Origin of the sequence: Limnobaculum parvum (assembly GCF_003096015.2) — a bacterium.
Classification (GTDB): Bacteria; Pseudomonadota; Gammaproteobacteria; order Enterobacterales; family Enterobacteriaceae; genus Limnobaculum; species Limnobaculum parvum.
In genome coordinates, this window is record NZ_CP029185.2 from 3,483,502 (window position 1) to 3,541,172 (window position 57,671).

Consider the following 57,671-nt stretch of genomic DNA (forward strand, 5'->3'; position numbering starts at 1 on the left):
GGAAGCGGCCCCAGCTTGGTGAAGGCATTACTGCTACCTGCTTTTTCACTTCTGCTAGGGTTTCCATAATTTGTGCTCCCTTCTGCGGTAGATACTGATAGTGCAGGCGGAAATCAAACAGACCAAACTCCAGTTGACGCAAAATGAACAGCGCCGCCTGATAGTTTTTAGCTGCCAGCATCTTATCCAGCATTTCCTGCGGCAGAGGCTCACCGGTTTGATAGTGACCGGAGATAAAGGCTAATGCTTCAGGCTGCCAGCACCAGTTTTCCATAAACTGACTTGGTAACTCGACCGCATCCCATGGAACGCCGTTAATACCGGAAACGCCCGCGGTATCAATTTTAGTCAGCATATGGTGAATGCCGTGGCCAAACTCATGGAATAGTGTGGTCACTTCATCATGAGTGAACAGCGCAGGCTTATCACCCACCGGACGATTAAAGTTACAGGTCAGATAGGCCACTGGCTTTTGCAGATGACCATCGGCATAGCGCAGGCTGGTAACGCAGTCATCCATCCAGGCTCCACCGCGTTTATGTTCGCGGGCATAAAGATCCAGATAGAAGCTACCGCGCAGTTCACCGTTGGTATCAAACAGGTCAAAGAAACGAACTTCAGAGTTCCAGAAATCAACGTCTTTGCGCTCTTTCGCCGTCATACCAAATACGCGCTTCAATACTTCAAACAGCCCTTGCATCACCCGCGCTTCTGGGAAGTAAGGTCGCAGTTGTTCATCGCTGATGGCGTAAAGGTGTTGCTTCTGTTTTTCGCTGTAATAGCTGATGTCCCAAGGCTCAAGCTCGGTTTTACCAAAATGTTCTTTGGCAAACGCTCGCAGGTCCGCCAGCTCTTTTTCACCCTGCGGGCGCGCTCGTTTAGCTAAATCATTCAGGAAATCTAGTACCTGCTGTGGGTTCTCGGCCATTTTGGTTGCCAGAGACTTATCCGCATAGCTGTTAAAGCCCAGCAGTTGTGCCAGTTCATAACGCAATGCCAGCAGCTCTTCAATTATTTGGGTGTTATCCCACTTACCCGCGTTAGGGCCCTGATCCGATGCCCGCGTACTGAACGCCTGATACATTTCATGGCGTAATTCGCGGTTATCACCGTAAGTCATGACCGGTAGATAGCTTGGAATATCTAATGTCAACAACCAGCCATCCTGATCTTTGGCTTTCGCCATTTCACGGGCGGCATCCATTGCGCTTTCCGGTAAACCTGCCAGCTCAGCCGGCTCGGTAATCAGTTTGGTCCAGCCCATGGTGGCATCCAGCACGTTATTGCTGTAGGTGGAGCCCAGCTCAGAAAGACGGGAAACGATTTCTCCGTAGCGCTTTTGCTTCTCTGCATCCAGACCAATACCGGATAACTCGAAATCACGCAGGGCATTATCCACCGCTTTCTTCTGCGCTTTGCTCAGGCTATTAAACGCCTCACCCTGCTTCAGGTTGCGATATGCCTGATACAAACCTTCGTGTTGACCAACCCAAGTGCCGTACTCAGAAAGCAGCGGTAAACATTGCTCATAGACTTGGCGTAGTTCTGGGCTATTTTTGACTGAATTTAAATGACTCACTGGCGACCAGATTTGCCCTAACCGATCGTCAACTTCCGCCAATGGCTGGCACAAATTATCCCAAGTAAATGGGCCCGGTTGCGCAACCACTTTTTCCACAGCAGCACGGCAGTCATCAAGGGCTGCTTTAATCGCAGGAACAACGTCATCAGGTGTGATAGCAGAAAATGGGGGAAGCCCCTGGAAGGTCAACAATGGGTTAGTCATAAAACAGTCCTTAAATTTGGCGATAGCACTAACATGTGGACTATTATGGTCGAATTCAATGGCTGGGGATACTAATCCTAATAATAGATATTCCCTTCTATTCGACTAATAGCATAAGAAACGCGGAGATCCACGGGGAGCGGCAATAGCCAACAATGATTTTCACTTTTTATCGGTCAGACAGTTTATACTGGTCACCATAACGCAGCATATCCCCCATATCAGGCCAGAATTTTAGCCAGTATGCTTTGCAGACGATAAATACCTTGTTTGTCATCACCACGGGTGGGGCAACAGGTCAATCACAGGAATGTATAAAACACCATGTTAAGCTATCGCCACAGTTTCCATGCCGGTAACCATGCCGACGTTGTGAAGCACACCGTTCAAAGCCTAATTATTGAAGCGTTCAAAGAGAAAGAGAAACCTTTTCTGTATCTTGATACCCATGCTGGTGCCGGGCGCTATTTTTTAGGTAGTGAGCATGCGGAAAAGACCGGTGAATATCTGGAAGGCATTGCCCGAATCTGGCAACGAGATGATATGCCCGCCGAGCTTGAAGCTTACATGTCTGCGGTTAACGCCTATAACAAAGGCGGTTATCTGAAATATTATCCTGGTTCGCCGCTGATTGCCCGTCACCTGCTCCGAGAGCAAGACCAACTGCATATGACTGAGTTGCACCCGACAGATTACCCCCTGTTGCGCCACGAGTTTCTAAAGGACGATCGCAGCAAAGTTTTACGTGCTGATGGTTATCAGCAACTAAAGTCTCAGCTTCCTCCTCAATCTCGCCGTGGATTTATTCTGATCGACCCGCCTTATGAGATCAAAACTGACTATCAGGCAGTGGTTCAGGGTATTCAGGAGGGTTATAAACGCTTTGCTACCGGTGTATACGCGTTGTGGTATCCGGTCGTGCTGCGCCAACAAATCAAACGTATGGTAAAAGAGCTGGAAGAGACGGGCATTCGACGTATCTTACAAATCGAGCTGGCGGTTCAGCCGGATAGCGATCGTCGTGGTATGTCCGCATCGGGTATGATTGTCATCAATCCCCCTTGGAAGCTGGAACAGCAAATGAATACCGTTTTGCCATGGCTGCATCGCGTACTGGTACCGGAAGGTATTGGTCACACTAAAGTTAGCTGGATTACACCGGAGTAAACACTCATTGAGCGGTTGTGGTACGAGTTGAGAATGGTTATGAAGAGAAATAAGTTAGTCGGTATCAGCCTTTCGGTGATCGCTACCGTGATTTTAGCCGGGTGGCTGGTTTGGCAATTTTTGTTTCCTGCACCTGTGGCTAAATGGGTATTTTATGGTGAAAAACCCTCAGAACTCCGCGGTTACACCTTTCCACCAGCCAAAAGCAGTCGCAATGGTAAACTTGAATCCAAACCTGAAATTCCTGATGGCGATGGCGCACTTCTGACCCTGTGGCCAGATATTAAACGCTGCACCTTAACGGTAAAATCGGGTCAGGAAAACATCAGTGTGACACGTTTTCAGGAGAGCACTCCGGAAGTGGTGCAGGTAGAATATATTGATGAAAACGGTATGCCATCCACGTTGCATGTTCAACTCGGCTATGGCGTCAATTTCTGGACCTACCCTGACCCGGATGCCAATAATGACTTCATTGGTTGGAAGTTTGATAATCTGGCGGGTAAAGCACTTCCCGTTCGTTTTCGCGGTGGAGCCATGATGAAAAAAGTTATCGATGGTACCCAATACAAACGCCAAACTAACGGGCATTGGCTATATGAAAAATATCAGCATGGGAGGGTGTTGGAGTCTAAAGAGTTCAGCACATTACCAGTGGCAAATTCAGAACAGAACCGCCAAGCCGAACTGGCGTTAATTGATAACGCGAACCAGTGGCTAAGCGAAACGTTACAAGATTTATCCGATACCTTGTCGGTTCCTATTCCCGATCAATGGTTAAGCACCAATAGTGACCCCTGTCAGTCAGTGAATACGGATATGTAGCAGTAGATCAGACACTCGGGGCTTTTATTCTCCAACGGGTTGTGAGAACCTTTCTCAATCCCCTCTTAGCTATAGAGAGAAGTAAACAATATCATGACTAAACATTACGACTATCTTGCTATCGGCGGTGGTAGCGGCGGTATCGCCTCTATTAACCGTGCAGCCTCTTACGGAAAGAAATGTGCCATTGTTGAAGCTAAATACCTCGGCGGTACCTGCGTAAACGTAGGTTGCGTACCGAAAAAGGTAATGTGGCATGCAGCACAAATCGCCGAAGCCATCCATCTTTATGGGCCAGACTATGGCTTTGATACCACCGTAAACCGTTTCGATTGGAAAAAATTGATCGAAAGCCGTACTGCTTATATTGACCGTATCCACCAATCCTACGATCGCGTATTGGGTAACAATAAGGTTGATGTAATTCATGGCTTTGCTCGCTTTGTTGATGCCCATACGGTTGAAGTCAACGGTGAAAAAATTACCGCAGACCATATTCTGATTGCGACCGGCGGTCGCCCTTCCGTGCCGTCTATTCCGGGTGCAGAGTACGGTATTAACTCTGACGGTTTCTTTGCTCTGGATGAAATGCCAAAACGCGTAGCGGTTATTGGTGCGGGTTATATTGCGGTGGAAATCGCCGGAGTACTGAATGGTTTAGGGGTTGATACCCATTTGTTCGTGCGCCAACATGCACCTCTGCGTACTTTCGATCCGATGATTGTAGAAACGCTGCTTGAAGTTATGGCGGCTGAAGGCCCTTCTCTGCACACTCAAGCTATCCCTAAAACGATCGTTAAAAATGCCGATGACACCTTAACCCTGCATTTGGAAGATGGTACAGAGCACGTAACAGACTGCCTGATTTGGGCCATTGGCCGTGAACCTGCAACGGATAACATTAATCTGACAGCGGCAGGTATTAAGACCAATGAAAAAGGTTATATCCCGGTTGATAAATTCCAGAATACCAACGTGGCGGGTATCTATGCCGTTGGTGACAACACGGGTGCCGTTGAGCTGACGCCGGTTGCCGTTGCCGCAGGCCGTCGTTTATCTGAGCGCCTGTTTAACAACAAACCGGATGAGCATCTGGATTACACCAATATTCCTACCGTGGTATTCAGCCACCCCCCTATCGGCACCATTGGTCTGACTGAAGGTCAGGCGCGCGAACAGTACGGTGACGAGCAGGTAAAAGTGTACAAATCATCCTTTACCGCAATGTATACCGCGGTGACTTCTCACCGCCAGCCATGCCGAATGAAACTGGTATGTGCCGGTAAAGAAGAGAAGATTGTTGGTATTCACGGTATCGGCTTCGGGATGGATGAGATCCTTCAGGGCTTTGCGGTTGCTGTTAAAATGGGCGCAACCAAAAAAGACTTTGATAACACCGTTGCGATTCATCCGACGGCGGCAGAAGAGTTTGTTACCATGCGCTAATCGCGCTGCGATAAATCAATCGAAACCCGAATATTCCTGCAATATTCGGGTTTTTTATTGCATTATCGGCGAAAGAAGTCCATTACCCCGCCTTTTTATTGCAGCACCATTACCCTGCTGTTTTATCCCGATTTTTGTCGATATAAATAAACTTTGCTATTATCAATCAGATAACAGTAAATGCGGCGATTTCCTCAGCCACCCGAACGAATAGAAAGAACTTCCTAATGAATCGCACGATAAAAACAGCCACTCGGATAATAGACAGAATCAAAGCCATCCCCAGCATTGCACACTTGCTGCGCGCTACCGAACGCTTTAACGATCGTCTGGGAAGCCAGTTTGGTGCCGCAATTACTTATTTCTCTTTTCTATCGCTGATCCCTATTTTGATGGTCTCTTTTGCCGCCGCCGGTTTTGTGTTGGCTTCCAACCCTGAGCTATTGGCTGAGCTTATCAATAAAATTGTCACCAGCGTTTCTGACCCTAATCTGGCAACCACGCTGGAAAATACGGTCAATACCGCCATCCGCCAACGTACTACTGTTGGTTTAACCGGTCTGCTAGTGGCGCTCTACTCGGGCATCAGTTGGATGGGTAATTTACGCGAAGCCATTCGCGCACAAAGTCGGGATGTCTGGGAGCGTAATCCGGCGGAGGAAGACAAATTCTACTTTCGCTATATTAAAGATTTTATCTCCCTAACCGGGTTAGTGGTTGCGTTAATTGTGACTATTTCCCTCACCTCTGTTGCCGGTTCAGCCCAGCAGGTCATTGTTAATGCCTTAGGGCTAGGGGGCATCGTCTGGCTCAGACCGGCTTTAACACTCATCGCCCTGACGGTTTCCATTACCGCTAACTACTTTATGTTCCTGTGGATATTTTGGATGTTGCCGAAACAGCGCCCCAACCTTAAAGCATTATTAAAAGGCAGCCTGCTGGCGGCAATCGGTTTTGAAGCGATCAAATTCATCATGACCATTACGTTACCACAGTTGGCTCAATCTCCTTCTGGTGCTGCTTTTGGGTCAATTATTGGCTTACTGGCATTTTTCTACTTCTTCGCTCGTTTAACCTTATTCTGCGCCGCCTGGATTGCCACCGCGCAGGAAAATCAAAAAATAACTGATGCCAATAGCGGTCAAACACCACCAGAGTCGATCTAGCAGATAACTGACTCGCTTTATGCGATATTACCAAGACAAACGCACCCGCTTTTTTCTAAAAAAGCGTCATCCCACAATTATTGAAACAATGTTTTATTTTTTCTTGACTATCCCCTGCTAAGTTATAAAACTAATCCCAATGACCAATAAAATTAAGACTGGGATGCCACACAATGACCACCAAAAGAATTGCCGTTATTGGCGAATGCATGATTGAACTCTCTGAAAAAGAAAATAATGTCAGCCGTGGATTTGGCGGAGATACCCTGAATACCTCTGTATATATTGCTCGCCAAGTGCCGGACGATAAGTTGGCGGTACATTATGTTACTGCTCTGGGAACTGACGTTTTCAGCGATCAAATGCTGACCACTTGGCAAAAAGAAAAGGTTAAAACCGACTTAATTCAGCAGTTGGATGACAAAATGCCGGGCCTCTATTATATCGAGACCGATGACACTGGCGAACGTAAATTCTATTACTGGCGTAACGATGCCGCAGCGCGTTATTGGCTGACTCGCGATAAGTCCGATGAAATTTGCCAAAAGCTGGCGCATTTTGATTATATCTATCTGAGTGGAATCAGTGTCGCAATCCTCAATCAGGAAAGTCGCCAGAAACTCATTGGTCTACTGAAAGCCTGTCGGAGTCATGGTGGCAAAGTTATTTTTGATAACAACTACCGCCCGCGTCTGTGGCAAAGCCGTGAAGAAACACAGCAGGTTTACCATGATGTACTTTGCTGCACCGATATTGCCTTCCTGACTTTAGATGATGAAGATGCTCTGTGGGGCGAAGAACCGTACGAAAATGTCATTACCCGTACTCAGGCACTCGGGGTGAGCGAAATCATCATTAAGCGCGGCGCAGACTCCTGTATCGCCGCTACCGGTAGCGATCGGGAAGACGTTCCTGCGATTAAACTGGCTAAAGAGAAGGTGGTTGATACCACTGCTGCCGGTGACTCTTTCAGCGCAGGCTACCTCGCCGTTCGTTTACAGGGTGGAAAGGTCGTTGACGCGATTAAACGCGGCCACCTAACCGCCAGTACAGTTATTCAGTATCGCGGGGCAATTATTCCGCTGGATGCAATGCCCGCGCTCTGAGAAAAGATCAAATAAAAAAGCCCCGATGCTGAATTTTTCAGTCCGGGGCTTTTCTTTTACTTATTACTCAAATCACTTAGCTTCTTCCGCCTTTGGCGTCATGATTGAATCGAGTAAATCCGCTAATACTTTAACATTCTCTTCAGGCTCACCGGCAGGCTGAGTCAGCACCATTGTTGGCTTGAGACTCAGTATTTGATGAATGCGAGAATTAACATCCGTTATCGTCAGCGCACTAAGAAACTTCTGATTCAACTGCTGATAGGATTCTGGATCGACAGCGATAGAGCCGCTTTTATGGATCAGCAGACGCTGATTCATAATCTCAGTGGTATCGGTTTTGGCGTAAGTGGCAATCGTCTTATTCAACTGCTCTTTTTGCGCTGCGACTAAAGTTTTCAGTTCAGCTTCGGTGATGCCTTCTTTATCCAGCTTCACCAGCTCAGCACCCAGCTGTTTCATACTGCTTTTCAGCGCAGGCAGTTGCACATCCAGCGTCATATTGCATTTATAACGTTGAAACTGTACCTGACACTCAATATCCAGTGGTTCACCCTTCAACACGGTACGCCCAAGCTTCTGGTTCAGACGATTTTTAATCATGTCATTGGCAATCATACTCAACCACTGGCGCTCTAACGAAGTGGTCGTCACGACCGGATGCCATGGATCATCCCATAACAGCCTAATGCGATCTTTTGTCACGCCCTGAGATGAAAAGCTAACGGGTGTTGGCGGTAATGCGCTGAGTACCGCAATGGTCGCCGGGGTCTCTCGCTTACCGCTTAAGCCACCAAAAGCCTTATTAATCTGATCGTTCAACACCCGGCGGTCAACATTGCCCACCACATACAGCGTCATGGCATCCGGGGTATACCATTTGCTGTAGAACTCACTCAACTGTTCTGCTGTCGCGTCTGCAACAATGGCTTGCCCTGGCTCATGGCCTATTAAAGGTGAGTTTTTAATGCGATAACGCCACCAAGCATCGTTCAGCCCAGATGGCAGCATAACCAATGGTGAAGCAAACTCACTCCGGATGGCCTGAATTTGCTCGTTTGTCACGGTAGGCCGGTTCACTGCATCCGATAACCAACTGAATGCCTCTTTCAATATTTCTGGCCGGTTATTTGGCAGACTCAAATTATAGCGAGTGTAATCGTAGGAGACTTCGACCAGTGACTTTGGCCCCACATCAGGAATAATTTGGGAAAACAGCGTTTGCATTCCCGCACCGCTAAAATGCTCGGTACGAGACGTTGCCAGACGCGGTAACAAATAGGAGAAACCCACTTGCGGAATACTCTCCTGTAGAGAGCCGGCATTGATTTCTAATCGAATTTCAATCTTATCACTTGGCCGATGTGGGGTAGCAAGTACTTGCCATCTAAATCCATTTTCCAATTTTCCTTCTTGCCATGCTGGATCGGTTTTTAATGGCTCTGCCTGAGCAGCTCCCGCCATTATCAACACGCATCCACCTAAAGCGGACCATAAAAACTTACTATGCATACTGAAACCTCATTTACTGCTTATATCAACCCGACAACATCAATGTGATTGTCTGACAGCTAATATTTGCATCCTTGTCGTTTTTGTTATTGAAAGAAGCAGGCTGTCGAGATGTCACTTAATGCTACTATCATTTAAATAAGAAAACTGATGGCTAACTTGCAAACAGAGACATTATGCAGAGAATACCGCCAGCAGCAAGCCGTCGGAAGGAAATGAAGCAACGCTTGATTATAAAATAAACAGTTTTATTGCATATGAAATTATATCTGAGAAATGATTTATTTCCACATAAGCTAAGTCCAATTATAGCTAATCCTATTCCATATCAATTTTAGTGGTAAAAAACGGTTCACTGTCCCCACTTATCTCTCATACCGATAAAAAACACCCCAAAGTTGATGTCCAACTTTTGGGGTGCAGTTCGCAAGGTGAGGATCTTTCATTTAAACGAGGTGACTAATTAGGCAATTTTAGTCTCTTTGAAACCCTGATTGTCTAACTCATCATGCAGTTTCTTTTCGTCTAACTGACCGCACCATTTAGCAACAACAACCGTTGCTACGCCATTACCAATCAGGTTAGTTAACGCACGGGCTTCTGACATGAAGCGATCGATACCCAGAATTAACGCTAACCCAGCCAGTGGTAGGTGACCCACCGCAGAGATGGTTGCAGCCAATACAATAAAGCCACTGCCTGTTACCCCAGCGGCACCTTTGGATGACAGGAGTAACACCACCAACAACGTGATCTGGTTAAACACGCTCATCTCGGTATTCGTTGCTTGAGCGATAAAAACCGCCGCCATAGTCAGATAGATGGACGTTCCATCGAGGTTAAACGAGTACCCCGTAGGGATAACCAGTCCTACAACCGATTTCTGACAGCCTAAACGTTCCATCTTATCCAGCATTCTTGGTAATACAGACTCAGAAGAAGAAGTACCCAGAACGATCAGGAGTTCTTCTTTGATATAGCGGATAAATTTGAAGATATTGAATCCAAAACCCTTGGCAATTGCACCAACCACAAACACGATGAACAGCACACAGGTGATATAGAAGCACAGAATTAACTGTCCTAATTGCACCAGAGAACCTACACCATATTTACCGATAGTAAAGGCCATTGCACCAAATGCACCAATAGGTGCTAGGCGCATGATCATATTGATAATGCCAAAAATCACGCGGGAGAAGCTGTCGATAACGTTAAAGACTAACTGACCCTTTTCACCCAGACGATGCAGGGCAAAACCAAACAGCACGGCAAACAGTAGAACCTGAAGAATGTTACCGCTTGCAAACGCACCGACTACGCTACCCGGAATAACATCCAGTAAGAATGAAACGATACCTTGTGATTTCGCTGCATCTGCGTAAGCAGCAACAGCGCTGGCATCCAATTGTGATACATCAATGTTCATACCTGCGCCGGGTTTGAGCACGTTTACTACGATCAGACCAATCAACAGGGCCAATGTACTCACGATTTCAAAATAGAGTAACGCGATGCCGCCCGTACGGCCTACAGCCTTCATGTTCTCCATTCCGGCAATACCGGTAACAACAGTACAGAAGATAATCGGTGCGATAATCATTTTAATCAGTTTGATAAAGCCATCACCTAACGGCTTCATTGATGCACCAATCTCAGGACAAAAATGCCCCAACAGTACCCCAGCCGTTATTGCAATTAACACCTGAATATAAAGTGATTTGAAAATATTTAATTTCATGATGCTTTCCTTATTTTTATTAGCAACACGGTGTAGAGCGCTGGAAAATAACATCCAATTAACACAATGGATATTAATTTATTGATTAACCAATGGGGAAAAATCAGAAATATGAACTGGATCGCATCACAACTGCTGGTTTTACGTACTTTATGGTCAAAAATTGGTTAATGGGTATTTTTCAATCTCTGTTGATCGGTGACCGTGTATTTATTAACAATATTAACAATTTCGTCAACGTCATACCTTCACGGCAATATCGATTTTCTTAATAATAGGAAGACAGGTACTTTTCCTTAAACATTTCATAGGGAAGCGCTCGGGAAAAAAGATAGCCCTGAGCAAAATGCATACCGTGCGACAGTAGCCAATCAGCCTGCTGTTGAGTTTCCACTCCTTCGATCACCACCTTCAGGGAAAGAATTTGGGCAATAGAATTCACAATTTGTACCAGTTCGTCATCGTCTGGTAATCCATCCACAAAGCTCTTATCAATTTTCAGTTCATCCACCGGTAAGTGACTAAGATAATTAAGATTACAGTAGCCTGTACCAAAATCATCTAATGCAATAGAAATGCCTAGTTCGCGCATTTTTATTAATGTTGGCAGTACAGCCTTTAAATCATAAATATTGGCTGTTTCTGTCAGTTCCAGAATGAGCTTGTTTGGGCAGAAATCGTAGCGTTGACACAACCTACTCAACTGTTCAATTAAATCAGGCTGCTGCAACTGCAATACCGATAGGTTAACGGATAGCGTCAACGGAATAGCCTGTTGTTTCCAGTGGGCGAGTGTCGTACAAGCCTCTTCCAACACCCATAACCCTAACTCAAGAATTAATCCGGTCTCTTCTGCCAATGGAATAAAATCCCCCGGATAGCGGATATCATCTTCAGCATAATGCCAACGGATCAATGCTTCTGCCCCATAAGGCTGGCCGGTAGCCATATTGACCTGAGGTTGAAGATAAAGGCGGAACTGATTCTCTTTCATTCCGCGAACGACTTCATTCTCCATGATCAACCGTTGCTGAATATCATTGGTCATATCCGGTTCGAAAAACAGAACCTGATTTTTCCCCCGCCGTTGAGCTAATAGCATCGCTGCCTGAGCATGGGCAATCAGCCCATCAGGTTCTTCACTATCATTGGGGTACTGTGTAATACCAATGCTAACGGTCGGCTGATACTGATACTCATTAATGCTAAGCGGTGAAGTCATATTTTTGATCAGGCGCTGCGCCAGTTGCATGGCGTGTAACGGGCTTTCCAACGACTTGCTGAGTACAATAAACTCTTCCCCATGAAGCCTCGCCAGCAGAGTATGTTCACCCAGCACTTCTCTCATGCGCTGAACCGCATCGATTAGACCAAGATTTCCCTGCTCTTGCCCCAACGCCTGATAGACCTCTTTAAAGGAATCTAAATTAATAAATAGCAGGCTAAACGGCTGCTTTTCATGGCTACTGTTCATCAACTGCTGCTTTAAAAGCTCCTGAAACAGCGTGTAATTGGGCAAATCGGTAATAGGATCCCGCGTACTCAGGCGGGTCAACTGGTGATGAGCCTGTACCAGTGCTTGTTGATTACGGTTATAACTGCGTACCAGCACCCCCAGCTCATCATCCTGATGGTATCGGGGCAAAGTCAGTTGATGAGACTGAATGTTTTCTATCGGCAGCGTACGGAGGTCATCCGCGATAGCCCGCAGTGGATAAACTAACAAACGATTCAGGCACCAACTGATAGCAATCGAAAGCATAAACGCCAGCAGCAAATAGGCAACCAATAAGGTTGAAAATCGCTTTAGCGTATATTGATAAAGTTTGTAGGAATCCGCCTCCAGTACCAGATACCCCATAGGTTGGGGATCGATAGCATTGTATTCTGGAGAGTAGAGTGGAATCAGTGAAACGACGGGAAGTGCCAATAGCTGTTCTACCACATGAGGGACTTTACCATTGGGCCCGCGTTGGCTGTGAACAGAAACCAACTCTGTATTCACAATTAAATTGGCTTTGGTTAAAAACTCCAGCTCCATCAGATTATCCAACGCGCGCTGGATCTCTTTCATGTTTCTATCCCATAGCGCGCGTTCCAGAGGCTGCGAAACAGAATAGCTAATATTGTCGAGCTGGATGTGGTAAACCTCTTTACGCTGCTGAATAAAATCAAACATTTGTATTACGATAAATATACAAATTGTCGCCAGAGCAACGACTGTTACTAGCGACATCTGCTTGATTGTCAGCGAACGCTTTACCTGCAAGTTTTTATCTCCAAATGACCTGATAACTGAACCATATATTTACACACTTGGCGATGAGTAAAATATTATAACGTTCACTTCTCACATTATGGCAAAAGTATTCTACAACGCTCGGTAATCTGACCCACTATCATTTAAAATCCGCATAAGGCGTTAGCGGCTGAGGCGGTAAATCCATATCTCCCAACCAAGGTTCAAGGGCATAGCGCACATAAATCAGCGCATGGCTTGGGGTATAATCCTTCGCCTGTTGAATATCGACACCGGCTCCCACACTCCAGTGAGAGGTAATCCGACGTTCTACTAACGCTCGTAATGTATACCCAGTTCCACTGCTGCTACTGCTGTCGTTTGTGTCATATTTATCCGGCAAACTATCTGGAATCAGCCCCTGTAACGGATAACGCTTACTGCTATCCGTTGAAGAATGAGAAAGGGATACTGAACCACCCAGCTCCCATGACCAATTTTCTGTGCGCTCGCGATATAACAGCGGTAAAGAAAACGATAAATATTGTTGAGGGCTGTAATACCCCCCTTGGCCCAAAGTATAATCACTCAAATCTTTCTGGTAGTGCCACCACAGGGTATTTAAGCCAACTCTGACCTGACGATCGTTTTCGTTAATCACTTTATAGTAGTAACCGGTCATGGCCTGCATACGCTGGTTATCCGCTACATTTTTACCAGTCAATTGATGATAAGCGACATTTCCCCACACGCCATTTGGCCCACCACGGTCATAACTTAAATCCAGTTGAACACCATTTTTACGCACGCCCCCCCATTGAGTTCCGGTGTAGGGATCCACCGCGCCCCCAAATGATAACAACGAGCTAGAAATGGGCCGGCGAGAGGCGGTAACCGTCCACCCCAAATTATGCCAATCATTGCTGTAGCCAATCCCCCCCACCCAATCAACCACTTCAAATCCCATCGGGGTGGTACCGATATCAATTTGCCAGTTATCATCCTGCCAGCCGGTCGCTACGCTAACGCCATTATCCTTTTGACTGCGTTCGTCACTACAGCCAACTTCCCGGCAGGTGCCAAACGTCTCGTTATACACACCTCGGCTGTCGGTACTAAAGCTCCCCGCATCCATCATTACCGAATCGCCGCGTAGGAAAGCCGTTCCGCGCTGTAAAGGAAAAGCGATGTGCAGCATGGTTGTATGAGCGGTTAAATCAGAGATCCCTTTGGTACCGCTGGAGCCCCAGTAGTCATGATCCAACGTCACCGTGGTCGACTGCTGTTTATACAGAGATTCGGCGTCTGATTTGATACCCCGTTTTAGCCAATCGTCCTGCCGATCGTGACGCATCGCTTTGGTCAAGGCCTCATCATCCATCTCTGCTGAAGGGGTAATTCCATAGGCGGTCATCGCGTGGCGATAATCATTTAATGCCTCATCAGGATGTCCGGTTCTCTCATCAAACGCAGCAACATCGCGCCACAGGCGAGCGTTATCCATTGATGGTTTTGTTGATGGTTCTGTTGAAGATAGTAATGCGGCTGATTTTAATGGGGTCAATATTGCTCCAGCACGTATATCATCTCCCACTAACGACCAGAGATAAGCTAAGCGGCGTCCGGTAGCGATATCACTGGCTTGGGGTTGAATAGAAAGTGCCTCAAGAGACGCTTTGGCCGCATTTAAGTCGCCTTCCGTAATTTGAGCGTCAATCACACCCAGCAGGGCATCCTGATTATTCGGCTCCCGGGCCAAAATCTTTTGATACTGCGCCTGAGCCTGTTGACCATCTTCCCGCTCTATTGCCCAGCCAGCCAAGGTCAGATCGATACGGGTGCTGGCTGGCTGCTGTTGTAACCAAGTGATGGCCGCAGGTTCGCCTTCTGTTTCACGAATTTGCTGAGCCTGTTGCAGAATTTGGGATGTTTTCAGGCGGGTATCAAGCGCACGAATGTTATCGTCCCATGCTGTTCGATCCAACGTTTGTAATTGTGCCAGCGCCTGTGTCTCACGACCACTGCCGGACAAATAGAGTGAATAAGCATATATCCAGCCAGCATCCCGTTGATGGGGCAGCATCGCCCGACTGAATAAGGTATCCGCTTGTGCGTTCTTGCCCTGAGTACGCATCACACCAGCCAGACGATAAGTAAGCCAAACATCATCGGGGGTAATTTTCTGAACCTGAAGATATTTTGCCTCTGCGTCAGCAGGTTTACCGGCAGCAGCAAGCTCTTCCGCCTGCTGTTTCAAGCTGCTAGCGGTTAACTCATTGAGTGAGCTACGCATGCGGTTTTTCATATAGCCCGGCAGGCTCTGAATATAGCTAAGTGCTTTTTCTGGAGACTGCTTTTCATATAACGAAACCAGTGCGCTAACGGCGCTACCACTGTCTGGCTCCCTATGCTGCGCCTTCTTATAGTAAGACTCGGCCGCCACTGTATTATTGCGGGCCATCTCAACATCCCCTAGACCAATCAACCCTTGCGCATCCGTACCATCGATAGCGCTAGCCTGACGGTACAGGGTTTCCGCCTGATCTAACCGTTTATTTTTCAGGGCATTATCTGCCCGTTCAATGGTTAACCAGTAACGATTGGTTTTGATCAGGCTATCCAACTTGGCAGTATAATCGCCTGTAATATCGTTGGCTTTCGCTTTCTCAAACTGTGTTAAAGCCTGCTGACGATTCCCGGCTCGGGCATAGGCTTGCCCTAAGGCGGTCAGCAGTTCAGCATCATTCGGCGAAGCACTGAGTGCCTGTTTTAATGAAGGGATAGCATTAAGGCCGTCGCCGCTATCCACCTGTTCAAGACCACGAACTCTGGCACGATAGCGAGGATCCTGTAACTGTGTCTGCTGGCGAATCAGTTCTTGCTTTGCTTCCACGGCGGTCGGTTGTCCCTCAAAGGTGGTGACAAAATGTTGTAACTGAGCCACGCTCCGATCCGAAACCGGTATCTCTTTTAATTTGCTGTACCACAGCTCAGCCGCACTACCGATGCCACCGGGGCTAGCTGCCAGCGTTTCCAGTACCTGATAGGCCTGCTGATCTTTTCCTTCATCAAACAGAAGCTGTGCAATGGACATATTCAGCGCATCTGAAGACGGAAAACGTTTTTGCAGCGCCTGCATCTGCTGCAATGCATAATCCTGCTGACCTGGGATTTTCAGTACCACGTTCCAATATTCAATATCCAGCTCCAGCGTAGGGGCATGGCCTTCAAACAGTTCATCATAAGCCGCTTTTGCCTGAGCCAATTGCCCACCGGTTGCCAGTAATCGAGCCTGCTGTAGCTTGCTTTTCCCCTCCGGCTGCGCCAGCGCGATTTGCAGTTTAGCGCTCAGATAGGCCTCCGAGTCAGGCTGTAATTTTCTTAACTGCTCCAGTTGGCGGGTTGCCGTAGTCATATCTCCCTGACGCAATGCATAGCGGATTTGGGCTGCTAGGGTTTCAGGAGCGTTCGGACTGATCTTTTCCAACCGATAAAGCGATGCTTTAACTAAATCGTCCCTGTGGGTCGATTCACCAATACGGATTTGTTCCTGCAACCAAGCTTCAGGAGAGATGCTATCTGCGGCTAATACGCCAACAGGAGAGAGAGTAAACGGCAACAGCGTAAAAGAGAGTACCGGTGCGATGCCTGCCACAGGGAAAAACCGATGATAGAGTTTCATCGCGCAGTATGAAATCAGTGGATGTTTTTGCATGTATCTTTCTCCCAAGAAACCTGCAACTCTCCCTGTTGATTAAAGCGGTAATACTGTTGATCCCAACCGAGACCAAAAAGGGTTAACACGTTGTTGTAATAGGCATCGCTGCCGGGCATGTTATTCATCACCCGTTCACGTTGAATCGCCTGAGCTGGCGATCCGGTCAAAAATGGCAAGAGTGCAGCAGAGAAACCAACCGGGCCCGTACCCGTTGCTTTGCCGGTCTGAGTATCTATCGTTTCTGGCGGTAAGCCCGTATCCTGCGTCAGTTTAGCCATTGGCTGGTAGTGGTCCATCAGTTCTGATTTCCCCGGCGTATCTTCTGACAGCATCCCAAGCCATAGATAGACCCGAATCGCGTCGTAGTCTCCGGTTGCGCCGGTTTTACTGTCCGTTTGCCAGCCTTTCTCTTTCTGCCAGACCACCCAATCGGCAGCAACCCCAGCAGGTGACGCCTCTAGTAGCAGTTTATGGTTGGTCACCGCCACCTCATTCCATACTTTTTCTGTGTGGCCGAGACGAGATAACAACTGCGGCGGTTGATAGCTAGGATTCAAGCGCCAGCTATCGGGTTCGCTAAAACCTATTTTTCCAGGCATCAACATGGCGCCCAATTCTGGGATGTTCACTACTTCCTCTCTGGCAATTCGCTGTAATAACAAGGTGCCCATAACCTGATAACCACGAGAGCGCCAGAGCCGTCCGGCTTCCAACAAGGTGTAAGCTATCCACAGGTCTGAATCAGATGCAGAGTTAGTATCTAAGATTCCCCAACGGCCATCCGGTTTTTTACCCCATAGCCAGCCGGGCAAGCGAGCCGTCAGATCGCCAGCAGCCAGATTATTCTCAGTCCAGTTAAGAAGCTGATCAAATCGATTACGGTCATTGGCCACTAACGCAAAAAACAGCCCGTAGCTCTGCCCTTCTGATGTGGTGATGTTTTTACCGTCCGCCGGATCGATAACCCGCCCTTCACGGCTGATATATTGTTGAGAAAAGCGCTGCCATTGGGGCCAGTAACAGGTATCCGCCCACGCTTGGCCGACAATAAGACAGCAACAGAACATCATCATCAGACGCTTCATATTATTTATCTTCACCCGGATTTAAACGGCGACGGCTGACCGCGCGAAGCCCACGCCAAAGCATTAATGCCACCAGAATCACGCTGAAAACGGCAAATACTGCCAGCCACACCGGATGCTCAGATAGCTTAAACCATAGTTTGTCCCACCACGGTAGATAGCCAACATAGTAGGTATCCCCAACCCGGATGCTATTAACGCCAGAGTTACGCACAATGGAAACCGACCCGGCAATCGCCGCCCGTTTGCCGTTGTCACGCCAAGCTTCATCCAACAATTGATAACCGCTGTCGCCGCTAGCCATCAGGGCAACCACACTGCGCTGTTCATTGTAAGGTGACTGGAAACCGGTTATGGCACCAATAGCCCCATCAGATGAGACCACCGCATGAGTCTGTGGCGTTGGTTCACTACTTGGCTTGTTGAAATCAACGGTTCGTAATTCCAGACTATTTTTTTCTGGGCTATTAAGCTGGCTTTTTACCTGCTCAATCAGTATTTCTGGTTTGTTATTGGCATCCAAATCTTGTGGAATGCTGTTTAACACCAGCAGATCTTTATCCTCATACTGTTTCGCTTCCGGTTTATTGCTCAGTTCAATCCCCAGTGCCGGATAGCCAATGGTGGCACCCATCTGGCCCAGCACGTTAAACAACAGCGTCAATTGTTCCGCCGTTGGTTTTTCCGGCATCACCACCAATGTTTCTGATAAATCCGCCATGCGGCTGAACGGGAAGCCTGACTGAGCAAACGTTTTCAATGCCGGCATCGCCAAATAGTGGCGATAACCAGAGAAATCGATGGTTGAATCACCATCTATCACCGCTTCATGTTTTACCGGGGTCATGATGCGACATACGTCGGTGCTGCTGGCACCGATATTCGAGACGAAATCAAAATCGAAACGCAGTTTGTTATTTCCGTCCAGTTGGAAAGCCGGAATCATCACCTCTTCACCGGTGCTACTTAGCCCTTGAATCAATGGAATATGTAAAACCTGTTGCTTATTCGACTCATAAGGCTTCAGCGGGAACGCCTGTAAAAAGCGATTGTTAAGGCTGACATTTAGGCGAGAATCATCAACATAAGGCGGTGGCGTATAGCGGTATTTAAGGTTTAGTGCGATCCCCTGACTACGCAGTAAGAACAAATCTGGCGGTAACTTCATGTCCAGATCGATCGGCGGCAAACTCCCGCCGGAAACGCTAAGTTGTTCCGCGTAAGAGGTCAGTTCAGTTAATCGTACTGAACGGTCGGTTCTTACCCAATTGGGTGCATCGTAAGGCTGGCGAGGTAACAGCTGTTTTACACTATCAATGGTCACGCTCTGACCGCGAAACAGCGGCTCCCCCTGAGCGATCCCCTGAACTGCGGTCAGCAAATCTTTATTATCACGCCCCAACACCAACAATAGTTTGATATACGGATTGGTCGGGTGCGATATCATCTCAACCGCTGGTGCATCGACTTTTGGGTAATCTTTCAGGAAATCCGGACGCCAATCATTAGTGGCAAAAACCACGCCGTTGCTCTCTGGCAGTTGGTTATACAATACCGGGAAGCTCTGCCCACGCCATTGGGCTTTCACCCCAAACCAAGAGGCCAGAATTGCCGCCGCTTTTTGTTGCTCATTATCCGGTGTCGAGCTGAAAATCATCGGTAAATTTAACGGACGGAAATCCCGACTGTCATAAAACGGTTCAGGGAAACCCGAGAGATCGTTATTCACCTCCAGTCCCTGATAAGTCAGCGCGACTGAACTGCTTTTACTTATATCAACCCAGATACTGCTGTGAGCTGAGGTTTCGCATGACTCCTTAGAGAGATAGTGTCCCACTAGTTCTAGGCGTATACGGTTAAAATCGCTGATATAGCGGGCATCCAGCGGCAGACTAATGGTTCCCTTTTTACCCGGTGAGTCCTGATTAACCGGCACAACTCCCATCAGTTCATCATTCAGATAAACTTTGATATGAGAGAGTAACGGCAATAGCGCAGGTGAAACGGTATAGTTAAGATTCAATGCGGCCTGAGATACCACTTCATCACTGCGCACGGTGAACGTCATTTGCGCCGCGCTCTGCAAACCACTTAAAACTAGGCTACCTTCCGGCGCCAACGTTTTAAAAGAGAGTGAATCATTGCGTACCGGTGCGCCCGGTACGATTGGCCTCGGCTCCACCTGCGGGACTACTGCTGCGCTGTTTTGTACATCAGCATCAACGGTCAATGGAGTCCCCGTGGTCTGCCCATAGGTTGTACCCGCCAGGCTTAGCAAAACAATTCCCAGCCAGCGACGCTTCGCTACACCGGTAAACATCACTTCAGATTTCATTTTTTTCATACTTTTTTTCATACTGTTGCCACTTCTGTTTTGGGCTGATTAACCCGTCGAGGTAAAAACGAAATTAACCAAACAATCACTGACGCCATACGCCCCAAAATGGAATATAAAAATGGAGGAGAGTATTCCAGCATCCGTTGATAACCGAGTAAGCCCAGCAGCATCACATCACGTAGGCTACTCATCGGTTTATCTTCCGGTACACTTTCTTGCCATAACGCCCAGGTGTCTGCCCGAGCAAAGGTACATTGCATAAAATCAATATGTTGTTGTGTGGTCGTCAGTTGAAGCTGAACGCCAACGGTCTCTTTTATTGCGCGCATTACCTGACAGGGGAAGGCATACTCACGATCGCCCTTGGTTAACATCAGGATAAGTTTGTCGTCCTTAGCCACCAGATCCTGCGCTTTCATCTCAATGCCTACCCCAGCATCGGAGTAGTCCCTCAATGTGCAAGGGAACAGATGACCATCTTCACGAGCAATTGCTGCCGGCATGGCAATTTGAATGCGGGGGGAATTCCTGATTTGCTTAACTTCAATAGAAACGGCGATGGCGCCACCTAAAATAATCAGGTTATAGATAACCCATATGGCACTGACTAACACGGTCGGGATCTCATTCGTTGGCCCGTAATACATGCGCCATCCTGCTGCCAGTAGACCCACAGCGTTAAGCACCACCAACAATAAATAGGGACGAGAGATAATCCAATCCAGATGGTTCTCTTCCACCAGTCCCCCTTTGGCGGTTACATTAAACTTACCCTTATGCGGGTTCAGCAACGCAACCGTGGTCGGACGAGCGATATACCAGGCCAGTACCGTTTCATAGATCTCACTCCAAAATGAGTGACGAAACTTGCCCTGAATCCGCGAATTAGTCAGGCTGGCGTGCATCATATGGGGCAGAACATATAGCGCTATCGCTAACGCAGGAGCAAAAATGATATAGGCATGGAAATAGAGGAATGCCAACGGTGCAGTTAAAAATATGAGTCGCGGAATACCCGACAGGAAATGCAGCATCGCATTGGCATAGCACAGACGCTGCCCCAATTTTATTCCCTTGCCTAGCAACGGATTATCCAACCTGAAAATTTGTACCATGCCTCGCGCCCAGCGAATACGCTGACTAATATGGGCTGACAGCGTTTCTGTTGCCAATCCCGCCGCCAGTGGAATACGAATATAGGCAGAGGTATAGCCTGCACGATGCAGGCGCAATGAGGTGTGGGCATCTTCGGTTACGGTTTCAACCGCGATTCCGCCCACTTCATCTAGCGCGGTTCTACGCATAATCGCGCAAGAACCGCAAAAGAAAGTGGCATCCCAAGTGTCGTTCCCATCCTGAAGCAGTCCGTAAAACAAAGTACCTTCGTTTGGCATTTTGCGGAAAGAACCCAGATTGCGTTCGAAGGGATCTGGCGAGAAAAAATGATGGGGGGTTTGTATCATTCCCAGCTTTTTATCTTTGAAAAACCAGCCCATGGTCAGCTGTAGAAAAGAACGCGTCGGCACATGGTCGCAGTCAAAAATAGTCACAAACTCGCTGGTAGCCTGCTTCAGCGCATGGTTAATATTACCCGCTTTAGCATGTTCATGGGTTGGACGCGCGATATATTTCACGCCAACCTCTTCGGCAAATGCCCTAAACTCAGGTCGGTTACCGTCATCCAGAATATAGATAGTCCGTTTATCTTCCGGCCAATCAATTCCCAGTGCCGCATAAATCGTGGGTTTCACCACGTTTAGCCCTTCGTTATAGGTGGGTACCATAATATCGACGCTGGGCCAGGCAGAGAGATCTTTCGGCAACGGTACCGGTTTACGATGTAGGGGCCATACCGCCTGAAAGAAACCTAATACCAACACAATCCAAGCATAGGTTTCTGCCACCAGTAACAATAGCCCACAAACGAGGCTGAGCGGATCGTCCCAGTTAAGCGTTGAAGTATATCGCCACCAGATATAGCGGGATGAAATCGTCAGCGACAGCACAATCATCATCAGAGAAGCAAAACGACCGGGAATGCGGCGCATCACCATGGCGATGCCCCATAGCAACAGAACAAAGATAAATTGCGCGAATAAATCAAACGGCTGAGAGATACAGATAATCGCCAATATGCCCGCCAGCAGGCTACAAATGATAAATACCGTGCGCCTCAATACCGGACTTAGATTTTTTAAGCGCTGCTCTGAACGATGATCCAACTGATTAGCCCTGACATACTCCGGTAAACTATGCAGCCAGTCATTTACCCGTTGATGCCGCTCCTTCAGCCAGTGCCGGAACACGAGCCATCCCTGCCTTAAGAATAAAAACGAAGGGGAGCTTTCCTGACGAACAACAACCAACCACAGGCTTTGCACCAAATAGCGCAATATATCCGCCAAACGAGGGCGAACATCAGCAACCTGAGGAAATAACCGGTTATGTTGTTCTCTGACGCGTTGCCAAGCCGGTGATTCCAGACAGAACACCATCCATAAGGTGGCATAGCCCATGCAATATAGGAATGCTGTGATGGTGGAGGCCTTCTGCTGACGATAGCCGTTATAACGGGCAACCAACCAACTCAGCGGTGCTGTGGGTATAAATAAGCTAAATACAGCCCTGAATGGGTGCATAGTCAGGAACCTTGCTTATCGATGTTCTGGCACCACAATGCCAGTTGGTGAATATCCTGAGCGATCAAACTACCCGGCTGATGCTCTCCTACCGTTTTTTTCACCGCCAGCGACTCTGCCAAAGCCTCATCACGGTGCAATATGACTGGAACCAACTCTGGCAGGCTCTGCTGCCAAATATGGCTGACGTCTTGCTGTATTAAACTCGTTGGTAAAAAACGATTAATTAGAAAATAATTGTTCACTGGAAATGAATTTTGTTTTAGTAAAACGTGGCACTCTACATCTGGGTTTAATAAAACCAGATTAATATCCGCCAACGAATTGGATAATTTATTTAAAGATAAAAGCGTGGAAGAGCAATCAATAACTATCCATTGATAATCATTCAACGAAAGGAAATCTAAAAAATCAGGTAATTTATTTGGCTGATGTTGTTTTTGATTAAATAACCCTGCGTCGATTAGGGAATGGGTTTCTTTTCCAGAGAAGCCAAAAGGCAAATAATCAATACCTGGCGCGTAGGAAATAATGGGCGATAGTGATTGCTGTGATTTAAGCGCTGAAGCCCATCCCTCTTTGTTATCCCAGGCATGGTCAAAATGAAGGCGTAGCAAATTATTGATACTAAAATCAACCACCAACACTGACTGCCCCGTTTGAGCAAGCGCCCAGGCCAGAGAAGCGCAAACCGCTGTAACCCCACAGCCCCCACGAATACCCTGCAATGCCAAAATCGTCACGAACCAACCTTATCTGAATATTGTTCAGATAATATTTCTGACAGCAACGGCCAACGTGAAAATGCTTCCTGTAGCGCACCTTGTCGAGAAAAATCTCGATATTCCAGCGAAGTGAGATGATAAGCTGTCATCACCGCAGCAATATCATTCTGGTACTCTTTTACTACCGCTTGTCCGGGTAGCCGATTTTCTATTTCTGTGTTGCGTCCTTTTCGCAGGTTCCATTGGGTTCCTGTGACATCATCATTCATTTTAATAACTCAGTAATGCAGACTATGTAATTAATTTTAGCTGATAAAAAACATTATGCTGGCGTAAGAAGCTAAAAAAATGGGTATTAACTGATAGTTTTTCTATGAGTACGCCACATCAATTTTTCTGTGTTAAATTAAAAAAACAAATAAACAGGCTTTCCCTCAAAATTCGGTTAAAATAATAACAGAGTCGTGATCACAAAAAATGGAATCGCTGTTTTATTCATAGTAACAAAGAGACAGGATGTTATTTCACGCTGCTAATCCATCCGCCTGAAACCCTATTTACACCAGTCAGTGGATATTATTGGATTAACCTCTATCTGTGAAAACAGATGAAAAAATTCTGCCAACATAATTATTGTGGATAACTTAAACAGATATTATGAATAACGAGAAAATATCCTCTCAGTCCGTATATCCAGATAACAGCCGGTGGAGAAACTGGCAGGGATTAAGCGGCTGGAATTACTACTTCCTGATAAAGTTTGCACTGTTATGGGGTGGATATCTCAATTTCCATCCTCTGGAAAATCTGGTTTTTGTCGCCTTTTTGCTGTTTCCACTCCCCGCCGGCTGGATAAGAAAAACCCGCAACTGGATTGCTATTCCGGTAGGTATTGCACTGTTTTACTATGACACTTGGCTTCCAAGCATCCAAAGTATGATTAATCTACGTAGTCAAGCAAGCGCCCTCAGCTTTGATTATATGGTGGAATTCGTACAGCGCTTTATTAACTGGAGCTGGGTGGGCGCAGGTTTTACGCTGTTGGTTGGCTATCTATTTATTTCCCAATGGGTGCGTATTACGCCTTTTGTGGTCGCCGCTTTAATATGGCTAAACGTTATCACTCTCGGTGGACCATCATTCAACTTATCGCCAGCAGCAGCAACCCGTACGCCATCAACGAATGTTGCACCTGCACAATTGGGTACCGCAGACAGTGCACCATCGGATGCTTTGGGGCCACCAACGTCTCAAAACCTTACCGCCTATTATGATAAATTTATTCAGACTCAACAGAATCTGTATACCGAATTCCCGGCATCCTTACCTGCCGATGCCCAGCCTTTTGATCTGTTAATTATTAATATCTGCTCCCTCTCTTGGTCAGATATGCAGTCGGTTGGTTTGGCGGATCATCCGGTCTGGAAAAAGATGAATATCGTTTTTGATAATTTTAACTCGGCGACGTCATACAGCGGACCGGCGGCAATTCGGATATCCCGAGCCAGTTGTGGTCAACCGTCCCATAGCGCACTGTATAAAGCATCGGATCAGCGCTGTTATCTGTTCAACGATCTGGCACAGTTAGGGTTTAAAAATGAGCTGGTCATGGACCACTCAGGGGCTTTTGGCGATTATCTAAAAGAATTGCGTGAATATGCAGGCATTCAAGCCACCCCAATGCCTTTTGGTAACGCCAAGGCAGAACTGACTTCCTTTGATGGTGAACCGCTCTATCGCGATCTGAGTATGTTGACTCAATGGCTAGAAGCCAGACAAAAGGATGACACTCCCCGCGCAGTAACATTCTACAATACCATTGAGCTCCACGATGGTAACCGTAGCCTTGCGACTAGCAAACCGGCGGAATACAAAAAGCGGCTACAGGATTTGTTTGACGATCTGAACAGTTTTCTGGATGAGCTAGATAAGTCTGGTCGAAAAGTGATAGTAATGATTGTGCCAGAGCATGGAGCCGCTCTGGTTGGTGACAAAATGCAAGTTTCCGGCCTACGAGATATCCCCAGCCCAAGCATCACTCATGTTCCTGTTGGCATTCGGATTGTTGGTACCAAAGCGCCATCGCAACAGCAGGCGCTGCATATTACGTCCCCAAGCAGCTATCTGGCTATTTCCGAGCTGGTTAACCGTACGCTGGACGGTAAGCTGTTTACTCAGGACAACATCGACTGGCAAAAACTAACGGAAAACCTACCGCAAACACCCGCAATATCAGAAACATCAGGTTCCGTAGTCATGAAGTATCAGGATAAAACATATATCAGGCTGAACAAGGCTGACTGGGTGCCCTATCCACAATAGGTCGCCTGTTTACCGCGATAAAAAGCAAAACCCCTGATGGCTTTCACCATCAGGGGTTTTTAAATTGGTCGGCGAGAGAGGATTCGAACCTCCGACCCACTGGTCCCAAACCAGTTGCGCTACCAAGCTGCGCTACTCGCCGTCGAATTGAGGCGCATGTTACTGCCACCACAATCTCAGGTCAACTTCTTTCCATCATCCCACTACCAACAGGAGATAAATGCAGCAAACCGAAGTTAATTCCCCCACATCAAACAGCTAAACCTGTTTTCTTTCAGTTAATTTACTCATATTTGTTAACAATAAGTGATATTCTAATTAACTCTCCAACATTCTGGTTCCAGAGACCTTTCTGGTTATACAACACGCAACAACATACTGAGGGGAAAACTCATGGCTGATTGGGTTTCAGGCACGGTAGCACAGATAGATAACTGGACAGACAGCTTATTCAGCCTGCGTGTTCACGCCCCCATCCGACCGTTTACGGCGGGTCAGTTCGCTAAATTGGCTCTGGATATTGGTGGAGAGCGTGTTCAGCGAGCTTACTCTTATGTTAATGCCCCCAGTAACTCGGAACTTGAATTTTACCTAGTGACCGTTCCTGACGGTAAACTTAGCCCTCACCTTCACCAATTAAAAGTAGGCGATTCAGTTATGGTGACTCTGGACGCCGCAGGGTTCTTTGTTCTGGAAGAAATCCCTACCGTTGATACCCTATGGATGCTATCAACCGGTACCGCTATTGGTCCCTTTCTCTCCATCCTTCAGGAGGGTAAAGATCTTGAGCGTTTTAACCACATCGTTTTAGTTCACGCCGCTCGCTACAGCCAAGACCTCAGTTACCTGCCTTTGATGCGTGAGCTGGAAAAACGCTATCAGGGAAAATTACGCATTCAAACTGTCGTCAGCCGGGAAAAAAGTACAGGCTCTCTGTTTGGCCGCATTCCGGTATTAATTGAAAACGGTGAACTAGAATCTGCCGTTGGGCTAACAATCTGTCCGGAACAAAGCCACATCATGCTTTGCGGTAATCCGGCGATGGCAAAAGATACTCAACAATTGCTCAAACAGCAGCGTAATATGGCCAAACACTTACGCAGAAAACCGGGCCATATCACCAGTGAACAGTATTGGTAAATTCAGTAAAAGAGCGAATATCGGTTAGATCGCGTTGTCTGATGGATTACAGACAACGCAATAAATTTAGAGACATGTTTTTGACAAGCTTGGCACAACAGGTTTTAATCAGACATTATCTCATATAGATTAGTGATATATATGAATGACACTCAATCAGAACACTCAATATTAATGAAATCTATCATTTTCAGCACACTCTTTTTGGCGCTGATGTTAGGTTCCGTGTCATTTGCCGCTCAGGATAACAATCCTTCTCCACCCACTGAATCAAGCACCAACGAACCCGCTATCGCACCCTATCTGCGAGAAGATGCGCCATCATTTAGTCTGACTATCGCTCAGTTCAGAGAAAAATTCTCGACCACCAACCCCACACTGCCATTAGGTGAGTATAAAACCATCAAAACGCTGGAGGTCAAATCTCCGCTGCTCCGTGCCGCCAGCCGAATTAACAGCACCCTATACTCTTCCGTGGCTATTGATAAAAGCCAACGCACAATCAAAAGCATACAGCTAACTTATCTGCCCCTCATTCCATCAGAAGACAAAACGGAAAAACCCGAAGACATGGCTAAAGTGGAAAAAGCAAATAAGGCGGTGTTAATCAACTATATGAGTGCGTTTATCAATCTATTTGAACCCACATTATCAGCAGAAAAGTGTCATAAGAAATCCATTGAATTGCTAGAAAAGGGTAAAGGAACCCCCTTCCATCAACAAACTGAAGGGACATTGCGTTTTGTTATAGCCGATCATCGTGAAAAAGGTATAACATTCGCTATTGAACCGATTAAGCTGTCGCTATCTGACAAGTAAATCATAGAAATCAGATACGCCACTGGCAACCAATAAAAGCTAAACCCGAAGCATTCAGTCGTTCTATACTAGGGAACAAATTGATATTGGCACTAACCCGCCATCAAATGCTTTAAGTCACTAACTCACTGTAATGAAAGTTATTACCGTATAATCTGATTGGAGAAAAAACATGCGTCATCCATTAGTTATGGGAAACTGGAAACTCAACGGCAGCAGACATATGGTCAACGAACTGATCGATGGTCTGCGTAAAGAAGTCAGCAGTGTAAGTGGTTGTGATATTGCGATTGCTCCACCTTTTATTTATCTGGATCAGGCAAAACATCAGGCGTCTGGTAGTCGTATTATGCTGGGTGCTCAAAACGTTGACATCAACCTTTCAGGCGCCTTCACCGGCGAAACCTCAGCCAATATGTTAAAAGATATTGGTATGAAATACGTTATCATTGGTCACTCTGAGCGTCGTACTTACCATAAAGAAAGCGACGAGATGATTGCTGAGAAATTTGCCGTTCTGAAAGAAGCGGGCTTGATTCCTGTGCTGTGCATTGGTGAAACTGAAGCAGAAAACGAAGCGGGTCAAACCGAAGCCGTTTGCGCCAAACAGCTGGACGCCGTATTAAAAACGATGGGTGCTTCGGCATTTGAAAACAGCGTGATTGCTTATGAACCCGTTTGGGCGATCGGTACAGGTAAATCAGCAACGCCAGCTCAGGCTCAGGCAGTTCACAAATTTATCCGTGACCATATTGCTAAACATGATGCCAAGATTGCTGCTCAAGTGATTATTCAGTACGGCGGTTCAGTGAATGCCAGCAATGCTGCAGAATTATTCTCTCAGCCAGATATCGATGGGGCTCTGGTTGGCGGCGCGTCATTAAAAGCAGATGCTTTTGCAGTGATTGTTAAAGCGGCAGCCGAAGCTAAAAAAGCGTAATCGATTTTTATATTCCATAAAAAACCCGGAAAAAATTCCGGGTTTTTTTATCTCGATAAATATGTTCAAGCGAGATCAGAATAGCTCTTTTGCCGTTTTCAACCAATCGCTCTTAAACGGACGTTTCATATTCTCAATCGCATCAATAATATCGTGATGGACCATCTTCTCATTCTGAATGCCTACGCAGCGACCGCCATGACCTTCCATCAGTAAATCAATAGCATAAGCGCCCATGCGGGAGGCTAAAATACGGTCGTATGGTACGGGAGAACCGCCACGTTGAATATGACCCAGTACCGTCGCACGCGTATCGCGATGCGTTTTTTCCTGAATATATTTAGCCAATTCATCGATATCACAAATGTGCTCAGTGATAGCGACAATCGCGTGTTTCTTCCCTTTACCAATACCCGCCATAATCTCTTTTACGAGTTCATCACGATCGAACTCAATCTCAGGCAGAACAATAAATTCACAACCGCCAGCAATGGCTGCCGCGAGGGTTAAATCGCCGCAATAACGCCCCATGACTTCAACAATAGAAATACGTTGGTGAGATGAAGAGGTATCACGCAGGCGGTCAATGGCTTCAACCACCGTGCCCAGCGCAGTAAAAAAGCCGATGGTATAATCCGTACCGGCTACATCATTATCAATAGTTCCTGGTAAACCAATGCATGGGAAACCACATTCTGTCAGCAATTTTGCACCCATATAGGAACCATCACCGCCAATAACTACCAGCGCATCAATATTTCTACGTCTCAGGTTCTCTATCGCAATTTCACGAACCGCAGGATCTCTAAATTCTGGATAACGAACAGAACCCAGAAAAGTACCGCCACGGTTAATAACATCAGATACGCTATAACGATCTAGCTGTTCCATGCGATCTTCACACAATCCCTGATAGCCATCATAAATACCAAAAACTTCCAATCCCTGAGAAAGTGCAGCACGCACAACACCACGGATAGCCGCATTCATTCCCGGTGCATCACCACCACTCGTTAAAACGCCGATTCTTTTGATCATGACCACCTCTAAACTGACAGATGTTATTTTAGATATCGTTCCACAATACGCCATGACTTGCATGACGATGAAACAGAATGAGCCGGCAGGCTCGTAGTTATCAATTAAATGCACCGGGCGTATTATGTAGGGTAATCCCCGGACTTTTAATCCTGTTGACTACATATCAGACTAATGTCTGCTGACTTTGATGACTCAGTATAGCAAACATGATTTGCTGAATTGATTCAGTTTAAGTTAAAAACGGTAATAATTTATATAGATAAAAAAATTATTTTTTATCGTCCCGAAATAAGTTTCTACTAATGGATAATCTAACTCATTCGCAAACGGCGCCTATCTTCAGGATACCACGACGGAACAAGGGTCCTGATGGATAATAACCTCTGAGTTGGGAAAACGTCTTAATATATCCTGCTCTACATCATCAGCAATTTTATGTGCTTCAACCAGAGGTAGTTCATCCGCCATTTCCACATGCAACTGAATAAAGCGCGTAGGACCTGATTGACGGGTACGGAGATCGTGTGCGCCCATAATGCCCGATTTCGACAATGCGATATCCATAATTTCTTGTCGTTCTTCGTCCGGTAATGCCCTGTCCAACAAGGTTTGCACTGCATCATAAGCCATCGTTAATGCACTATATAAAATGTAACAGCCTATCCCTAAAGCAAAGATCGCATCCGCGTACAGGAAACCATAAAGGCTCAAGCCTAATGCTGCCAGAATAGCCCCATTCATAAAGATATCTGACTGATAATGTAGCATATCTGCACGAATAGCCTGACTTTGCGTTTTTCTTACAACCCAACGTTGGAAGGTAACCAGACCAATCGTACTGATTAACGAAATAACCGTAACAATAATACCGATACCGGCAGATTTAATCGGTTGAGGATTCGCCAGATGTTGAAAACCGGTTAAGAACAGAAAAATAGCAGAACCACTGATAAACATACTCTGGGCTAATGCAGCCAGAGATTCCGCTTTTCCATGGCCAAATGTGTGTTGATGGTCGGCAGGTTGCAAAGCATAACGTACGACCAACAGGTTAGTGATAGAAGCAGCAATATCCACCATAGAATCGACCAGCGCAGCCAGCAAACTAACCGACCCGGTAAGCCACCAGGCGGCAATTTTTACCAACAGTAATACTGCTGCCACACTCGCCGCGCAGAGTGCGGCTGTTTTAACAAGTCGTCCGTACTGATCGCCCACTGTTTATTGCTCCTGAATACTATCAGTCAAAACAGTTAGTATAGCGATTTTTGGGCAAAAAAAACCCGCCCCAGATTATCAACCCGCTGAGTATTTTTAATGCGTATCGATAAATTTAGATACTGATATCGGAGATTATGTCGTGCTCAACAAAAACTGGCTACAATTTGGTGTCTCTAAAAATAATAAATTTGAGTCATTAAGGATTAACTCATTTTTACAACAATACCAGTTATACATGGGGTTGATAACACACTTAACTGTTATTAAGAATTAAATTGTCAGAATGCGCCCTACTGTTTGAGGCGTACACCAGCGGGTCTTATAAGCGCCAGACATAGCACCAAAAGAAAAATACATTGGCACATTCAAATTAACTGCATATGCATGTGCTTTCTTTAAATTATTCCACATCAATATAGATCCCAAAGAATGTTTATTAATATTCATATCGTAACCAATATTGATAAAATCAACAAAAAAACCTCGCTTAGAAAGACTAAATATTAATAACTGAACTCCAACAGGCTCACCATTAAGATAAGTTACATCTCCAAAGAAATTATTTTTACACTCATGAAAAAAATCAATATTTAGTTCAGGCTGATTTATCCGAACACCCCGACGGCTAAAGAAAAGGGCATCATATATATTAAATAACTCTAATGGAGTAAGCTTATTTACATCAACGAAACTTCCCCCGTCTTCCAGAAAAAGACGCTCTTTTCGATTCATCGTTGATATTGATTTCTTTGAAAAACCATTAACGACATCTTTTGTATATGCCACTTTTCTTTTAGACAATAAGTGAAAGGATGTATTTATAAAACCACTAAACGAAGGATAAACACACTTTGACTTAAATGGTGCCAACACTCGCACACCATCCATAAAGGGCGGTAATATGGAGTATGCAGGAACGGGAATATGCATATTAGTTCTTTTTGGATTTTTGATATCATTGACTAACCATCCATTATCCAAACATACAGCTCCCACAAGATTATTTTCTCGTCTATAAGAAAGAAAATTTAGGTTAGCCCCCTTCTTAAGCATAAAATTAATAAATAAAGGAGATGATTCGCAATTAAAACCAAATGAATCACATAACAATGCATATTCTTCAAACGAACACTCATTCCATCCCAAAAATTTTGCAATCACTTCCAACCACCATAGCTAACTGTTTGTAATTGTATATTATATTTAATAGTCACCAATACCATCTATTACAACAAGTAATACGACGACTATGATTATTCATCATTATCATAGTTTACCTCTTCCCTGTCCACGTTCTCCAGACGAGTATAATGACTATTAGCTCAAACGATTAAACAACATTCTGAACCATTCAATATTATCATTACATCACCCATTCAGGCTCTTTAATACTTGATCTTGTTTTTTGCACAAAATTTTCAGACTGTTTCACAATTATCTTTGTTGAATTATTCAATCAAGAGGTAATACGTTAATCACTCACTTCACCATAATGATGATCAGAATATATAAACGATACGGATCGCGCCCGTATTCGAGAGGTTATAATTAATTGAAATTGCTAATTATTTTTACTACCGTAAATAATTAAGAGGCAAAAAAAACCCCGCCGTCTATGGCGGGGAAGACATGGATGGTGTCTAAGGCAAGGAAAAACATCATAGGATTTACTACATACGACTACTTACAACTACATACTCTTACTACTGGGGATCTGGTTCATCATATTTATGCATCTGGTCTAAACGATGCTGTATCATCTCCATCCTTTCAGAATGGTTATGATTGAATATCTTTTGCTGCTCTGGCGTTAGCAGGCTATAAAACTGGTGGTTAACCCGCGCTAAAGCAACTTGTCTCTCAACCTGCGCTTTGGCGATAACTTCAGCCTGTGCGCGCGCAACATCTTCATCAAATTTATCGGCAATGATTAACTTATGCATTGCTTCCATGTTATCCCTGTACATCTGTGGCATAACATCATGGTAATTTTGTCTTATCAAGTCACGCATCTGCTGGCGCTGTTTGGCGGTCAACTTCAACCCTTCAAATAAACCATGCTGGCGCATAACCTCAGTTTTTAACACTTCACCGCTATTCGCGGGAGAAACCGAACTAAAACAAGCTTCCGTCTCTGTACAATTTACTGGTTCAACTGAAGATTCAGCGTTTTTTGTGTCTGCGGCCAACACTGTTGATGTACTCAGTGCTAACATTGATGCCATAATTAATACATTAACTTTATGCATCATCTTCTCCGCAAGCTTCACCGTATTGAACCGATGTAGAGAAGTCTACCCGAGCGGATGAAAACTAGCGTCAGTGCGTGTAAATGTGTGTAAAGTCATGGATTAGCGCCACCTATTCGAGTAATTTTGCTTCCGGAGGAAACACTATGAGTAAAATATTGCTTGTTGATGACGATCGTGAAATCACGTCATTGCTGGAAGAATTACTGGAGCTGGAAGGGTTTAACGTTGTTGTTGCTTATGATGGCGAACAAGCAATAAACATGATGGATGACACCATTGACCTGCTTCTGCTAGATATTATGATGCCAAAGAAAAATGGTATCGATACGCTAAAAGAGCTACGCCAAAATTATCAAACGCCGGTGATTATGCTCACCGCGCGCGGCAGTGAGCTGGATAGAGTATTAGGGCTAGAATTGGGGGCGGATGACTATCTACCTAAGCCATTTAACGATCGCGAACTGATAGCCCGTATCCGCGCTATCTTAAGACGCTCCAACTGGAGCGAACAACAACAAGAACCTGAAGTCAGCTCCAATACGCTGCAGGTAGATAAACTACGTTTGAATCCAGGGCGTCAGGAAGCCAGCTTCGACGGACAAACCCTCGATCTGACCGGTACTGAATTCACCCTGCTTTATTTATTAGCCCAACGTTTAGGTCAAGTGGTTTCCCGCGAATATTTAAGTCAGGAAGTGCTGGGAAAACGCTTAACCCCTTTCGATCGCGCTATTGATATGCATATCTCAAACCTCAGACGTAAATTACCTGAGCGCCATGACGGATTATCTTGGTTCAAGACTCTACGTGGTCGCGGTTATCTGATGGTTACTGCAACATGATTACCTTCAATAGCCTGACAACCCGCATTTTTGCCATATTCTGGCTAACCCTGACGTTAGTCGTCATGGTGGTACTGATGGTTCCTAAACTTGACTCCCGTCAGTTAGCCGCCCTGCTAGACAGCGAGCGGCGTCAGGGAACCATGCTAGAGCAGCACGTTGAAGCTGAACTGGCCAGTACGCCTAACAGCGATCTGATGTGGTGGCGCAGGCTATTGCAGGCTATTGAAAAGTGGTCCCCCCCTGGCCAGCGCATGTTACTGGTCACCAGCGAAGGCCGAATTGTCGGCATTCTGAAACGTAATGAAATGCAGATGGTGCGCAACTTTATCGGGCAGGCAGACAATGCTGACTATCCGATGAAGAAAAAATATGGCCTGCTGGAAATGGTGGGGCCATTTTCAGTTCGCGATAGAGAAGAACACTATCAACTGTATTTAATGCGCCCGGCAACCAGCCCACAATCAGACTTTATCAATTTGCTGTTTGACCGCCCGCTGTTATTGCTGGCCGTCACCATGGTTATCAGCATACCTTTACTGCTCTGGCTGGCTTGGAGCCTAGCTAAACCGGCCCGTAAGCTAAAACGAGCTGCGGATGAAGTAGCCCGAGGTAACCTGAAAGAATCTCCAGAACTTGAGTCTGGCCCACTTGAATTCCGTGCTGCTGGAGCCAGTTTTAACCAAATGGTAAGCGGGCTGGATCGTATGGTGAAAGCGCAGCAACGGTTAATATCTGATATATCACATGAATTAAGAACACCATTAACCCGTCTGCAGTTAGCAACTGCATTGATGAGACGCCGACATGGCGAATCCAAAGAATTAGTGCGAATAGAGACGGAAGCGCAGCGACTGGATCATATGATTAACCACTTGCTGGATCTGTCGCGCAATCAATATAAAAGCGAAATCGCCCGAGAACGTCTATTAGCAGATGAGCTTTGGGCTGATGTTCTTGATAATGCCAAGTTTGAAGCTGAGCATACGGATAAAAAGCTGGAAATCGCAGTTCCCCCCGGCCACTGGCCAATTTTTGGCAACCGGGCTGCATTGGACAGTGCATTAGAAAACGTGATTCGTAACGCTTTCCGTTATTCCAACCACCACATTGTTGTTACCTTCCACTGTAGCGAACAGGGCGTTGAGATTCATGTGGATGACGACGGCCCTGGTGTAGCAGAAGAAGATCGCGAACAAATTTTCCGACCATTTTATCGTACTGATGAGGCTCGAGATCGTAATTCTGGCGGTTCTGGCCTTGGTTTAGCCATCGTGGAATCCGCAATTAGCCAGCATGGCGGCTGGGCCAAAGCAGAAAAAGTCCATTAGGTGGACTACGCCTAATAATTTGGCTGCCTCTTTACGTTCGCTAGTTCTAGCGAGATTCAATATCTGTTATTCTGCGCCTCTCTGAATTGGGGGGCGCATGTTAAACATTGTTTTATTTGAACCAGAAATACCACCAAACACGGGCAATATTATCCGTCTGTGTGCAAATACTGGATTCCAGCTACATCTGATAGAACCTCTGGGTTTTACTTGGGATGATAAACGCCTGCGTCGTGCCGGACTGGATTACCATGAGTTTACCGCTATCAAACGCCATAAGAATTATCAGGTGTTTGTTACTAACGAAAATCCTGCCCGATTATTTGCCCTAACCACCAAAGGCACACCGGCCCACAGCGCGGTTTCCTATCAGCCCGGTGATTACCTGCTCTTTGGCCCTGAAACGCGTGGCTTACCTGCGGAAGTTTTGGATAACCTGCCAAAAGAACAAAAAATTCGTATTCCTATGCAGCCAGATAGCCGCAGTATGAATCTGTCAAATGCTGTTTCGGTGGTAGTGTACGAAGCGTGGAGACAATTAGGTTATCAGGGCGCAGTGCATCGGGAATAGAAACTGACCGGAAAGCCCTGCCAGCTAAAATAAACTATTTGAATGATTTTGATGGAAAAGGATTAATCATCAACCGAGAGGTCAATATCGCCCTTCAAGCCATTAAAGCTTTGATCCATTTCCATTGAAGGCTTATCACAGCCTGAGCGACCAACAATACGGGCAGGTACACCCGCTACCGTGGTGTAAGGTGGCACCGCCTGTAGCACTACAGAACCAGCACCAATTTTGGCACCTCTACCCACTTCAATATTACCAAGAATTTTAGCGCCAGCACCAATCATCACCCCTTCACGGATCTTCGGATGACGATCGCCCCCCTCTTTTCCAGTACCACCCAACGTAACGGATTGAAGAATAGAAACGTCATTATCTACAACGGCTGTTTCGCCAATCACAATACCCGTCGCGTGGTCCAACATAATACCGTGACCAATACGAGCCGCCGGATGAATATCCACCCCAAACACCACAGAAACTTGGTTTTGTAAATAAATAGCCAGTGCCTTACGATTCTGCTGCCATAACCAATGGCCCACGCGATAGGCCTGCAACGCATGAAAACCTTTAAGGTAGAGTAACGGAGTTGAATATTTATCAACGGCTGGATCACGCTGGCGTACCGCCAAAATATCACGAGCCGCCGATTCAACGATGGAATTATCAGACTGAATTGCCGCTTCAATAATTTCCCGAACGGAAATAGCCGGCATGGTCGCGCTGGCCAATTTATTGGCCAGAATATAGCTCAGAGCATTCCCCAGAAACTCATGGTTCAACAGCGTCGAATGGAAGAAACTGGCAAGGATAGGTTCACAATCAACCAGCTTTCGCGCTTCAACTTTTATCTCATTCCAGACCTGCATTGACTCTGATGACATTTTCCAGCTCCTGCTCACACCTCAGTGCCAATAAAAACAATGGATACTGATAGTAATTAGATTTTTATTTTCTCATCTTTGCTGGTTCGGCTAAGCAGAGTGATAGCCGCTTCCCGGGCATCTTTACCGGCATAAAGTACCTGGTAAATCTGTTCAGTAATTGGCATCTCCACGCCATAGCGCTGAGCCAGTACCCAAACTTCTTTAGTATTACGATAGCCTTCAACCACCTGACCAATCAGATTTTGGGCCTCGTCAACACGTTTCCCCTCGCCCAGCATAATGCCAAAACGACGGTTGCGGGATTGATTGTCCGTACAGGTCAATACCAAATCGCCTAATCCAGCCATGCCCATAAACGTGGCAGGATCTGCACCCAATGCGGTCCCTAAGCGGCTCATCTCTGCCAAACCTCGGGTTATTAATGCCGTTCTAGCATTGGCACCAAAACCAATACCGTCGGACATACCCGCTCCGATAGCAATGACGTTTTTAACTGCGCCGCCTAACTGAACGCCAATAAAATCAGGGTTACTGTAAACCCTAAAGCTCTTCCCGCAGTGCAATAACTTTTGTAAATCGTCAGTAAACTGAGGTTCGGATGAAGCTACCGCAATCGCCGTAGGTAAACCCGCAGCAAGCTCTTTGGCAAATGTTGGCCCGGAGATAACCGCCAGTGGGATATCGTTACCTAACGCTTCTCTGGCAACGTCGGCCAGCAAACGCCCAGTTTCTGCTTCCAGCCCTTTGGTTGCCCAAACAATACGTGCATTGGGCTGTAAAAACGGTTTTATCTGCCGAAGAACATCACCAAAAACATGACTAGGCACAACCACTAGGATATCCCGGCTGACACTAATAGCCTGCTGAAGGTTGGCCTGTAACTGTAACGTATCCGGGAATGGAACATCCGGAAGAAACGCCTGATTTTTTCTATCCTGTTGCAGTAGTGCAATATGTTGAGGATCGTGCCCCCACAACACCACCGAGTGGCCATTACGCGCCAGCGTAATGGCCAAAGCGGTGCCGTAAGAGCCGGCACCGATAACAGTCATATCGACTTGATTCATTACGCGTCCTGATGCGGCACAGCGCCTTGCTCAGCTTCGGCTTGCTGCTGCAGATAGTTCATGAACAGCGCATCAAAGTTAACTGGCGCCAAATTCAATTGCGGGAAACTACCGCGAGAAACCAATGCAGAGACACATTCGCGAGCATAAGGGAACAGAATATTCGGGCAGTATGCACCCAGACAGTGAGCCATCTGAGAATCATCCAGACCAGTAATGCTAAAGATACCTGCCTGCTGAACTTCACATAAAAATGCAGTATCTTCACCCAGCATAGCGGTTGCTGTAACGCGTAAAACAACTTCAAATACACCATCACCCAGTTGACTGGAAGCCGTATCTAAATCTAGCTTAACCTGAGGCTCCCACTCCTGCTGAAAAATCAGTGGTGCAGCAGGCGCTTCAAAAGAGACGTCTTTGGTATAAATGCGTTGAATTTGAAACGCCATTTCTGGGTTGCTTTGTTCTGACATAAAAAATTACCTTTAAGTTAAATGTCCTTCTCATGCTGAAATAAAGCAATAATCGGGAATTTTGAGATAAACAGTAAAGTGGGGCTCATCCCGTTTTACCGACTATTACTTACCGCGAACCAATGGCAGGTTTTCACCACTCCAGCCAGACAATCCGTTTTTCAGCGTGAATACCTGTGTGAAGCCTTCTTTTACCAACACTTCTGCCGGCTCTTTTGAACTGGTACCATTAGCACAAAGTACAATTACCGGACGCTCTTTGTGTTTGTCCAAAACGGCAAGGGTGCCATTTTTAATATCTGTTGGCGTTAAGTTGATCGCACCGACAATATGCCCTTTACGGAAATCATCAATCGTACGGGTATCAACAACAACCGCATCTTCTGAGTTGATCAGTCGGGTCAAATCCGAGTTGCTGATATCTTTAACTTTAGATGTTGCTGTTTTTAGCGTCATAAAAATGACAGCGACCAGTAAGCCAACCCAGGCAATACTCAATACCGGGTGGTTACTAACAAATTGCATAACTTGTTCCATGGAGGATAACAACTCCCGCTGTTTGGGATTAAATAATCAAGGTTATGGAGTATACCTTCGCACTGCACCAAATACAGCCAAAATACGGTTAGCAATGCAGAAAATACGGTACATCTCTAAAAATTTTATCAAGAGTTTGCTGCTAAACATATTGGAAAAGAGTAAAAACAGGTATCAAAGTCTGATTTTTCCGCTTATTTTTCTCTGATTGTAGTAAAATTCTCCTCCAAATAACGATGCTGGTTGTACCTATCGTTACCTCTAAGTTCTCAATGTGGTATAAAAAGCACATTGGATATGAAATGAATACCGCAAATTTCAATGTTATTTACGAGGTTATTTGAATGTCGAGCACAAAAAAACCCATGGTTCTAGTGATTCTTGATGGCTATGGCTACCGAGAAGAGCAGCAGGATAACGCTATTGTTAATGCTAAAAAACCGGTGATGGATAATCTGTGGAAGAACCACCCACATACGCTCATTGCCGCATCAGGCCTAGATGTAGGTTTACCCGATGGCCAAATGGGTAACTCCGAAGTTGGTCATGTGAATCTGGGTGCCGGACGCATCGTTTATCAAGACCTAACTCGCCTAGACAAAGAGATTAAAGACGGTGATTTCTTTACCAACAAGGTATTAACCTCCGCTATTGATAGCGCGGTTGCAGCAAATAAAGCTGTTCATATCATGGGCCTGATGTCCCCTGGTGGCGTTCACAGCCATGAAGACCATATTCTGGCGATGATTGAATTAGCCGCAAAGCGTGGCGCAAAAACCGTATATCTTCATGCATTCTTGGATGGTCGCGACACCCCACCCCGTAGTGCGCAATCAACACTGAAACGATTCACCCAAGAATTTGAGAGATTGGGCTGCGGTCGCATCGCTTCCATCGTAGGCCGTTACTATGCAATGGACCGTGATAACCGCTGGGATCGTGTACAGCTTGCCTATGATCTGATGACTGATGCCAAAGGTGAGTTCACCGCAGAAGATGCCGTTTCAGGATTACAGGCTGCATACAGCCGTGATGAAAACGATGAATTTGTTAAGCCTACGGTTATTCAAAAATCAGGTGAGCCCTCTGCGGCGATGCAGGATGGTGATGCGCTCATTTTTATGAATTTCCGCGCTGACCGTGCTCGTCAAATCACTCGTACCTTTATCAATCCTGACTTTGACGGATTTAAACGTAATAAAGTGGTTAAGTTCAGCGAGTTTGTGATGCTGACTGAATACGCTGCGGATATTAAAGCAGCATGTGCCTACCCACCAGATTCACTCACCAATACCTTTGGTGAATGGCTGATGAAACATGATAAGACTCAGTTACGCATCTCTGAAACTGAGAAATATGCTCACGTCACATTTTTCTATAATGGTGGCGTAGAAGATCCATTCACTGGTGAAGATCGCATTCTGGTGAATTCACCTAAAGTTGCGACCTACGATTTACAGCCAGAAATGAGTTCCGCAGAGCTGACCGAGAAGTTAGTTGCGGCTATTGAAAGCGGTAAATATGACGCCATTATCTGTAACTATCCTAACGGTGATATGGTTGGCCATACCGGTATATATGAAGCTGCAATTAAAGCGGTAGAAACGCTGGATGCTTGCGTTGGTCAAGTGGTTGCTGCCGTTGAAAAAGTCGGTGGACAGTTACTGGTTACCGCCGACCACGGTAATGCTGAACAGATGCGCGATCCGGCAACGGGTCAGGCCCATACGGCACATACCAGCCTGCCTGTGCCATTGATTTATGTAGGAAAGCCAGCGCAGGTAATCGAAGGCGGCAAACTGTCTGACCTCGCACCAACCATGCTCAGCCTGATGGGAATGGAAATTCCACAAGAGATGACTGGTAAGCCGCTGTTCATCGTGAAATAATCGTCTTCCATGAAGGAAGCGATTTTTTTCACTATTCACAAGCTATCAGGGGGGTCGATTGTGCGGATACCAAAACAGGACTCTGCACGAGGTGTATCGACTCACCGTTTCAGTTTGTGTGTTATTTGCGCCAGCCTGATCTGTGCTGGCGCACTTCTCTCTTCTTATCCTTGCAACGCTGATGAAAATAATAATCAACAGCTCAATTCCGTTTTGCAGGACATTGCTGAAAAAGAAAAAAACGTCAAACTACAGCAAAAACAGCGTGAAGACCTTAATGTTCAGCTTAAAGAGCAGGAAAAATCTATTGCTCAATCCAGCCTGATATTGCGAAAAACTCAGGGGGCCTTGAATAATTTAGGCAGCGAAATTAGCACCCTTAACAGCAATATAAAACGGTTGCAAAAACAACAAAATGCCCAACAAGACTATCTGGCTAAACAGCTGGATGCCGCTTTTCGTCTGGGAAAAAGCTCCGAACTTCAACTCATTCTGGAAAGTGAAGAGAGCCAGCGTAGCGAGAGGATTCTCGCGTATTACGGCTACCTGAATCAGGCTCGCCAAAAAACCATTGATGAGCTCAAAGAAACACAAACCGATCTGAAGCAGGAAAAAAACAAGTTACAAACAAAGCAGACCGAGCAAAAAACGCTGCTTGGCCAGCAAAAAGATGAACAGGTAAAACTGGAGTCGGTGCGTCAGGCTCGGAAAACAACCTTAAGCGAACTGGATATCTCCATTCAGGCCGATCAGCAAAAACTGGCCGAATTAAAGAAAAATGAATCTCGTTTAAGAGAGCAAATAGCCAAAGCTGAGCGAGAAGCCAAAGCCAGAGCAGCTCGAGAGCTGCAAGAGGCTGAAAAACTAAGAGTTCGTCAACAGCAGGCTCAAAAATCAGGCTCAGTGTATAAAACAACGGAAGAAGAGCGCTCTCTGATGGCTCGTACTGGTGGACTCGGTCGCCCGACAGCCCAGGCGATGTGGCCAGTAAGAGGGCAAATAAGCCATCGGTTCGGTGAAGCACTGCAAGGGGAACTGCGCTGGAAAGGTATCGTTATCAACGCGCCAGAAGGTAGTGAAGTTCGAGCCATTGCCGATGGACGCGTATTACTGGCTGACTGGCTACAGGGTTATGGCCTGGTTGTTGTTATCGAGCATGGTAAAAGCGATATGAGCCTGTATGGCTATAACCAGAGTGCACTGGTTAGCGTTGGTAGTCAGGTTAAAGCCGGTCAACCAATTGCGCTGGTTGGCACCAGTGGCGGTCAGGGAGAACCTTCGCTGTACTTTGAAATTCGCCGTCAAGGACAGGCAGTTAACCCACAATCATGGCTTGGAAAATAGTAGTGACTAGATTAAAACACCTTATCCACCCGCTACTCGGTTTGTTATGCCTAAGTTTTACGCTTTGTGCCGCCCCGGCCAGACTGGCGATTGTCATCGATGACTTTGGCTATCGTAAACATAACGAAGAGCAGATCTTGAGAATGCCAGCAGCCATTTCCGTTGCTGTATTACCGAATGCGCCACTATCGCAAGAAATGGCGCAAAAAGCCTATCAATCAGGGCATGAAATTCTCATCCATATGCCAATGGCACCAATAAGTAAACAACCTCTGGAACCAGATACACTACGCCCTGGTATGAGTGTGGAAGAAATTCGGCGTATTATTGCTCAAGCCATACACAACGTTCCCCATGCAAAAGGAATGAATAACCATATGGGCAGCGCCATGACCTCTGATTTAGGTGCTATGCAACTGGTGATGAAAACCCTGAGCCACTATCAACTTTACTTTCTCGATAGTGTGACCATCGGCAGCACCAAATCGACACAGGCTGCGGAGGGAACTTCCGTTCAGGTAGTCAAAAGAAAAGTCTTTCTGGATGATGACCAAAGTGAAGCCGCAGTGAAAAAGCAATTTAATCAAGCAGTGAAAATGGCACAAAAAAATGGTTCAGCCATTGCTATTGGCCATCCTCATCCATCTACCATTAGCGTGTTGCAACAAATGCTGCCGCAGTTACCGCAGGACGTGGTATTAGTGCCTGTCAGCCACTTATTACCATCGGCACCACATCGAACCTATCCAACGAGTGAGCCTAAACCCGTTGAAGTGAAGGCACCAGAAAAACCAGTGGTGCTCCCTGTCGCTCTGACTCATCGCTGCCCGGCACCTGAATCGATTGAGAAAATCAATCCACAAGCTACCTATAGCACCATAAAAAATATTTTTGGAACATCACCGGCAATATGGTCAATCTACTCTTATCTGACCTATTGTAGCGTCGCGCCACAAATGGCCGCGTCCTCATTACCACCAGCCCAAAAATCACCAATGAGAAAACGTCATCTAAGCATATGAATTATGTCTAATTGAACAAAAATAGCAGCTACGTTACTATTTATTTTTTAAGTCCTATGGCGGTCAAACTATGTTTCCTTTATCAGTGTGTGTACTAACATTTAATTCCGCGCGATTACTACAAGATGTGCTTTTGCCCCTAAAAGAAATCGCCGATGAGTTAATTATTGTAGATTCAGGAAGCAGCGATGAGACTCTGGATATTTGTCAACAGTTTGGCGTAACCCCAGTTTACCGCGCTTATACCACTCATGGTGAGCAGATGAACTATGCAATATCATTGGTAAGCAACCAATGGGTGCTTTGCATGGACAGCGATGAGATCATTGACCAGAAAACCGTTGAAGAGATAAAGAAGATTAAGAATGGTACAATGCCAGCGCCCGATATGGCGTTTCGAATTTCTCGTCACTGGTTTGTTTTAGGCAAAGAAGTCCACAATATTTATCCTGTCACCTCGCCAGACTACCCGGTCAGATTATTTAATCGTGAGTGTGTTGGCTTTAACAACCGCCCAGTTGATGATGCGGCTGAAGGTTACAAAAAGACCACAGTGATCGCCGGCTTTGTTAAACACGATACCTTTTTCTCTATCCATGAAGTGTTTAATAAACTGAATGGATATACCACCCGACTGGTTAAATATAAGCGGGTAGAACCGTCTCTGGCCAGAGGATTATTTAGCGCTTTTGGCTCTTTCTGGAAATGGTATATTTTCAAGAATGGCTGGAAGGATGGCAAAGTAGGTGTGGTTACTGGAACTTATGCTGTGGCTTATAGCTTTATGAAATACCTGAAAGCCTGGTATCAAAACGATGATAAAAAGCATTAATTATCTGAAACGGAACTGAGGCTGATATCCAGTGTCTACCAGCCAGATAGCTATATCGATACATTCGGCATAAAATAACGCTGGACGTTGTTTAACATAGACAACCTCCCAACAAATTTATCTTGGAACAAGTGGTGAAACCATGATTATCGTAACCGGCGGTGCTGGATTTATCGGCAGCAATATTATCAAAGCATTAAACAATACCGGATATCAAGACATTCTGGTAGTCGATAACCTGAAAGATGGTACTAAATTCGCCAATCTGGTTGATTTAGAAATTGCTGACTATATTGATAAAGAAGACTTTCTTGCTCATATTCTCGCCGGTGATGATTTAGGTGATATTGATGCAATTTTCCATCAGGGTGCCTGTTCTTCAACCACCGAGTGGGATGGCAAGTATATGATGGATAATAACTATCAATACTCCAAAGATCTGCTTCACTTCTGTCTGGATCGCCGTATTCCATTCCTCTATGCGTCATCCGCAGCGACTTACGGTGGCCGTAGTGATAACTTTGTTGAAGATCGTCAATTTGAGCAACCTCTTAACGTCTATGGCTATTCAAAGTTCCTGTTTGACCAGTATGTCCGCCAAATTTTGCCTCAGGCCGAATCTCAAATTTGTGGATTTCGCTATTTCAACGTGTATGGCCCACGGGAAAATCACAAAGGCAGCATGGCCAGCGTTGCTTTTCACCTAAATAACCAAATCAATAACGGTGAAAATCCAAAGCTATTTTCAGGCAGTGAGCAGCTTAAACGCGACTTTATCTATGTGGGTGACGTAGCCAATATGAACCTCTGGTTCTGGAAAAATGGCACTTCAGGTATCTTTAACTGTGGAACCGGTCGCTCAGAATCCTTCCAAGCTGTTGCAGATGCGGTATTGGCTTTCCATAAAAAAGGGCTCGTTGAGTACATCCCATTCCCTGAGCATTTGAAAGGTCGATACCAGTCCTATACTCAAGCCAACCTCACTAAACTAAAAGCAACAGGCTATGATCTGCCTTTCAAAACCGTTGCTGAAGGCGTGGCAGAATACATGACTTGGCTAAATCGGGATAAATTATAAAATTTAAATAACACAGTCACTTAATAAAAGCCCTGTGTTAATAACCCCGGGCTTTTATTTTAACTATGCAATCGCCGTGTCGCTTTACAACTGGAGCAGTATTAAGCATGAAAACGCTGATTATCGGGCCATCCTGGGTTGGTGATATGATGATGTCACAAAGCCTTTATCGTACTTTAAAGGCAGAAAACCCGGCTGTGGAAATAGACGTAATGGCTCCAGCCTGGTGTCGCCCGTTATTGGCCCGAATGCCTGAAATTAGTCAAGCGCTTCCAATGCCTTTAGGTCACGGTGCACTGGCCATTGGAGAACGTCGCCATCTGGGTAAACAATTACGTCAAGAGCAATATCAACAAGCTATTGTTCTGCCAAACTCCTTTAAATCTGCTCTAGTTCCTTTTTTTGCCCAGATTCCAATCCGCACCGGATGGCGTGGAGAAATGCGATACGGTCTGCTAAACGATCTTCGCATATTGGATAAAGCCGCATTCCCTTTGATGGTTCAGCGCTATGTGGCTTTAGCCTATAACAAACAGCGTATCTCTCATGCCGAGGATATCCCTCAGCCCATTCTCTGGCCTCAACTTCACGTTAGCCAAACAGAGATTGAAGTTACCGCTGCCGAATTCAACCTTAATAATAGTCGACCTGTGATCGGATTTTGCCCTGGCGCTGAGTTTGGCCCGGCGAAGCGCTGGCCTCATTACCACTATGCCACTCTAGCTAACAGTCTGATTCCAATGGGATACCAAATTGCACTGTTTGGTTCAGAGAAAGACAGAGAAGCAGGAGAGGAGATTGTTCATGCGCTTCCAGCCGACCTACAGCACCACTGCCATAATCTTGCCGGCAGCACTCAATTGGATCAAGCCGTCATTCTGATCGCCGCCTGTAATGCCGTTGTTAGTAACGACTCGGGATTAATGCATATCGCAGCAGCACTCAATAAACCCTTAGTCGCCCTTTATGGCCCAAGCAGCCCGGATTTCACACCGCCACTCACACGTGATGCCAAAGTGATCCGCCTGATTACCGGTTACCATAAAGTACGTAAAGGAAATGCTCAACAGGGCTACCACCAAAGCTTAATTGATATTCAACCTGAGCAGGTTTTAGCTGAGCTCCAATTACTGCTAGCCAGCAAGGAGCACCAGTAATGAAGGTTCTGATAGTCAAAACCTCTTCGATGGGGGATGTCTTACATACTCTGCCGGCACTTACCGATGCACAAAATGCGATCCCAAATATCCAGTTTGACTGGGTGGTCGAAGAAGGATTTGCACAGATCCCTCGTTGGCATAATGCCGTTAATCAGGTTATTCCCGTAGCCATACGTCGCTGGAGAAAATCGTGGTTTAGTGCCGATACCCGTAAAGAAAGAGCCGCATTTATTACCCAATTACAAGATCGCCATTATGACGCGGTCATTGACGCGCAAGGGCTCATAAAGAGCGCCTTTTTAATTACTCGAAAAGCCAAAGGAACGAAGCACGGGCAAGATCGCCATAGCGCCAGAGAGCCACTGGCTAGTTGGTTCTATGATGTAAAGCACCCAATACCTAAAAATCAGCACGCTGTTGAACGTACCCGTCAACTGTTTGCTCTCAGCCTTGGCTACCCAATGCCAGACAAAAAAGGTGATTATGGTATTGCCCAACATTTTCTAACAACTCTTCCCGCAGATGTAAATACCTATTTGGTTTTTCTTCATGCCACAACCCGTGATGATAAACATTGGCCCGAACAGCATTGGCGCGAGCTGATTGCCCTTACCACAGAGTCTGGATTAAAAATCAAGCTCCCTTGGGGAGCTCCTCATGAGCACGAAAGAGCAAAACGTTTAGCGAAAGGCTTCCAACATGTTGAAGTTTTACCTAAACTATCCTTGAAAGAAATCGCAAATGTGTTGGTTGGCGCTAAAGCCGTTGTTTCTGTTGATACCGGACTTAGCCATCTGACTGCTGCACTGGACCGCCCCAATATCACCCTATATGGACCGACAGATCCTAGGCTGATTGGGGGATATGGAAAAAATCAGCTTTCAGTAAAGCGAACAGACAACATAAAATCGATACCACCGGATATTATCTATAATTATTTATTGAGTATCAGATGAAGCGCCTACATATAATTAATCTCGATGGGCTAGCGGGCACCGAGAAAATGCTAATCCAATTTATTAATAGTAATATCAATGATGGCGATGAAGATATTATTGTTAACATTAATAATGTGTTGAGTGATGCTCTCACTGACCATATTGATAAGAAGAACGTTGTTTTTCCTTACCGCGTTTTTCAGAATAAGGCGTATAAATATCCGTCCTTTATGCGAAAACGTTTGCTTCGCAAACTAATTGAAAAAGAAAAAGCAGATCTGATTATTGTTTGGGATCTTATTCCTAATCTGGATAAAAAACCTTCCTATGGAAAAATTGTTTACTATGATCATGGGAATTCATGGCACTTTAGTAAAAACGCCAAAACGCTAAATTTCTTCTCCATGGTCGATGGTTGCATTTCTGTATCTGTCGCATCACAAAGAATGCTACAACTCAAATTTGACTTACGTTGTTCAATAGAGACAATTCCAAATAATATTCCCCCACCCCATAAAATAAAAAAGTTAAAAGATACATTGGGGGAGAGCATTATTTTAGGTACCGCTTCGCGTTTAGAGCCGATTAAAGCCATTGGGGTAGCAATCTTGACAGCCCAGGAACTTAATCGAAGAGGAATAAATACAACGTTATACATTGCAGGCCAAGGTTCTCAGGAAGAGAAACTACAATCACTCGTTAAAAAGTTACATTTAAACGATAAAGTCATATTTATGGGTTTCCAACATGATTTGGCTGATTTCTATCAAAAAATAGACTTCTATATTAGTAGCCCAATAACCGAAGCCTTTGGTTTATCTTGTATGGAAGCGCTCTATAATGGCATACCGGTAATATTTCCCCTTATTGATGGGCAACCGGAAGTGATTATAACGGGGCAAACAGGCCTTGGATATACTCCAACCATGACATTTGATCAATACAACAAGTTAACAGGGTTAAATATTCATTATCATCATCAGGGGTATAATCCTTTAAGTGATAAACTTATGGCTCTCAGGGTTCCTTCGTACATTGATTATGCTAATGGTATAGAGCACATTATTAAAGAAAATGAATATCATCAATATAGTGAAAATGCTCTGCGTTATACGCAGGAACAATGTGATTACAAAAAATTTAATGACACATTAAGAGAGACGTTAAATTCTTTTCTGTAATGTGATCATAATATGCAGGTTATAATTCCAACATGGTAAATGAGATTCCTACAATAAAAAAAATCATTCTAATTCTTCCTTTTCTAGAAGGTCGTGGTGGAATGGAAACTGTAATGACCACGCTTATTCCTATGATAAAAGCTGATGGTATTCAGATTAAATTATTTATGCTGGGAAAAGAAAAACAGCACTATAAGGAATGGTTAGAAAGCATTGAATATGAATCTTCAATGTGTACACATAAAAGTAAAAAAGTCAGAAACCTCGTTTATATTACCGCATTAACCCGTTACCTTTTTCGTGAAAAACCTGATATTGTCATTTGTACAAACGCTCTAACATGTCTAATCGCCGATCTTGCAAGGAAGATCGGTAGGGGTGATTACCCTATTGTTTCATGGTCTCATGGTTCAATAGCAGAGATGAGTAAAAAGGAGGATATGTTAAGAGCAGACTTTCATTTAGCTATTGCATCAGGAATAACACAACAGCTAACTGAATTAGGTGAAAAAAAATCAAATATTTATACTATTTTCAATCCATGTAAACCCGCTGATCGCATAATCCCGAGACCTACAAATAAGCACAAATTCGCCTATTTAGGTCGCATCCTTTTTGGCGATGAGAAAAGGCTAAAAGACATTCTGGATGCGTTTTCTACCATAGAAAACGAGTTCGAATTGCATATTATTGGTGATGGTAAGGATATGGAGCTTACCCGAAATTATGCACATCAATTAAGCATCTATCCCAAAATAATTTGGCATGGATGGCAGCATGATCCTTGGGAGGCTTTACATGATATAACGGCAATAATACTCGCTTCAACTCATGAGGGTTTTGGTATGGTACTTGCCGAAGCTGCAGCTCGTGGCGTTTACAGTATCAGTAGCAACTGTCCAACAGGGCCTGAAGATATTATTCAGGATGGTATCAATGGTATTTTGTTTGAACCAAGAGATGTTCAAACGCTTCATAATATTATTATTAATATTATGGATGGAGAAATACTTCCTGACCAGAAGCTAATCCAATCTTCTGCTCAAAAATTTTACCCTGAAAATTACTATACGCGATTTAAAACATCGCTAATCTCTATTATGGAAAGATGGAACAATAAGTCAGTTTAATAAGTCTTTACTTTATATTTTTCTAATTCTCTATTATCTAAATATGAAAAGCATAGATAGAGAATTAGACTCAATAACATGACACACACATATTTATTTGAATAAAGTAACGTATCAGACAAACCAAAGAATATTGTCGGAATCATGAGTAATGCTGATATCAGGATGCTTCTAGTGATTATAAATGAGTAATATATCAGGGAAACATAAAAAACCAGTAAAAATAGCATTCCCGCAATTCCCTGTAATGAACCAATATTAATTACATCATTATGTAAATGGAACTCCAGGGCCGCTAATGCCGCCGGATTACTATACTGTTCTTCAGTAATGTATTTTCTAGCCAGAATATTACGCTCATCAGCACTGATCCCATAAGGATGTTCACAAATAATATGCAGTCCGGCTTTCCATAAACTAAACCTTGCACCTAAAGATGTGCCAACAGTCCCTCCTTGATAAGCATTAACCTCATAGACGGTAGAGTCCATTCTTGAAATAATTGGTTGTAAAGAAATTAAATTTGTACTTACACCCGCAGCGATAAGTACGGCCAACACAAGTAAATATTTTATATTTATAATTTTTAATTTAATAAAGAACAAGGTAATACACAATGGATAAATGATGATAACAGCTCTGGTTTCTGTCATAAGAACAACATAAAATGTAAATAATGACAGCACAACCAACAGAACACTACTGTATTTTATTCTGGACACATATACGATATACATTACCAATAAAGCTTGGACAGCATAAATATATCCTCCTATCGTTGCCGCCAGACCAAATCCAATGCGTTCCCCTGTTTGTATATGATAATAGATACCACTAAAAGATAAATATAAATAACTAATCAGCAACATAACGCCAGATAGAAATAAAGTTTTTTTACCTACCCTATCTTTAATTGATATCAAATGAAAAAGTATTACTGCACATGAAATCATTCTTTTAGCAGAACGAATATATTCAATATTTACAATGTTATAATCAATGCTCTTAAACAGTGCGGCCCATGACATTTCAAAAATGCCAAACAATATGATAACTAAAGGTAATATTAACTCTCGATTTCTTATACTGTTTCTTCTGATAAAAATATATATTACAGAAAGATAAAGTGCTATGTATAAAGCATAACGACTAATTGCATCATAGGGTAGCGCAAAAGATAGCGCCAAAGAAATCAGAAAAACAATAACAGGAGCTTCGTTGAACTGATATATCTTATTTTTTATAATTCTACTCATATATTAAAATACCAAGGGAAACAATAATTATATTTAACAAGCCACACTTTTCTTATAGAATTCAGCCATTGTCATTCCCTGAGTTCGTTGACTCAGCCATGAAAATAATTCATCTAAATCACGATAAAGTAACTCAATTGACTCCGCATTACTAAATGTTGGACTCCCACCAGGCATAAACTCGGAAGAATGAAGCATAAACTCTACGTAATTCTTGCCTTCATTTAAGCACTGTTCAACAACACACTTCATCTCATCAACATTGCCACCTTTAGGCCGTAACCAACGAACAGAGAGAGGTTTCTTTTTACCCCTGACTCCATTATAGATTTGCTTAAACGTATTTTGCAGAAAACCGTATTTCAATCTGGTACTCATTGGTACCTGCAATAATGTCGATGTACCGACTTTAGTAATATCCTCTAAATCCATAAAGTAGGCACCATCTGGAAAATGACTGTAGTCAGTGCCGCCATTTCCCTTCGGGTCACCCATTACCCCACGCCAATCTATATAAGGGGTTACTGAACAATCAACCTGATATCCAAATTCATGCAGCAACTGAGCATAATATCGATTGAAAGCCCAACGCCCGGCACGGTGGCTGACCATTTTTACACCAAATGTATCCTCCAATAAATTCGTCATAAAAGCGATTTTCTGACGCATAACTTCTATCGGATATTCAATCAGGTAAGGTTTATAATTATCATCATCTGAGGTCAGAGAGTAAAGCGGCGGGCTATTCCATGCATGTAAATGCATCCCAACCTCTCCTTGCCCACGTTCAAGAACATCTCTTGCAAAGGAAACATAAGCAGGCGAAATAGCCATTTCATAATTAGTCAGGTAGGTCGGCTTAAAATCATATTTCTCACAAAGCTGTTGAAATCTACCCAGATAGTGAGCATTTTGTGTTAAAATATCTTTCGTATTAACCCAAAGGTTATCGCCTTCGGTATCAATCGTGATAAGAAAAGCAGGCTTCTGTACCATAAATAACTATTTTCTTTTTCTCTGAGATTATAGGGTACTAATGTTACGCACTCTCACCAGAAGGCGCAAACAAAGTTGTATTAGCATGTATTTATTACTTAGCAAGTAAGGTGGGTCGTTACCACGATCCATTTACTGTTATCACTTTGTTGAACACCGGCATTGCCGTCATATGTAAGAGCTGTTTACCTTAGTCATATCGTTGGCACTAAAAATCTCATGTAAATAGCAATAAAAGTGCTACTACTAGCTAGGGCAACGTGATGTTAAACACCTCTGCATTAATTCTCTTACCACCGGAAAAAAGTATTATGTTGCAGAGATGATGCATCAATACATTTAAACTATTCAGGAAACTTTTTTCACGAGACTAATTCAAGCATAATAGGTAGGTGAAAAGAGTATCTGCAAATCAAATTGCATTAAAGTTAAATGTAAATATAGCAACAACAAATCATGAAATAGCTGTGCGGACACTATTCCCTCATTTGAACTGGCAGCCCACCTTTTCAACGAAAAAAACATTACTATCGTTAGTCTTTCTGAAAAGAGTGCTATTGATAATGCCATTTTCAAAAAGATCGGCTACCAACAAGCATTTTGTTTAAATAATGATAAAAGACATTCTCCCTATAATCAGAGATTGTTAACTCAAAAATAGCCCTTTTTCGCAAGGAATACCGGTATGAATCCAATCCGTCTTGCTATTGTCCGGCAAAAATATCGTCCGGATGGCGGCGCTGAACGCTTTATTTCCCGAGCACTGGAAGCGTTAAAAGATCATAACCTTTCACTAAATGTCATCACGCGGGAATGGCAAGGTGAGCAGAATCCTGACTGGCATATTTTTCACTGTAACCCAACCAAATGGGGAAGGATCAGCAGAGAAAGAGGCTTTGCCCAAGCAGCACGACAAATTTGGCAGCGTGAACATTTCGATTTGGTCCAAAGCCACGAACGCATCCCAGGCTGTGATATTTACCGCGCTGGTGATGGTGTTCATCAGCGTTGGCTACAGCAACGAGCCAGAATACTGCCAGCCTGGCGTCAAAAATTCCTGTTTAACGACCGCTATCATCGCTACGTTATGAACGCAGAGAAAGAAATGTACTCTGCCCCAGAACTACGTGCCGTGATTTGTAACGCAAACATGATTAAGCAAGAGATCATGGAAGACTTTGGCGTACCTGAAGCGAAAATTAACGTTATCTATAACGCTATTGATAGCCAGCGTTTTACTCCTGTGAATGAACAACAAAAGCATCAGATCCGCACACAGTTGAATATCGACCCCCACGTATCTTGCCTGATTTACGTGGGCTCTGGCTTTGAGCGCAAAGGATTAGAAGCAGCTATCAGGGCAATGGCACCCACTCAGCGTCATTTGATGGTTGTGGGCAAAGACAAAGAAGAAAAACGCTACAAACATTTGGCAGCCAGTTTAGGCTGTCAAAATCGTGTACATTTTGTTGGTGTACAAAATAACGTATTGCCTTATTACCAGATAGCTGATGGCTTATTGCTACCGTCATTATACGATCCATTTCCTAACGTCATTTTAGAGGCCATGGCTTGTGGACTACCGGTTATCACCAGTACTACCTGCGGTGGCGCAGAATTTATTGAGTCAGGAACCCATGGTTTTGTCTGTGATGCGTTGGATATTAATGCCTTAACAACAGCTATTAACGAACTGCCGCCGCATGCATTAGGCTCTTCAATGGGGCATGCTGCCAGAGAAAGAGTACTGCATCAAAATGCCAGCCTACTTTCACAGCAATTAGTTAGCCTGTATCAACGCCTGATGAGCAACTAAATGAGAATTCTATTTATTATTGACGGACTTCCCGGTGGCGGAGCCGAAAAAGTAGTACTGACGCTGGCCGAAGGAATAAAAAACTTAGGGCATCAGGTTTCGTTAATCTCTCTGCGTGATGTCTGTGATTACACCATCCCGGCAGGGATTGAATATACGGTGCTATCTGATGATTCTCGTGTTTTCTGGCGAAAACTGACCGAAATTAAACGTCGCGCCAAACAGCTCGATCGGGAAATCATCAATCGCCAAAACCGCGATGGACAGTTTGATCTGGTGTTTTCTAATTTGCATAAAACGGATCGTATTGTCCGCCAATGCCGAAGTCTTAACTGGTCAAAAGTCTGGTTCTGTATTCATGGTGTATTTTCTGCTTCCTATCTGGGGAACAAACAGGGTTTCAGCCGCTGGCTGAAAAAACAGAAAATCAGCCGTGTTTACCAACATAAAAATATTGTTGGTGTTTCTCAGGCTGCGCTTGATGATCTCATTCAACAATTTGAGATCGCTCCGGGAAAAACGGCGCATATTGCCAACCCGTTTGATATTGATGCTATTCACGCTCTTGCTTCAGAGCCTTGCGAGCTGGCCGGAACCGATTATTTAATTCACGTTGGTCGTTTACATCCTAATAAACGCCATGACCGGCTACTGAAGGCCTATGCAAAAACGCAACTTCCTTACCCGTTAGTATTAATTGGTAAGGGTAGCAATGAATATACTGACAAACTGAAGGCGCTGGCGAAAACACTCAATATTGAGAATAGAGTGAAATTCATGGGCTTCTGTTCTAATCCTTATCCTTACATCAAACACGCTAAAACACTGATACTAAGTTCAGACAGCGAAGGCTTTGGTAATGTATTGGTTGAGGCATTAATTTGTGGCACATCGGTGGCCAGTACTAACTGTCCGGGGGGGCCTGCAAGTATACTCACGGGTAATTTAGCCGTTGGCCTCTCTGAATTAGATGAGGACGATTTAGCGAAAAAGATCATTTCGGTTACTAATCAGCCTCCAACAATAGAAGAAAAACCGCTTCTGGACTATGGTATTATTCCAACCAGTTCAAAGTACCTCGCTCTAGCGAACAATTAATTAGTTTAAGATATTACCGGATGCCAGCGGGCATCCGGTAATTGTGGATATATTATGTTGCGGTTGATTTACTCATTTCTGCTGTACTTACTACAACCTCTGATATGGCTTCGCCTGTTTCTGCGTGGCCGTAAAGCGCCCGCCTACCGAAAACGTTGGGCGGAACGATATGGATTTTGCAAAGGCAAAGTCAAACCTGATGGCATCATGCTACATTCTGTTTCCGTGGGTGAAACATTAACGGCAATTCCTTTGGTCAGGGCCTTACGTTACCGTTATCCAACATTGCCCATAACCGTAACCACTATGACACCAACCGGTTCAGAGCGTGTATTATCCGCGTTTGGCGATGATGTTCACCACGTTTATCTGCCTTATGATTTACCTTGTTCAGTGAACCGTTTCCTAAATCAGGTCAGGCCCAAGTTAGTTATCATTATGGAAACCGAACTTTGGCCAAATTTAATCCATCAGTTGAATAAACGTCATGTTCCCTTGGTTATCGCCAATGCTCGTCTGTCAGAACGATCTGCCAATGGCTACAGCAAGCTAAGTAATACGATACGAACCATGCTACAAAAGATCACGCTGATTGCCGCACAAAATCAGGAAGATGGTGAAAGATTCATTCAATTGGGGCTAAAACGCTCTCATTTAGTGGTAACCGGTAGCCTTAAATTTGATATTTCCGTTACGCCAGAACTTTCCGCCAGAGCATTGAGTTTAAGACGTCAGTGGGCTCCCCATCGTCCAGTCTGGATCGCTGCCAGTACTCATGATGGTGAAGAAAGTATTTTGCTGGAGGCGCATGCCAACCTTCTCAAGCGCTTCCCTAACCTGTTACTGATTCTGGTTCCACGCCATCCGGAGCGTTTCTCGGTGGCTAAGCAACTAACCTCTCAGGCCGGAATGAAATTTATTACCCGTAGCAGTGGTGATGTGCCAACAGCAGATACTCAGGTCGTGATAGGCGATAGCATGGGAGAACTCATGTTGCTCTATGGTATTGCCGACCTGGCTTTTGTTGGCGGTAGCCTAGTGGAACGCGGTGGTCATAATCCTCTGGAGCCGGCTGCCCATGCCATTCCCGTATTAATGGGACCTCACATTTTCAACTTTAAAGATATCTGTAACAAGCTGGAACAGGCAGAAGGTCTGATAACCATAAAAGATGCAGGCTCGTTAGTGGACGCGATTGAGCCTCTACTAACAAATGAAGAGTACCGCAGCTATCGCGGACAAAGAGCCGTTAATGTGTTGTTGCAAAATCAGGGGGCGCTGGAAAAACTCCTAACGCTTTTAGAGCCCTACTTACCAGCTCGGAGCCATTAACTCGTGAATAAAAAACGCCTTTCCGTGGTGATCATTGCAAAAAACGAAGCCGAACTATTAGCGGATTGCCTGCAGTCTGCCCGATGGGCCGATGAAATTATTTTGCTGGATAGCGGAAGTACAGACAGCACCCTGCAGATCGCCCAACAACATGATGCCAAAGTATTCTCTCACTTAGAATGGCAGGGCTACGGTAAACAGCGTCAGATAGCTCAAAGTCATGCCAGCGGCGATTATATTTTTATGATTGATGCCGATGAACGAATAACACCTGAGCTGCGGAAATCTATCGAGCAAATTATTCATGGTGAATCACATCCTGAAAAAGTATATAGCTGTGCCCGCCGTAATTACTTTCTAGGCCGATTTATGCGCCACTGCGGTTGGTATCCCGATCGAGTTATTCGGCTTTATCAAAATAGCCTTTATCGCTATAACGATAATCTGGTTCACGAATCCGTAGACTATGGTGATGCACAGGTCACTCATCTGAATGGCGATCTATTGCACTTAACCTGCCGGGATTATTTTGTCTTTCAGCGAAAGCAGTTCAACTATGCGGAAGGCTGGGCCAAACAAAGCTATCAGCGTGGAAAAAGAGCATCAATGTTCTCTGCGGTCACTCATGCTTCTGGCGCATTTTTTAAAACATGGTTGTTGCGGCGTGGCTTTATGGATGGAAAACACGGTTTTCTTCTTGCTTGTATCAATACTCAATATACATTTAATAAATATGCGGCACTCTGGGCAATCCACCAACAGGAGAACGTCAGCCGATGACATTACGCAGAGCTGAATTCACTAAAGCAATCTATCCGGGGACGTTTGATCCCATGACCAATGGTCATTTGGATATCATCACCCGCAGCGTAAATATGTTTGACCATTTGGTACTAGCGATTGCCCGCAGCCCCGGTAAAAACACGCTTTTCTCTCTGGAAGAGCGAGTTGAACTAGCCAAAGCCGTCACGGCTCATCTTCCCAGCGTTGAAGTAATTGGATTTGGCGAATTAATGGCCCATTTTGCCCAAAAGCAAAAAGCTAATGTATTGATCCGTGGATTACGCGCCATATCTGATTTCGAGTATGAACTTCAACTTGCCAGTATGAACCGCCACCTTATGGCTGATTTAGAAAGCATTTTTCTGATGCCGTCAGAAAAATGGTCATTCGTTTCATCTTCTCTGGTAAAAGAAGTCGCCCGTCACGGTGGCGATGTGAGCTCATTTTTGCCTCCCGTCGTTGCAGAGGCGCTGCTGAAAAAGCTGGGTTGATTAACTCTGGCAGTGGCGACAGAAAAAGGTTGTTCGCTGCCCATGTTTTTCACTTTCAATCAGCGTACCGCAAATTTTACAGGGTTCTCCGCTCCGGCCATAAACCTGCAGTTCTTGGGCAAAATAGCCGGGTTTACCATCAGCCTGTAGAAAATCCTTTAGGGTTGTACCCCCTTGCTCAATAGAACGCTGCAAAACTTTCTTGATTGTTAAAACCAACCGTTGCGCCTCAGATTCCGTTAATGAACCTGCCGGACGTTGAGGTAATATCTTTGCCTCAAACAGTGATTCACTGGCGTAGATATTGCCAACACCAACCACCAGCTTATTATCCATTAGCCACGGCTTGATCAACGTCTTTTTGGCTCGCGAGCGAATAAATAGATATTCTC

At 45.0% G+C, this 57,671-nt stretch carries 45 protein-coding genes, 1 tRNA gene and 2 pseudogenes (2 of these 48 only partly in view); 26 read left to right on the plus strand and 22 right to left on the minus strand.

The window, feature by feature from the left end; translation table 11 throughout:
* Positions 1 to 1,786 (minus strand): annotated as a pseudogene (gene prlC, locus HYN51_RS14715) (oligopeptidase A) (it extends 256 nt beyond the left edge of the window).
* Positions 1,787 to 2,110: 324 nt separating this feature from the next.
* Here prlC and HYN51_RS14720 point away from each other — a divergent pair.
* The 5 genes from HYN51_RS14720 (at position 2,111) to kdgK (ending at position 7,496) form a co-directional block, all read left to right on the plus strand.
* The gene (locus HYN51_RS14720) at positions 2,111 to 2,953 is read left to right on the plus strand and encodes a 23S rRNA (adenine(2030)-N(6))-methyltransferase RlmJ (RefSeq protein ID WP_108900708.1); all 843 of its coding nucleotides are present in this window, start codon (positions 2,111 to 2,113) and stop codon (positions 2,951 to 2,953) included.
* A 39-nt stretch (positions 2,954 to 2,992) separates the two neighbouring features.
* Complete coding sequence (locus tag HYN51_RS14725; protein WP_157953054.1) at positions 2,993 to 3,778, plus strand: hypothetical protein; 786 nt, start codon at positions 2,993 to 2,995, stop codon at positions 3,776 to 3,778.
* 93 nt (positions 3,779 to 3,871) lie between these two features.
* On the plus strand, positions 3,872 to 5,224 hold the full coding sequence (gorA, locus tag HYN51_RS14730) for a glutathione-disulfide reductase (RefSeq protein ID WP_108900710.1): 1,353 nt from the start codon (positions 3,872 to 3,874) through the stop codon (positions 5,222 to 5,224).
* A 227-nt stretch (positions 5,225 to 5,451) separates the two neighbouring features.
* Positions 5,452 to 6,390: an inner membrane protein YhjD gene (gene yhjD / locus HYN51_RS14735; protein WP_108900711.1), complete on the plus strand. Its 939-nt coding sequence runs from the start codon at positions 5,452 to 5,454 to the stop codon at positions 6,388 to 6,390.
* A 173-nt stretch (positions 6,391 to 6,563) separates the two neighbouring features.
* A complete protein-coding gene (gene kdgK / locus HYN51_RS14740; protein WP_108900712.1) occupies positions 6,564 to 7,496 on the plus strand; it encodes a 2-dehydro-3-deoxygluconokinase in 933 nt (310 codons plus the stop codon).
* Positions 7,497 to 7,568: 72 nt separating this feature from the next.
* On the opposite strand, the gene HYN51_RS14745 is transcribed toward kdgK, so the two are convergent.
* The 9 genes from HYN51_RS14745 to bcsR form a co-directional block, all read right to left on the minus strand.
* A complete protein-coding gene (locus HYN51_RS14745) occupies positions 7,569 to 9,008 on the minus strand; it encodes a M16 family metallopeptidase (RefSeq protein WP_108900713.1) in 1,440 nt (479 codons plus the stop codon).
* A gap of 463 nt (positions 9,009 to 9,471) precedes the next feature.
* Positions 9,472 to 10,749 carry a dicarboxylate/amino acid:cation symporter gene (locus HYN51_RS14750; protein WP_108900714.1) on the minus strand — a complete coding sequence of 426 codons (1,278 nt, stop codon included), beginning with the start codon at positions 10,747 to 10,749 and terminating at the stop codon, positions 9,472 to 9,474.
* A 268-nt stretch (positions 10,750 to 11,017) separates the two neighbouring features.
* Positions 11,018 to 12,928, minus strand: coding sequence for an EAL domain-containing protein (locus tag HYN51_RS14760; RefSeq protein WP_230513984.1), 1,911 nt, complete (start codon positions 12,926 to 12,928; stop codon positions 11,018 to 11,020).
* 220 nt (positions 12,929 to 13,148) lie between these two features.
* Entirely contained in the window at positions 13,149 to 16,670 is a 3,522-nt protein-coding gene (gene bcsC, locus HYN51_RS14765; RefSeq protein WP_108902083.1) for a cellulose synthase complex outer membrane protein BcsC, read from the minus strand.
* 14 nt (positions 16,671 to 16,684) lie between these two features.
* Positions 16,685 to 17,791: a cellulose synthase complex periplasmic endoglucanase BcsZ gene (bcsZ, locus tag HYN51_RS14770; RefSeq protein ID WP_407936326.1), complete on the minus strand. Its 1,107-nt coding sequence runs from the start codon at positions 17,789 to 17,791 to the stop codon at positions 16,685 to 16,687.
* Position 17,792: 1 nt separating this feature from the next.
* Complete coding sequence (gene bcsB / locus HYN51_RS14775) at positions 17,793 to 20,135, minus strand: cellulose biosynthesis cyclic di-GMP-binding regulatory protein BcsB (RefSeq protein WP_230513986.1); 2,343 nt, start codon at positions 20,133 to 20,135, stop codon at positions 17,793 to 17,795.
* 8 nt (positions 20,136 to 20,143) lie between these two features.
* Positions 20,144 to 22,768 (minus strand): UDP-forming cellulose synthase catalytic subunit, encoded by a 2,625-nt coding sequence (gene bcsA / locus HYN51_RS14780; protein WP_108900717.1) that lies wholly within the window; start codon positions 22,766 to 22,768, stop codon positions 20,144 to 20,146.
* A gap of 2 nt (positions 22,769 to 22,770) precedes the next feature.
* Positions 22,771 to 23,511 (minus strand): cellulose biosynthesis protein BcsQ, encoded by a 741-nt coding sequence (gene bcsQ, locus HYN51_RS14785; protein WP_108900718.1) that lies wholly within the window; start codon positions 23,509 to 23,511, stop codon positions 22,771 to 22,773.
* Positions 23,508 to 23,762 carry a cellulose biosynthesis protein BcsR gene (gene bcsR / locus HYN51_RS14790; RefSeq protein WP_108900719.1) on the minus strand — a complete coding sequence of 85 codons (255 nt, stop codon included), beginning with the start codon at positions 23,760 to 23,762 and terminating at the stop codon, positions 23,508 to 23,510. The genes bcsQ and bcsR overlap by 4 nt, the downstream gene beginning before the upstream one ends.
* A gap of 388 nt (positions 23,763 to 24,150) precedes the next feature.
* On the opposite strand from bcsR, the gene bcsG reads away from it, so the two are divergent.
* On the plus strand, positions 24,151 to 25,815 hold the full coding sequence (bcsG, locus tag HYN51_RS14795) for a cellulose biosynthesis protein BcsG (protein ID WP_108900720.1): 1,665 nt from the start codon (positions 24,151 to 24,153) through the stop codon (positions 25,813 to 25,815).
* Positions 25,816 to 25,880: 65 nt separating this feature from the next.
* Here the strand turns inward: bcsG and HYN51_RS14800 are convergent.
* Positions 25,881 to 25,957, minus strand: a tRNA-Pro gene (locus HYN51_RS14800).
* 251 nt (positions 25,958 to 26,208) lie between these two features.
* Here HYN51_RS14800 and fpr point away from each other — a divergent pair.
* The 3 genes from fpr (at position 26,209) to tpiA (ending at position 28,714) form a co-directional block, all read left to right on the plus strand.
* Positions 26,209 to 26,955, plus strand: coding sequence for a ferredoxin--NADP(+) reductase (gene fpr / locus HYN51_RS14805; protein WP_108900721.1), 747 nt, complete (start codon positions 26,209 to 26,211; stop codon positions 26,953 to 26,955).
* A gap of 174 nt (positions 26,956 to 27,129) precedes the next feature.
* A complete protein-coding gene (locus HYN51_RS14810) occupies positions 27,130 to 27,774 on the plus strand; it encodes a DUF1454 family protein (protein ID WP_157953056.1) in 645 nt (214 codons plus the stop codon).
* Positions 27,775 to 27,946: 172 nt separating this feature from the next.
* Positions 27,947 to 28,714: a triose-phosphate isomerase gene (tpiA, locus tag HYN51_RS14815; RefSeq protein ID WP_108900723.1), complete on the plus strand. Its 768-nt coding sequence runs from the start codon at positions 27,947 to 27,949 to the stop codon at positions 28,712 to 28,714.
* A 75-nt stretch (positions 28,715 to 28,789) separates the two neighbouring features.
* Here the strand turns inward: tpiA and pfkA are convergent, their stop codons facing one another.
* The 4 genes from pfkA to cpxP form a co-directional block, all read right to left on the minus strand.
* Positions 28,790 to 29,752: a 6-phosphofructokinase gene (pfkA, locus tag HYN51_RS14820; RefSeq protein WP_108900724.1), complete on the minus strand. Its 963-nt coding sequence runs from the start codon at positions 29,750 to 29,752 to the stop codon at positions 28,790 to 28,792.
* 342 nt (positions 29,753 to 30,094) lie between these two features.
* Entirely contained in the window at positions 30,095 to 30,973 is an 879-nt protein-coding gene (fieF, locus tag HYN51_RS14825) for a CDF family cation-efflux transporter FieF (RefSeq protein ID WP_108900725.1), read from the minus strand.
* 273 nt (positions 30,974 to 31,246) lie between these two features.
* Positions 31,247 to 32,137 carry a GNAT family protein gene (locus tag HYN51_RS14830; protein ID WP_108900726.1) on the minus strand — a complete coding sequence of 297 codons (891 nt, stop codon included), beginning with the start codon at positions 32,135 to 32,137 and terminating at the stop codon, positions 31,247 to 31,249.
* Between the two features lie 542 nt (positions 32,138 to 32,679).
* Positions 32,680 to 33,228 carry a cell-envelope stress modulator CpxP gene (cpxP, locus tag HYN51_RS14835; protein ID WP_108900727.1) on the minus strand — a complete coding sequence of 183 codons (549 nt, stop codon included), beginning with the start codon at positions 33,226 to 33,228 and terminating at the stop codon, positions 32,680 to 32,682.
* Positions 33,229 to 33,371: 143 nt separating this feature from the next.
* On the opposite strand from cpxP, the gene cpxR reads away from it, so the two are divergent.
* The 3 genes and pseudogenes from cpxR (at position 33,372) to trmL (ending at position 35,972) form a co-directional block, all read left to right on the plus strand.
* Positions 33,372 to 34,070 (plus strand): envelope stress response regulator transcription factor CpxR, encoded by a 699-nt coding sequence (gene cpxR / locus HYN51_RS14840; protein ID WP_108900728.1) that lies wholly within the window; start codon positions 33,372 to 33,374, stop codon positions 34,068 to 34,070.
* Positions 34,067 to 35,445 (plus strand): annotated as a pseudogene (gene cpxA / locus HYN51_RS14845) (envelope stress sensor histidine kinase CpxA). The gene cpxR and the pseudogene cpxA overlap by 4 nt, the downstream one beginning before the upstream one ends.
* A gap of 53 nt (positions 35,446 to 35,498) precedes the next feature.
* A complete protein-coding gene (gene trmL, locus HYN51_RS14850) occupies positions 35,499 to 35,972 on the plus strand; it encodes a tRNA (uridine(34)/cytosine(34)/5-carboxymethylaminomethyluridine(34)-2'-O)-methyltransferase TrmL (protein ID WP_108900729.1) in 474 nt (157 codons plus the stop codon).
* A gap of 62 nt (positions 35,973 to 36,034) precedes the next feature.
* On the opposite strand, the gene cysE is transcribed toward trmL, so the two are convergent.
* The 4 genes from cysE to HYN51_RS14870 all read right to left on the minus strand — a co-directional run bounded on the left by cysE (position 36,035) and on the right by HYN51_RS14870 (position 38,933).
* A complete protein-coding gene (gene cysE / locus HYN51_RS14855) occupies positions 36,035 to 36,853 on the minus strand; it encodes a serine O-acetyltransferase (protein WP_108900730.1) in 819 nt (272 codons plus the stop codon).
* Between the two features lie 56 nt (positions 36,854 to 36,909).
* Positions 36,910 to 37,923: an NAD(P)H-dependent glycerol-3-phosphate dehydrogenase gene (gene gpsA / locus HYN51_RS14860; protein ID WP_108900731.1), complete on the minus strand. Its 1,014-nt coding sequence runs from the start codon at positions 37,921 to 37,923 to the stop codon at positions 36,910 to 36,912.
* Entirely contained in the window at positions 37,923 to 38,396 is a 474-nt protein-coding gene (gene secB, locus HYN51_RS14865; protein ID WP_108900732.1) for a protein-export chaperone SecB, read from the minus strand. Before secB ends, gpsA begins: the two co-directional genes overlap by 1 nt.
* A 105-nt stretch (positions 38,397 to 38,501) precedes the next feature.
* Complete coding sequence (locus HYN51_RS14870) at positions 38,502 to 38,933, minus strand: rhodanese-like domain-containing protein (protein WP_108900733.1); 432 nt, start codon at positions 38,931 to 38,933, stop codon at positions 38,502 to 38,504.
* Between the two features lie 344 nt (positions 38,934 to 39,277).
* On the opposite strand from HYN51_RS14870, the gene gpmM reads away from it, so the two are divergent.
* From gpmM to HYN51_RS14915, 9 genes are all read left to right on the plus strand, one after another.
* Positions 39,278 to 40,822, plus strand: a complete 1,545-nt coding sequence (gpmM, locus tag HYN51_RS14875) for a 2,3-bisphosphoglycerate-independent phosphoglycerate mutase (RefSeq protein ID WP_108900734.1) — start codon at positions 39,278 to 39,280, stop codon at positions 40,820 to 40,822.
* Between the two features lie 9 nt (positions 40,823 to 40,831).
* Positions 40,832 to 42,166, plus strand: a complete 1,335-nt coding sequence (envC, locus tag HYN51_RS14880) for a murein hydrolase activator EnvC (protein ID WP_108900735.1) — start codon at positions 40,832 to 40,834, stop codon at positions 42,164 to 42,166.
* 23 nt (positions 42,167 to 42,189) lie between these two features.
* Positions 42,190 to 43,188 carry a divergent polysaccharide deacetylase family protein gene (locus HYN51_RS14885; protein WP_407936354.1) on the plus strand — a complete coding sequence of 333 codons (999 nt, stop codon included), beginning with the start codon at positions 42,190 to 42,192 and terminating at the stop codon, positions 43,186 to 43,188.
* 70 nt (positions 43,189 to 43,258) lie between these two features.
* Positions 43,259 to 44,020, plus strand: a complete 762-nt coding sequence (locus tag HYN51_RS14890) for a glycosyltransferase family 2 protein (protein WP_108900737.1) — start codon at positions 43,259 to 43,261, stop codon at positions 44,018 to 44,020.
* A gap of 142 nt (positions 44,021 to 44,162) precedes the next feature.
* On the plus strand, positions 44,163 to 45,098 hold the full coding sequence (gene rfaD / locus HYN51_RS14895; protein ID WP_108900738.1) for an ADP-glyceromanno-heptose 6-epimerase: 936 nt from the start codon (positions 44,163 to 44,165) through the stop codon (positions 45,096 to 45,098).
* 107 nt (positions 45,099 to 45,205) lie between these two features.
* Positions 45,206 to 46,255: an ADP-heptose--LPS heptosyltransferase RfaF gene (rfaF, locus tag HYN51_RS14900; protein ID WP_108900739.1), complete on the plus strand. Its 1,050-nt coding sequence runs from the start codon at positions 45,206 to 45,208 to the stop codon at positions 46,253 to 46,255.
* A complete protein-coding gene (rfaC, locus tag HYN51_RS14905; RefSeq protein ID WP_108900740.1) occupies positions 46,255 to 47,214 on the plus strand; it encodes a lipopolysaccharide heptosyltransferase RfaC in 960 nt (319 codons plus the stop codon). The genes rfaF and rfaC overlap by 1 nt, the downstream gene beginning before the upstream one ends.
* The gene (locus HYN51_RS14910; RefSeq protein WP_108900741.1) at positions 47,211 to 48,377 is read left to right on the plus strand and encodes a glycosyltransferase; all 1,167 of its coding nucleotides are present in this window, start codon (positions 47,211 to 47,213) and stop codon (positions 48,375 to 48,377) included. The genes rfaC and HYN51_RS14910 overlap by 4 nt, the downstream gene beginning before the upstream one ends.
* 32 nt (positions 48,378 to 48,409) lie before the next feature.
* The gene (locus HYN51_RS14915) at positions 48,410 to 49,507 is read left to right on the plus strand and encodes a glycosyltransferase (RefSeq protein WP_108900742.1); all 1,098 of its coding nucleotides are present in this window, start codon (positions 48,410 to 48,412) and stop codon (positions 49,505 to 49,507) included.
* On the opposite strand, the gene HYN51_RS14920 is transcribed toward HYN51_RS14915, so the two are convergent.
* Together HYN51_RS14920 and HYN51_RS14925 are read right to left on the minus strand one after the other, a co-directional pair.
* Positions 49,504 to 50,763 (minus strand): O-antigen ligase family protein, encoded by a 1,260-nt coding sequence (locus HYN51_RS14920; protein ID WP_108900743.1) that lies wholly within the window; start codon positions 50,761 to 50,763, stop codon positions 49,504 to 49,506. The genes HYN51_RS14915 and HYN51_RS14920 overlap by 4 nt on opposite strands.
* Before the next feature lie 33 nt (positions 50,764 to 50,796).
* Complete coding sequence (locus HYN51_RS14925) at positions 50,797 to 51,759, minus strand: polysaccharide deacetylase family protein (protein ID WP_108900744.1); 963 nt, start codon at positions 51,757 to 51,759, stop codon at positions 50,797 to 50,799.
* Positions 51,760 to 52,444: 685 nt separating this feature from the next.
* Between HYN51_RS14925 and HYN51_RS14930 the strand changes: the two genes are divergently transcribed.
* Genes HYN51_RS14930 through coaD form a run of 5 tightly spaced genes read left to right on the plus strand, consistent with a single transcriptional unit; the run spans position 52,445 to position 57,279 of the window.
* The gene (locus HYN51_RS14930) at positions 52,445 to 53,575 is read left to right on the plus strand and encodes a glycosyltransferase family 4 protein (RefSeq protein WP_108900745.1); all 1,131 of its coding nucleotides are present in this window, start codon (positions 52,445 to 52,447) and stop codon (positions 53,573 to 53,575) included.
* On the plus strand, positions 53,576 to 54,673 hold the full coding sequence (locus tag HYN51_RS14935; protein WP_108900746.1) for a glycosyltransferase: 1,098 nt from the start codon (positions 53,576 to 53,578) through the stop codon (positions 54,671 to 54,673). It abuts the gene before it with no gap.
* Positions 54,674 to 54,727: 54 nt separating this feature from the next.
* Positions 54,728 to 56,005, plus strand: coding sequence for a lipid IV(A) 3-deoxy-D-manno-octulosonic acid transferase (waaA, locus tag HYN51_RS14940; protein ID WP_108900747.1), 1,278 nt, complete (start codon positions 54,728 to 54,730; stop codon positions 56,003 to 56,005).
* Between the two features lie 3 nt (positions 56,006 to 56,008).
* The gene (locus tag HYN51_RS14945) at positions 56,009 to 56,785 is read left to right on the plus strand and encodes a glycosyltransferase family 2 protein (RefSeq protein ID WP_108900748.1); all 777 of its coding nucleotides are present in this window, start codon (positions 56,009 to 56,011) and stop codon (positions 56,783 to 56,785) included.
* A complete protein-coding gene (gene coaD / locus HYN51_RS14950) occupies positions 56,782 to 57,279 on the plus strand; it encodes a pantetheine-phosphate adenylyltransferase (RefSeq protein ID WP_108900749.1) in 498 nt (165 codons plus the stop codon). The genes HYN51_RS14945 and coaD overlap by 4 nt, the downstream gene beginning before the upstream one ends.
* On the opposite strand, the gene mutM is transcribed toward coaD, so the two are convergent.
* Positions 57,280 to 57,671, minus strand: the 3' portion of a protein-coding gene (gene mutM / locus HYN51_RS14955; protein WP_108900750.1) for a bifunctional DNA-formamidopyrimidine glycosylase/DNA-(apurinic or apyrimidinic site) lyase. 418 nt of this gene lie beyond the right edge of the window; 392 of the gene's 810 nt are visible here — the last part of the coding sequence; its start codon lies off the right edge, out of view; it ends in the stop codon at positions 57,280 to 57,282.

Coding starts and splice junctions, on each gene's coding strand:
- bcsC (WP_108902083.1), bottom strand. CDS start 16,670: ATGAAACTCTATCATCGGTTTTTCCCTGTGGCAGGCATCGCACCGGTA.
- HYN51_RS14935 (WP_108900746.1), top strand. CDS start 53,576: ATGAGAATTCTATTTATTATTGACGGACTTCCCGGTGGCGGAGCCGAA.
- secB (WP_108900732.1), bottom strand. CDS start 38,396: ATGTCAGAACAAAGCAACCCAGAAATGGCGTTTCAAATTCAACGCATT.
- yhjD (WP_108900711.1), top strand. CDS start 5,452: ATGAATCGCACGATAAAAACAGCCACTCGGATAATAGACAGAATCAAA.
- HYN51_RS14745 (WP_108900713.1), bottom strand. CDS start 9,008: ATGCATAGTAAGTTTTTATGGTCCGCTTTAGGTGGATGCGTGTTGATA.
- kdgK (WP_108900712.1), top strand. CDS start 6,564: ATGACCACCAAAAGAATTGCCGTTATTGGCGAATGCATGATTGAACTC.
- HYN51_RS14925 (WP_108900744.1), bottom strand. CDS start 51,759: ATGGTACAGAAGCCTGCTTTTCTTATCACGATTGATACCGAAGGCGAT.
- bcsB (WP_230513986.1), bottom strand. CDS start 20,135: ATGAAAAAAATGAAATCTGAAGTGATGTTTACCGGTGTAGCGAAGCGT.
- HYN51_RS14810 (WP_157953056.1), top strand. CDS start 27,130: ATGAAATCTATCATTTTCAGCACACTCTTTTTGGCGCTGATGTTAGGT.
- cysE (WP_108900730.1), bottom strand. CDS start 36,853: ATGTCATCAGAGTCAATGCAGGTCTGGAATGAGATAAAAGTTGAAGCG.
- HYN51_RS14760 (WP_230513984.1), bottom strand. CDS start 12,928: ATGTTTGATTTTATTCAGCAGCGTAAAGAGGTTTACCACATCCAGCTC.
- cpxP (WP_108900727.1), bottom strand. CDS start 33,228: ATGATGCATAAAGTTAATGTATTAATTATGGCATCAATGTTAGCACTG.
- cpxR (WP_108900728.1), top strand. CDS start 33,372: ATGAGTAAAATATTGCTTGTTGATGACGATCGTGAAATCACGTCATTG.
- HYN51_RS14870 (WP_108900733.1), bottom strand. CDS start 38,933: ATGGAACAAGTTATGCAATTTGTTAGTAACCACCCGGTATTGAGTATT.
- bcsA (WP_108900717.1), bottom strand. CDS start 22,768: ATGCACCCATTCAGGGCTGTATTTAGCTTATTTATACCCACAGCACCG.
- HYN51_RS14930 (WP_108900745.1), top strand. CDS start 52,445: ATGAATCCAATCCGTCTTGCTATTGTCCGGCAAAAATATCGTCCGGAT.
- rfaC (WP_108900740.1), top strand. CDS start 46,255: ATGAAGGTTCTGATAGTCAAAACCTCTTCGATGGGGGATGTCTTACAT.
- pfkA (WP_108900724.1), bottom strand. CDS start 29,752: ATGATCAAAAGAATCGGCGTTTTAACGAGTGGTGGTGATGCACCGGGA.
- bcsZ (WP_407936326.1), bottom strand. CDS start 17,791: ATGAAGCGTCTGATGATGATGTTCTGTTGCTGTCTTATTGTCGGCCAA.
- fpr (WP_108900721.1), top strand. CDS start 26,209: ATGGCTGATTGGGTTTCAGGCACGGTAGCACAGATAGATAACTGGACA.
- HYN51_RS14725 (WP_157953054.1), top strand. CDS start 2,993: ATGAAGAGAAATAAGTTAGTCGGTATCAGCCTTTCGGTGATCGCTACC.
- rfaF (WP_108900739.1), top strand. CDS start 45,206: ATGAAAACGCTGATTATCGGGCCATCCTGGGTTGGTGATATGATGATG.
- HYN51_RS14720 (WP_108900708.1), top strand. CDS start 2,111: ATGTTAAGCTATCGCCACAGTTTCCATGCCGGTAACCATGCCGACGTT.
- coaD (WP_108900749.1), top strand. CDS start 56,782: ATGACATTACGCAGAGCTGAATTCACTAAAGCAATCTATCCGGGGACG.
- bcsR (WP_108900719.1), bottom strand. CDS start 23,762: ATGAATGATGATGTCACAGGAACCCAATGGAACCTGCGAAAAGGACGC.
- gorA (WP_108900710.1), top strand. CDS start 3,872: ATGACTAAACATTACGACTATCTTGCTATCGGCGGTGGTAGCGGCGGT.
- HYN51_RS14750 (WP_108900714.1), bottom strand. CDS start 10,749: ATGAAATTAAATATTTTCAAATCACTTTATATTCAGGTGTTAATTGCA.
- tpiA (WP_108900723.1), top strand. CDS start 27,947: ATGCGTCATCCATTAGTTATGGGAAACTGGAAACTCAACGGCAGCAGA.
- HYN51_RS14915 (WP_108900742.1), top strand. CDS start 48,410: ATGGTAAATGAGATTCCTACAATAAAAAAAATCATTCTAATTCTTCCT.
- bcsG (WP_108900720.1), top strand. CDS start 24,151: ATGAATAACGAGAAAATATCCTCTCAGTCCGTATATCCAGATAACAGC.
- HYN51_RS14910 (WP_108900741.1), top strand. CDS start 47,211: ATGAAGCGCCTACATATAATTAATCTCGATGGGCTAGCGGGCACCGAG.
- trmL (WP_108900729.1), top strand. CDS start 35,499: ATGTTAAACATTGTTTTATTTGAACCAGAAATACCACCAAACACGGGC.
- gpsA (WP_108900731.1), bottom strand. CDS start 37,923: ATGAATCAAGTCGATATGACTGTTATCGGTGCCGGCTCTTACGGCACC.
- waaA (WP_108900747.1), top strand. CDS start 54,728: ATGTTGCGGTTGATTTACTCATTTCTGCTGTACTTACTACAACCTCTG.
- HYN51_RS14920 (WP_108900743.1), bottom strand. CDS start 50,763: ATGAGTAGAATTATAAAAAATAAGATATATCAGTTCAACGAAGCTCCT.
- gpmM (WP_108900734.1), top strand. CDS start 39,278: ATGTCGAGCACAAAAAAACCCATGGTTCTAGTGATTCTTGATGGCTAT.
- HYN51_RS14890 (WP_108900737.1), top strand. CDS start 43,259: ATGTTTCCTTTATCAGTGTGTGTACTAACATTTAATTCCGCGCGATTA.
- envC (WP_108900735.1), top strand. CDS start 40,832: ATGAAGGAAGCGATTTTTTTCACTATTCACAAGCTATCAGGGGGGTCG.
- rfaD (WP_108900738.1), top strand. CDS start 44,163: ATGATTATCGTAACCGGCGGTGCTGGATTTATCGGCAGCAATATTATC.